At 73.2% G+C, this 54,236-nt stretch carries 56 protein-coding genes (2 of these 56 cut by a window edge); 33 read left to right on the plus strand and 23 right to left on the minus strand.

The genetic code is table 11. The features are described from left to right. The 5 genes from ACEZDE_RS05920 to ACEZDE_RS05940 form a co-directional block, all read right to left on the minus strand. Positions 1 to 441: the 5' end (the start) of a ketoacyl-ACP synthase III family protein gene (locus ACEZDE_RS05920; protein ID WP_380533195.1), read on the minus strand. 588 nt of this gene lie to the left of the window's left edge; only the first 441 of its 1,029 coding nucleotides appear in the window; the start codon lies at positions 439 to 441; its stop codon lies beyond the left edge, outside the window. A gap of 31 nt (positions 442 to 472) precedes the next feature. Beyond that, positions 473 to 2,095, minus strand: a complete 1,623-nt coding sequence (cimA, locus tag ACEZDE_RS05925; protein ID WP_380533198.1) for a citramalate synthase — start codon at positions 2,093 to 2,095, stop codon at positions 473 to 475. A gap of 180 nt (positions 2,096 to 2,275) precedes the next feature. Then, positions 2,276 to 4,045 carry an MFS transporter gene (locus tag ACEZDE_RS05930; protein WP_380533201.1) on the minus strand — a complete coding sequence of 590 codons (1,770 nt, stop codon included), beginning with the start codon at positions 4,043 to 4,045 and terminating at the stop codon, positions 2,276 to 2,278. 61 nt (positions 4,046 to 4,106) lie between these two features. Then, positions 4,107 to 5,132, minus strand: coding sequence for a CaiB/BaiF CoA transferase family protein (locus ACEZDE_RS05935; protein WP_380533204.1), 1,026 nt, complete (start codon positions 5,130 to 5,132; stop codon positions 4,107 to 4,109). Between the two features lie 7 nt (positions 5,133 to 5,139). Then, the gene (locus ACEZDE_RS05940) at positions 5,140 to 6,360 is read right to left on the minus strand and encodes a cytochrome P450 (RefSeq protein WP_380533207.1); all 1,221 of its coding nucleotides are present in this window, start codon (positions 6,358 to 6,360) and stop codon (positions 5,140 to 5,142) included. Positions 6,361 to 6,523: 163 nt separating this feature from the next. Here ACEZDE_RS05940 and ACEZDE_RS05945 point away from each other — a divergent pair, with 163 nt between their 5' ends. From ACEZDE_RS05945 to ACEZDE_RS05955, 3 genes are read left to right on the plus strand one after another with little or no spacing between them, the layout of a single operon-like run. Further along, the gene (locus ACEZDE_RS05945) at positions 6,524 to 7,645 is read left to right on the plus strand and encodes an epoxide hydrolase family protein (protein ID WP_380533210.1); all 1,122 of its coding nucleotides are present in this window, start codon (positions 6,524 to 6,526) and stop codon (positions 7,643 to 7,645) included. A 45-nt stretch (positions 7,646 to 7,690) separates the two neighbouring features. Continuing rightward, entirely contained in the window at positions 7,691 to 8,707 is a 1,017-nt protein-coding gene (locus ACEZDE_RS05950; RefSeq protein WP_380533212.1) for a zinc-binding dehydrogenase, read from the plus strand. A 51-nt stretch (positions 8,708 to 8,758) separates the two neighbouring features. Continuing rightward, positions 8,759 to 9,865 carry a winged helix DNA-binding domain-containing protein gene (locus ACEZDE_RS05955; protein WP_380533214.1) on the plus strand — a complete coding sequence of 369 codons (1,107 nt, stop codon included), beginning with the start codon at positions 8,759 to 8,761 and terminating at the stop codon, positions 9,863 to 9,865. Positions 9,866 to 9,922: 57 nt separating this feature from the next. Here ACEZDE_RS05955 and ACEZDE_RS05960 read toward each other — a convergent pair whose 3' ends face one another. After that, entirely contained in the window at positions 9,923 to 11,383 is a 1,461-nt protein-coding gene (locus ACEZDE_RS05960) for an alpha/beta fold hydrolase (RefSeq protein WP_380533215.1), read from the minus strand. 160 nt (positions 11,384 to 11,543) lie between these two features. Between ACEZDE_RS05960 and ACEZDE_RS05965 the strand changes: the two genes are divergently transcribed. From ACEZDE_RS05965 to ACEZDE_RS05980, 4 genes are all read left to right on the plus strand, one after another. Further along, a complete protein-coding gene (locus tag ACEZDE_RS05965) occupies positions 11,544 to 11,867 on the plus strand; it encodes a 2Fe-2S iron-sulfur cluster-binding protein (protein ID WP_380533217.1) in 324 nt (107 codons plus the stop codon). Next, positions 11,867 to 13,132: an NAD(P)/FAD-dependent oxidoreductase gene (locus tag ACEZDE_RS05970; RefSeq protein ID WP_380533218.1), complete on the plus strand. Its 1,266-nt coding sequence runs from the start codon at positions 11,867 to 11,869 to the stop codon at positions 13,130 to 13,132. The genes ACEZDE_RS05965 and ACEZDE_RS05970 overlap by 1 nt, the downstream gene beginning before the upstream one ends. 67 nt (positions 13,133 to 13,199) lie before the next feature. Beyond that, positions 13,200 to 13,763, plus strand: a complete 564-nt coding sequence (locus tag ACEZDE_RS05975; protein WP_380533220.1) for a hypothetical protein — start codon at positions 13,200 to 13,202, stop codon at positions 13,761 to 13,763. A 79-nt stretch (positions 13,764 to 13,842) separates the two neighbouring features. Further along, the gene (locus ACEZDE_RS05980) at positions 13,843 to 14,340 is read left to right on the plus strand and encodes a hypothetical protein (protein ID WP_380533222.1); all 498 of its coding nucleotides are present in this window, start codon (positions 13,843 to 13,845) and stop codon (positions 14,338 to 14,340) included. A 34-nt stretch (positions 14,341 to 14,374) separates the two neighbouring features. On the opposite strand, the gene ACEZDE_RS05985 is transcribed toward ACEZDE_RS05980, so the two are convergent. From ACEZDE_RS05985 to ACEZDE_RS05995, 3 genes are read right to left on the minus strand one after another with little or no spacing between them, the layout of a single operon-like run. Then, a complete protein-coding gene (locus tag ACEZDE_RS05985) occupies positions 14,375 to 14,644 on the minus strand; it encodes a hypothetical protein (protein ID WP_380533224.1) in 270 nt (89 codons plus the stop codon). Positions 14,645 to 14,678: 34 nt separating this feature from the next. Next, positions 14,679 to 15,122 carry a PIN domain-containing protein gene (locus ACEZDE_RS05990; protein ID WP_380533226.1) on the minus strand — a complete coding sequence of 148 codons (444 nt, stop codon included), beginning with the start codon at positions 15,120 to 15,122 and terminating at the stop codon, positions 14,679 to 14,681. Beyond that, on the minus strand, positions 15,119 to 15,373 hold the full coding sequence (locus ACEZDE_RS05995) for a type II toxin-antitoxin system Phd/YefM family antitoxin (protein ID WP_380533227.1): 255 nt from the start codon (positions 15,371 to 15,373) through the stop codon (positions 15,119 to 15,121). Before ACEZDE_RS05995 ends, ACEZDE_RS05990 begins: the two co-directional genes overlap by 4 nt. On the opposite strand from ACEZDE_RS05995, the gene ACEZDE_RS06000 reads away from it, so the two are divergent. Next, positions 15,275 to 15,952, plus strand: a complete 678-nt coding sequence (locus tag ACEZDE_RS06000; RefSeq protein WP_380533229.1) for an AAA family ATPase — start codon at positions 15,275 to 15,277, stop codon at positions 15,950 to 15,952. The genes ACEZDE_RS05995 and ACEZDE_RS06000 overlap by 99 nt on opposite strands. A gap of 69 nt (positions 15,953 to 16,021) precedes the next feature. Here the strand turns inward: ACEZDE_RS06000 and ACEZDE_RS06005 are convergent, their stop codons facing one another. The 3 genes from ACEZDE_RS06005 to ACEZDE_RS06015 all read right to left on the minus strand — a co-directional run bounded on the left by ACEZDE_RS06005 (position 16,022) and on the right by ACEZDE_RS06015 (position 19,160). Further along, a complete protein-coding gene (locus ACEZDE_RS06005) occupies positions 16,022 to 17,221 on the minus strand; it encodes a cytochrome P450 (protein ID WP_380533231.1) in 1,200 nt (399 codons plus the stop codon). 182 nt (positions 17,222 to 17,403) lie between these two features. After that, complete coding sequence (locus ACEZDE_RS06010; RefSeq protein WP_380533233.1) at positions 17,404 to 18,531, minus strand: hydrolase; 1,128 nt, start codon at positions 18,529 to 18,531, stop codon at positions 17,404 to 17,406. Positions 18,532 to 18,692: 161 nt separating this feature from the next. Continuing rightward, positions 18,693 to 19,160 carry an SRPBCC family protein gene (locus ACEZDE_RS06015; protein ID WP_380533235.1) on the minus strand — a complete coding sequence of 156 codons (468 nt, stop codon included), beginning with the start codon at positions 19,158 to 19,160 and terminating at the stop codon, positions 18,693 to 18,695. Positions 19,161 to 19,397: 237 nt separating this feature from the next. Here ACEZDE_RS06015 and ACEZDE_RS06020 point away from each other — a divergent pair, with 237 nt between their 5' ends. The 4 genes from ACEZDE_RS06020 to ACEZDE_RS06035 are packed head-to-tail and all read left to right on the plus strand — an operon-like array spanning position 19,398 to position 21,829. Beyond that, positions 19,398 to 20,183, plus strand: coding sequence for an SDR family NAD(P)-dependent oxidoreductase (locus ACEZDE_RS06020; RefSeq protein WP_380533236.1), 786 nt, complete (start codon positions 19,398 to 19,400; stop codon positions 20,181 to 20,183). A 28-nt stretch (positions 20,184 to 20,211) separates the two neighbouring features. Beyond that, a complete protein-coding gene (locus ACEZDE_RS06025) occupies positions 20,212 to 20,745 on the plus strand; it encodes a flavin reductase family protein (protein ID WP_380533238.1) in 534 nt (177 codons plus the stop codon). Next, positions 20,742 to 21,674: an MBL fold metallo-hydrolase gene (locus ACEZDE_RS06030; RefSeq protein WP_380533240.1), complete on the plus strand. Its 933-nt coding sequence runs from the start codon at positions 20,742 to 20,744 to the stop codon at positions 21,672 to 21,674. The genes ACEZDE_RS06025 and ACEZDE_RS06030 overlap by 4 nt, the downstream gene beginning before the upstream one ends. Positions 21,675 to 21,691: 17 nt before the next feature. After that, entirely contained in the window at positions 21,692 to 21,829 is a 138-nt protein-coding gene (locus ACEZDE_RS06035) for a hypothetical protein (protein ID WP_380533242.1), read from the plus strand. Between the two features lie 91 nt (positions 21,830 to 21,920). Here the strand turns inward: ACEZDE_RS06035 and ACEZDE_RS06040 are convergent, their stop codons facing one another. After that, positions 21,921 to 22,373, minus strand: coding sequence for a nuclear transport factor 2 family protein (locus ACEZDE_RS06040; protein ID WP_380533243.1), 453 nt, complete (start codon positions 22,371 to 22,373; stop codon positions 21,921 to 21,923). A 202-nt stretch (positions 22,374 to 22,575) separates the two neighbouring features. Here ACEZDE_RS06040 and ACEZDE_RS06045 point away from each other — a divergent pair, with 202 nt between their 5' ends. The 9 genes from ACEZDE_RS06045 (at position 22,576) to ACEZDE_RS06085 (ending at position 29,606) form a co-directional block, all read left to right on the plus strand. Beyond that, entirely contained in the window at positions 22,576 to 22,728 is a 153-nt protein-coding gene (locus ACEZDE_RS06045) for a hypothetical protein (RefSeq protein ID WP_380533244.1), read from the plus strand. Beyond that, complete coding sequence (locus ACEZDE_RS06050; protein WP_380533246.1) at positions 22,728 to 24,401, plus strand: acyl-CoA carboxylase subunit beta; 1,674 nt, start codon at positions 22,728 to 22,730, stop codon at positions 24,399 to 24,401. The genes ACEZDE_RS06045 and ACEZDE_RS06050 overlap by 1 nt, the downstream gene beginning before the upstream one ends. Further along, positions 24,398 to 24,607: an acyl-CoA carboxylase subunit epsilon gene (locus ACEZDE_RS06055; RefSeq protein ID WP_380533248.1), complete on the plus strand. Its 210-nt coding sequence runs from the start codon at positions 24,398 to 24,400 to the stop codon at positions 24,605 to 24,607. The genes ACEZDE_RS06050 and ACEZDE_RS06055 overlap by 4 nt, the downstream gene beginning before the upstream one ends. 124 nt (positions 24,608 to 24,731) lie before the next feature. Then, complete coding sequence (gene fdxA, locus ACEZDE_RS06060; protein ID WP_380533250.1) at positions 24,732 to 25,055, plus strand: ferredoxin; 324 nt, start codon at positions 24,732 to 24,734, stop codon at positions 25,053 to 25,055. Between the two features lie 38 nt (positions 25,056 to 25,093). Continuing rightward, on the plus strand, positions 25,094 to 25,585 hold the full coding sequence (locus tag ACEZDE_RS06065) for a DoxX family protein (protein WP_380533252.1): 492 nt from the start codon (positions 25,094 to 25,096) through the stop codon (positions 25,583 to 25,585). A gap of 266 nt (positions 25,586 to 25,851) precedes the next feature. Beyond that, positions 25,852 to 26,790 carry an ABC transporter ATP-binding protein gene (locus ACEZDE_RS06070; protein ID WP_380533254.1) on the plus strand — a complete coding sequence of 313 codons (939 nt, stop codon included), beginning with the start codon at positions 25,852 to 25,854 and terminating at the stop codon, positions 26,788 to 26,790. Beyond that, positions 26,787 to 27,581 carry an ABC transporter permease gene (locus ACEZDE_RS06075; protein ID WP_380533256.1) on the plus strand — a complete coding sequence of 265 codons (795 nt, stop codon included), beginning with the start codon at positions 26,787 to 26,789 and terminating at the stop codon, positions 27,579 to 27,581. The genes ACEZDE_RS06070 and ACEZDE_RS06075 overlap by 4 nt, the downstream gene beginning before the upstream one ends. Positions 27,582 to 27,594: 13 nt before the next feature. After that, the gene (locus tag ACEZDE_RS06080; RefSeq protein ID WP_380533258.1) at positions 27,595 to 28,935 is read left to right on the plus strand and encodes a sensor histidine kinase; all 1,341 of its coding nucleotides are present in this window, start codon (positions 27,595 to 27,597) and stop codon (positions 28,933 to 28,935) included. Continuing rightward, positions 28,932 to 29,606, plus strand: a complete 675-nt coding sequence (locus ACEZDE_RS06085; protein WP_380533259.1) for a response regulator — start codon at positions 28,932 to 28,934, stop codon at positions 29,604 to 29,606. Before ACEZDE_RS06080 ends, ACEZDE_RS06085 begins: the two co-directional genes overlap by 4 nt. Before the next feature lie 10 nt (positions 29,607 to 29,616). Here ACEZDE_RS06085 and ACEZDE_RS06090 read toward each other — a convergent pair whose 3' ends face one another. Continuing rightward, a complete protein-coding gene (locus ACEZDE_RS06090) occupies positions 29,617 to 30,828 on the minus strand; it encodes an FAD-dependent monooxygenase (RefSeq protein ID WP_380533261.1) in 1,212 nt (403 codons plus the stop codon). A 182-nt stretch (positions 30,829 to 31,010) separates the two neighbouring features. Here ACEZDE_RS06090 and ACEZDE_RS06095 point away from each other — a divergent pair, with 182 nt between their 5' ends. The 3 genes from ACEZDE_RS06095 (at position 31,011) to ACEZDE_RS06105 (ending at position 35,001) form a co-directional block, all read left to right on the plus strand. Then, positions 31,011 to 31,805: a PIG-L family deacetylase gene (locus ACEZDE_RS06095; RefSeq protein WP_380533262.1), complete on the plus strand. Its 795-nt coding sequence runs from the start codon at positions 31,011 to 31,013 to the stop codon at positions 31,803 to 31,805. 107 nt (positions 31,806 to 31,912) lie between these two features. Further along, complete coding sequence (locus ACEZDE_RS06100) at positions 31,913 to 32,659, plus strand: beta-phosphoglucomutase family hydrolase (protein WP_380533264.1); 747 nt, start codon at positions 31,913 to 31,915, stop codon at positions 32,657 to 32,659. Next, the gene (locus ACEZDE_RS06105) at positions 32,656 to 35,001 is read left to right on the plus strand and encodes a glycoside hydrolase family 65 protein (protein ID WP_380533265.1); all 2,346 of its coding nucleotides are present in this window, start codon (positions 32,656 to 32,658) and stop codon (positions 34,999 to 35,001) included. Before ACEZDE_RS06100 ends, ACEZDE_RS06105 begins: the two co-directional genes overlap by 4 nt. A 38-nt stretch (positions 35,002 to 35,039) precedes the next feature. Here ACEZDE_RS06105 and ACEZDE_RS06110 read toward each other — a convergent pair whose 3' ends face one another. From ACEZDE_RS06110 to ACEZDE_RS06130, 5 genes are read right to left on the minus strand one after another with little or no spacing between them, the layout of a single operon-like run. Continuing rightward, on the minus strand, positions 35,040 to 35,555 hold the full coding sequence (locus tag ACEZDE_RS06110) for a DUF402 domain-containing protein (RefSeq protein ID WP_380533267.1): 516 nt from the start codon (positions 35,553 to 35,555) through the stop codon (positions 35,040 to 35,042). A gap of 17 nt (positions 35,556 to 35,572) precedes the next feature. Further along, positions 35,573 to 36,289 (minus strand): hypothetical protein, encoded by a 717-nt coding sequence (locus tag ACEZDE_RS06115; protein ID WP_380533269.1) that lies wholly within the window; start codon positions 36,287 to 36,289, stop codon positions 35,573 to 35,575. Further along, the gene (locus tag ACEZDE_RS06120) at positions 36,286 to 37,617 is read right to left on the minus strand and encodes a diaminopimelate decarboxylase (protein ID WP_380533271.1); all 1,332 of its coding nucleotides are present in this window, start codon (positions 37,615 to 37,617) and stop codon (positions 36,286 to 36,288) included. Before ACEZDE_RS06120 ends, ACEZDE_RS06115 begins: the two co-directional genes overlap by 4 nt. Next, the gene (locus ACEZDE_RS06125; protein WP_380533273.1) at positions 37,614 to 39,170 is read right to left on the minus strand and encodes a glycoside hydrolase family 3 protein; all 1,557 of its coding nucleotides are present in this window, start codon (positions 39,168 to 39,170) and stop codon (positions 37,614 to 37,616) included. Before ACEZDE_RS06125 ends, ACEZDE_RS06120 begins: the two co-directional genes overlap by 4 nt. Continuing rightward, entirely contained in the window at positions 39,167 to 40,138 is a 972-nt protein-coding gene (locus ACEZDE_RS06130) for a GNAT family N-acetyltransferase (RefSeq protein WP_380533275.1), read from the minus strand. The genes ACEZDE_RS06125 and ACEZDE_RS06130 overlap by 4 nt, the downstream gene beginning before the upstream one ends. A gap of 80 nt (positions 40,139 to 40,218) precedes the next feature. On the opposite strand from ACEZDE_RS06130, the gene ACEZDE_RS06135 reads away from it, so the two are divergent. Both ACEZDE_RS06135 and ACEZDE_RS06140 read left to right on the plus strand, forming a co-directional pair. Continuing rightward, positions 40,219 to 41,265 (plus strand): serine hydrolase domain-containing protein, encoded by a 1,047-nt coding sequence (locus tag ACEZDE_RS06135; protein WP_380533276.1) that lies wholly within the window; start codon positions 40,219 to 40,221, stop codon positions 41,263 to 41,265. A 32-nt stretch (positions 41,266 to 41,297) separates the two neighbouring features. Further along, a complete protein-coding gene (locus ACEZDE_RS06140) occupies positions 41,298 to 42,164 on the plus strand; it encodes a MurR/RpiR family transcriptional regulator (RefSeq protein WP_380533278.1) in 867 nt (288 codons plus the stop codon). A 50-nt stretch (positions 42,165 to 42,214) separates the two neighbouring features. Here ACEZDE_RS06140 and ACEZDE_RS06145 read toward each other — a convergent pair whose 3' ends face one another. Beyond that, positions 42,215 to 43,129, minus strand: coding sequence for an N-acetylmuramic acid 6-phosphate etherase (locus tag ACEZDE_RS06145; RefSeq protein ID WP_380533280.1), 915 nt, complete (start codon positions 43,127 to 43,129; stop codon positions 42,215 to 42,217). Between the two features lie 245 nt (positions 43,130 to 43,374). Between ACEZDE_RS06145 and ACEZDE_RS06150 the strand changes: the two genes are divergently transcribed. From ACEZDE_RS06150 to ACEZDE_RS06175, 6 genes are read left to right on the plus strand one after another with little or no spacing between them, the layout of a single operon-like run. Continuing rightward, entirely contained in the window at positions 43,375 to 45,186 is a 1,812-nt protein-coding gene (locus tag ACEZDE_RS06150) for an ABC transporter substrate-binding protein (RefSeq protein WP_380533282.1), read from the plus strand. Positions 45,187 to 45,232: 46 nt separating this feature from the next. Further along, entirely contained in the window at positions 45,233 to 46,225 is a 993-nt protein-coding gene (locus tag ACEZDE_RS06155; protein WP_380533283.1) for an ABC transporter permease, read from the plus strand. 3 nt (positions 46,226 to 46,228) lie between these two features. Further along, on the plus strand, positions 46,229 to 47,134 hold the full coding sequence (locus tag ACEZDE_RS06160; protein WP_380533285.1) for an ABC transporter permease: 906 nt from the start codon (positions 46,229 to 46,231) through the stop codon (positions 47,132 to 47,134). Beyond that, on the plus strand, positions 47,131 to 48,129 hold the full coding sequence (locus ACEZDE_RS06165) for an ABC transporter ATP-binding protein (protein ID WP_380533287.1): 999 nt from the start codon (positions 47,131 to 47,133) through the stop codon (positions 48,127 to 48,129). The genes ACEZDE_RS06160 and ACEZDE_RS06165 overlap by 4 nt, the downstream gene beginning before the upstream one ends. Beyond that, positions 48,126 to 49,145 (plus strand): ABC transporter ATP-binding protein, encoded by a 1,020-nt coding sequence (locus tag ACEZDE_RS06170; RefSeq protein WP_380533288.1) that lies wholly within the window; start codon positions 48,126 to 48,128, stop codon positions 49,143 to 49,145. The genes ACEZDE_RS06165 and ACEZDE_RS06170 overlap by 4 nt, the downstream gene beginning before the upstream one ends. Then, positions 49,142 to 50,119, plus strand: a complete 978-nt coding sequence (locus ACEZDE_RS06175; RefSeq protein ID WP_380533290.1) for an N-acetylglucosamine kinase — start codon at positions 49,142 to 49,144, stop codon at positions 50,117 to 50,119. The genes ACEZDE_RS06170 and ACEZDE_RS06175 overlap by 4 nt, the downstream gene beginning before the upstream one ends. Positions 50,120 to 50,190: 71 nt before the next feature. Here ACEZDE_RS06175 and ACEZDE_RS06180 read toward each other — a convergent pair whose 3' ends face one another. Both ACEZDE_RS06180 and ACEZDE_RS06185 read right to left on the minus strand, forming a co-directional pair. After that, a complete protein-coding gene (locus ACEZDE_RS06180; protein ID WP_380533292.1) occupies positions 50,191 to 50,787 on the minus strand; it encodes a helix-turn-helix domain-containing protein in 597 nt (198 codons plus the stop codon). Positions 50,788 to 50,872: 85 nt separating this feature from the next. Beyond that, positions 50,873 to 51,730, minus strand: a complete 858-nt coding sequence (locus ACEZDE_RS06185; protein ID WP_380533294.1) for a M55 family metallopeptidase — start codon at positions 51,728 to 51,730, stop codon at positions 50,873 to 50,875. A 201-nt stretch (positions 51,731 to 51,931) separates the two neighbouring features. Here ACEZDE_RS06185 and ACEZDE_RS06190 point away from each other — a divergent pair, with 201 nt between their 5' ends. Then, positions 51,932 to 54,001, plus strand: coding sequence for an alpha/beta hydrolase family protein (locus tag ACEZDE_RS06190; protein WP_380533296.1), 2,070 nt, complete (start codon positions 51,932 to 51,934; stop codon positions 53,999 to 54,001). On the opposite strand, the gene manA is transcribed toward ACEZDE_RS06190, so the two are convergent. Further along, a protein-coding gene (gene manA / locus ACEZDE_RS06195; protein ID WP_380533297.1) for a mannose-6-phosphate isomerase, class I crosses the window boundary here: on the minus strand, positions 53,988 to 54,236 show its final stretch. The gene runs 999 nt beyond the window's last position; only the last 249 of its 1,248 coding nucleotides appear in the window; its start codon lies beyond the right edge, outside the window — the gene reads right to left on this strand; its stop codon occupies positions 53,988 to 53,990. The two genes, ACEZDE_RS06190 and manA, sit on opposite strands and share 14 nt — an antisense overlap.

The following is a 54,236-nucleotide window of genomic DNA, read 5'->3' on the forward strand; positions in this document are numbered from 1 at the left end:
GGGCTCGCAGAAGCGGTCGGCGGTGGTCAGCAGCGCCTCGCAGCGGTGGCTGCCCGCGGTCAGGTAGGCGGCGGCCAGGTCCAGCGCGGCCAGGCCGCCGTTGGACATCTGCCGGATCTCCAGCGCGGGGCCCTGTCCGGCCCCGGTCTCGCGCTGGATGTAGGAGGCCACCGGCCACAGGTCCTGGCCCTGGTGGTAGGTGTCGGCGTGCAGGATCAGGTCGACGTCCTCCGGCGCGGTGGCCGAGCGCTCCAGCGCGCTGCGGGCCGCGGCCACCGCCATCTCGGCGGCGGACTCGTCCGGAGACCAGGCGACCGAGACGGTGTCGGTGCTCGCGGCCACCCGGGCCGGGCAGGCTCCGGCCGCCACGGCGTCGGCGACCGACAGGGTGGAGGGGAGCCGGGTCCCGGTCCCCCTGATGTAGATGTCGTGGAGTCGCACAGTCGCTCCTGGTAAGAGGATTGATGGGCCGTCAGCTTGCTGCGGCGACGGCCGGGAGGGCCGTCTCCGGCTCCGCGTCGCGGGCGCTCAGCAGGACGAAGTAGACCGCGTCGAGCAGGGCCGCCCAGGAGGCGGTGACGGAGTTGCCGTCCACGCCCACGGTGCCCCAGCGGCGGGCGCCGTTCCGGAACGAGATCAGCACCCGGGCCGCGGCGCCGCTGCCGGCCTCCGCGTTGAGCACCCGGACCTGGTAGTCCACCAGTTCCAGGGCGGCCAGCTCGGGGAAGAACTGGTCCAGCGCCGAGTGCACCGCCCGGTCCAGGGCGTTCACCGGGCCGTTGCCGGTGCCGGTGGCGCTCACCTGCATGCCCTGGAGCTTCAGCCGGACCAGCGCCTCGGTCCGCACCAGGCCGTTCGGCAGCTGGTTGATGCCGACCTTCCAGGACTCGACGCTGAACGGCAGGTCCAGTGCCCCGCCGGCCAGTTCGGCCCGGAGCAGCAGTTCGAACGAGGCGTCGGCGGACTCGAAGGCGTAGCCGCGGTTCTCCAGGTCCTTGACCCGGGAGGCGGTGCGGGCCACCGCGTCCGAGCCGGCGTCGACAGGGTAGCCGAGGCTCCTGGCCTTGAGCTCCACCGAGGAGCGCCCGCCCATGTCCGAGACCAGCGTGCGCATCTCGTTGCCGACCAGCTCGGGCCGGGTGTGCTGGTAGAGGTCGGGGTCCACCCGCAGCGCCGAGGCGTGCAGCCCGGCCTTGTGCACGAACGCCGCCGAGCCCACGTACGGGGCGTCCGGGCGGCCGGGGACGCCGGTCAGCTCGCCGATGGCCCGGCCGATCCCGGCCAGCTCGCGCAGCCGCTCGACCGGCACCACCTCGATGCCGCGCTTGAGCACCAGGTTGGAGCTGACCGTGAAGAGGTCGGCGTTGCCGCAGCGCTCGCCGTAGCCGTGCGCGGTGCCCTGGACGTGGTCCACGCCCGCGTCCACCGCGGCCAGGGTGTTGGCGACCGCGCAGCCGGTGTCGTCGTGGCAGTGGATGCCGAGCCCGACGCCGGTGGCGGCCAGGGTGTCGCTGACCACGGCCCGGATCTCCTCCGGCAGCGAGCCGCCGTTGGTGTCGCACAGCACCACCGTCTCGGCGCCGGCCTCGGCGGCGGCGCGGACCACGGCGAGCGCGTACTCGCGGTTGGCCCGGAAGCCGTCGAAGTAGTGCTCGGCGTCCAGGAACACCCGGCGCCCGTTCCGGACCAGGTGGCGCACGGTGCTCTCGATCATCGCCAGGTTCTCGGTCAGCGTGGTGCGCAGGGCGAGTTCCACGTGGCGGGTGTGCGCCTTGGCGACCAGGGTCACCACCGGCGTCTCGGCGTCCAGCAGGGCGCGTACCTGCGGGTCGTCGGCCGCTGTGGCGCCGGCCCGGCGGGTCGCCCCGAAGGCGACCAACTGGGCGGTGCTGAGGTCGAGTTCGGTTTTGGCGCGGTGGAAGAAGGCAGTGTCCTTGGGAACCGCGCCGGGCCAGCCGCCCTCGATGTAGCCGACTCCGAAGGCGTCCAGATGGCGTGCGACGGCCAGTTTGTCGTCCGTCGTCAGCAGCATCCCCTCCTGCTGGGTACCGTCACGCAGGGTCGTGTCGTACAGCTGGAAGTGTCGCTCGGCCATCGTGTCTCCTTCGCCTACGGGTGCCCTCGGCCGGGCCCTGGGCAGGTACACCACACGGTCGGCGCAGGGTCTGGACCGGCTCTCGACTCCGGGTCGATCCCGCAGGCGGGCACGACGAAGCGGGGCCGGTCGAGAGACCGGCCCCGCTTCGCTCCTTTCACACCCTCGGCTGAAGGGCGGTCAGACCGCCGCCGCGGCCTCCCCGGCGGCGCCGGACAGCTCGCCGTCCTCGAAGGTCTGCTCCGCGGCCTGCTTGGGGATCGCGAACATCAGCAGGAAGACCAGGGCGACGATGCCGCCGAAGGTCCACAGCGACGCCTGCATGCTGTCGGCGAAGGCGTCACCGGTCACCGTCTTGGTGGCCGAGCCGAGCACCGCCGCGACCTTGGGGTCCTGCAGCGCCGGGACCGAGGTGCAGGAGCCCGGGACGGTGCTCGGGTCCTTCTCCTTGGAGCGGTCCACCGCGCAGGTGCGGTAGGCGGCGATGGTCGAGTCGACCTGACCCGGCGCCACCGAGGCGGTGGCGACCAGCTGCTGGCGCAGTTGCGGGGTGATGTGGTCCACGCTGGACGCGGTGCCGGCGGCCAGTCCGCCGAAGAACACCACGCTGACCAGGGCGCCGCCGATGGCGAAGCCCAGCTGGATGTCGGTGTGCACCAGGCCGGAGGCGGAGCCGGCGTCCTGGTGCGGGACGTCGCCGATGATGATCACCGGCAGCGGGGTGGCGACGGCGCCGAAGCCGATGCCGATCACGAACAGCGGCAGGCCGAGCTGCCAGGAGTGGATCGAGTGGCCGTAGTGGCCAGCCACCCAGATGTACCCGAGCAGGCCCGCGACCAGCACCACGGCGCCGATGTGCAGCACCTTGCGGCCGAACTTGGGCACCAGCACCATCAGCGACCCGGTGGACGCGAAGAAGGCGCCGACGCAGAAGAACAGGCTGGTCAGACCGGCGTGCATGGGGCTCCAGCCCTGGCCGATCTGCATGTAGAGGGTCCAGGCAATGGAGAACATGCCCATGCCAATGTAGAAAGCGAGATTCGCGGCGAGACCGCTGGAGAAGCTGCGGATCCGGAACATGCTCATCTCGACCAGCGGCGAGGAGCCGCTGCTGATCCGGCGGCGCTGCCAGAGCACGAACCCGACCAGGACCGGGACCGACAGCCCCATCGAGACGAAGCCCTCCACCGGCCAGCCCAGCTCACGGCCCTGCAGCAGCGGGTAGATGAACATGACCACGCCGAGGGTGATCAGCAGCAGGCCGAAGCCGTCCAGCCGCAGCGCGGAGGACGCCTTGGACTCGCGGATCACCTTGGCGCCGTAGATCACGCCGGCGATCCCGACCGGGACGTTGATCAGGAAGATGATGCGCCAGTCCAGGCCGAACAGGTTCCAGTCGACCAGTAGCCCGCCGGCCGCCAGGCCGATGGTCGCGGCCAGCCCGGAGATCGACCCGTACAGCGCGAAGGCGGTGCCCTTCTCCTTGGCGCTGAAGGTCACATGGATGATCGACATGACCTGCGGGACCATGATGCCGGCGCAGGCGCCCTGCGCCACCCGCGCGGCGACCAGCTGCCACGGCTCCTGGGCGCAGCCGGAGGCCAGCGAGAACAGGGTGAAGCCGGCCACGCCGAGCAGGAAGACCTTCTTGCGCCCGAAGATGTCGCCAAGGCGTCCGCCCAGGATCAGCATCAGCGCGAACGCCATCTGGTAGCCCACCAGCACCCACTGGATCGCGGAGTACCCGGCGTGCAGGCCGCGCTGCATCGACGGGGCGGCCACGTTGGCGACCGTGCTGTCGAGCATGTCGAGGAACGCGGCGACCAGGAGGACCAGCAGGGCCTGCCACCGCTTGGGGTCGCCCGTCTCGGCGGGGGGAGTGTCGGCCGACGGCACGGGGCGCGCCGCCTTCGGCTCCGTGTCCGAGGTCGGCTCGGAGGAGATAGCCATGGGTTGCCTCTCAGGTGGTTCGATGTCTCGCCACGTCCGGGCATGGCTGTGGCGATCGTTGTCAGGGTGAGGGATGCCGGTCGGGTCCGGCTTGAGTCCCGCTGAAGCGCGGCGCCCTGGTCGCCGGTCCGCTGCCGCGGGCGAGCTGGTGCGGGTGCCGTCCGGCCTCGGCCACCGTGAGCACCGGGGTGACGCAGGCCTCGGTGCCGTCGAAGACGGCGGCCCAGGCGTCCCGGTCGCGGGCGGCGAAGCGGGCCGCGAACTGCTCCCGCAGCAGCGGCCAGTTGGCCGGCTCGTCGCGGTCCGGCAGCAGCGCCGGATCGAGCCCGAGCCCGTCCAGCAGCGCGGCGTAGAAGCGCGGCTCCAGAGCGCCGACGGCCACATGGCGGCCGTCGGCGCAGGGGTAGCAGGAGTAGCAGGGGGAGCCGCCGTCGAGCAGGTTGCTGCCGCGCTCCGGGCGCCACTGCCCGGACGCGGTCATCCCGACCAGCATCCCCAGCATCGCGCCGACGCCGTCCACGATCGCGGCGTCCACCACCTGTCCCCGGCCCGAGCCGCGGCGCTCGTACAGCGCCGCCAGCACCCCGGCGACCAGGAACATCGAACCGCCGGCGAAGTCGCCCAGCAGGTTGACCGGCGGCACCGGCGGTCCGCCGCGCTCGCCGATCGCGTCCAGCGCCCCGGTCAGCGCCAGGTAGTTGATGTCGTGTCCGGGGGCCGAGGCCAGCGGCCCGTCCTGCCCCCAGCCGGTCATCCGGGCGAAGACCAGCCCGGGGTTGCGCTCCAGGCAGGGGCCCGGACCGAGCCCCAGCCGTTCGGCCACGCCCGGCCGAAAGCCCTCGACCAGCACGTCCGACTCGTCCACGATCCGGAGCAGCCGTTCGACCTGCTCCGGATCCTTCAGGTCGAGCGCCAACGACCGGCGCCCGCGGTCGAGGACCTGGTGCCAGTCCTCGAACGAGCGCCGGCCGTCGGCCCGGTCGATCCGCAGCACGTCCGCGCCCAGGTCGGCGAGCACCATGCAGGCGAACGGCGCGGGGCCGATCGCCGCCAGCTCCACCACCCGCAGACCCGTCAGCGGTCCCACGGTGTGCTCACACGTCCCAGGAGACCGGGAGGTTCCACAGCCCGTAGATGATCGCCCGCTCCTTGGAGGGGATCTCCGAGAACGGGACGGCGAGCCGCAGCGACGGGATCCGCTCGAACAGCTTGCCCCAGACCAGCTGCAGCTCCAGCCGGGCCAGGTCGGCGCCGATGCAGTGGTGCAGCCCGTGGCCGAAGCCGAAGTGGCGCCGGTTGCCGCGGCTGAGGACCAGCTCGTCCGGGTTCTCGTAGACCGACGGGTCGCGGTTGGCGGTCAGGCCGAGGCAGAGGATGCCGTCGCCCTTGGGGATGGTGGCGCCGCCGACCTCGATGTCCTCCAGCGCGACCCGCGGCACCGCCGCGTCGCCGATGGTGAGGAAGCGGACCAGCTCCTCGACCGCGGGGACCAGCAGCTCCGGGTCGCCCTTCAGCAGCGCCAGCTGCTCCGGGTTCTCCAGCAGCGCGGCGGTGCCCAGCGAGATCATGCTGGCGGTGGTCTCGTGGCCGCCGTTCATCAGCAGCCGGCACAGGTTGACCAGGTCGCGGGCCTCGTAGCCCTCGCCGGCCTCGCGGTACTCGGCGATGGCCCGGCTCAGCAGGTCGTCGCCGGGCTCCTGCTCCTTGACCGCGACCAGGCCGAACAGGTACTCGTTCACATTCACCAGCGCGGCCTGACGCTCCGCCATGGAGGCCGTGCCGCCCAGCAGCGTGGTGCCGTTGACCTGGAAGAACTCATGGTCCTCGTACGGGATGCCGAGCAGCAGGCAGATCACCGTCATCGGCACCGGCAGCGACAGCGCGTGGTGCATGTCCACGCCGGGACCGGCCTCGATCATCGCGTCGATCGCCTCGTCGACGATCTGCTCGATCCGCGGCCGGAGCCGCTGCACCTGGCGGTTGGTGAAGGTCACCGCCGCCTTGCGGCGGGTGCGGGTGTGCTCCTCGCCGTCGTAGCCGATGAACGAGGTCTCGGTACGGAACTCCGGCGGGGCGTCGAAGTAGAACGGGAAGTTCGGCTCCTTGCGGGAGGCGCTGGTCCGGGGGTCGGTCAGCAGCTGCCGCATGTTCTCGTGGCCGGTGACCGCCCAGATCTTCAACCCGGTCGGCAGGGGTACCTGCTTCACCGGCTCGTCGAGGAACTGCGCGTACTGCTCCGGTTGGGACATCGGGCACTTGCGCGGATACGGAAACGTCTCTTCCGCCTCGCCGGTCGTTTCGGCGTGTGTGGTCATCGCTGGTCCCTCCTCGTAGGGCCCGAGAACCCTGGCAGCGGCGTCTGGAGGGGAGCCGGAAGCGGACTCGAACCCGGCGGCCCCGTTCCGGGTTCGACCCCAGCTCAAGGCCCCGGCCCTAGCCTCCGCCGAGACCGGCTGAGGCCATCCGAAGGGACATCCCATGAGCACGGCAGCAGAGCCCTTTCGCGTCGAGATCCCGCAGGCGGACCTCGACGACCTCCGGGACCGGCTGGCCAGGACCCGCTGGCCGGAGGCCGAGACCGTCGACGACTGGTCCCAGGGCGTCCCCCTGGCCTATCTGCGCGAGCTGGCGGCGTACTGGCGCGACGACTACGACTGGCGTCCCACCGAGGCCCGGCTGAACGCGCTGCCGCAGTTCCGGACCGAGATCGACGGCCTGGGCATCCACTACCTGCACGTCCGCTCGCCGCACGCCGACGCCACACCGCTGCTGATCAGCCACGGCTGGCCGGGCTCGGTGGTGGAGTTCCTGGAGCTGGTCCGCCCGCTGACCGAGCCGGAGGACCCGGCCGACGCCTTCCACGTGGTCGCGCCCTCGCTGCCGGGCTTCGGCTTCAGCGACAAGCCGGCCGAGGCCGGCTGGACCATCGAGCGCACCGCCGCCGCCTGGGCCGCGCTGATGGCCCGCCTCGGTTACCACCGCTACGCCGCGCACGGCGTGGACTGGGGCTCCTTCCTCACCGGCGTGCTCGGCGAGACCGACCAGGACCACCTGATCGGCATCCACCTGGCGATGCCCTTCGCGCTGCCGCCGGAGCAGCAGGTCGAGCTGGACCAGCGCGACTACGCGGGCCTGGCCGCGCTGAAGAAGTTCCAGGCCGAGGAGGGCGCCTACTCGGTGCTGCAGGCCACCCGGCCGCAGACGCTCGGCTACGGGCTGACCGACTCCCCGGTGGGCCAGCTCGCCTGGATGGTCGAGAAGTACTGGGCCTGGAGCGACCACGACGGCGACCTGGAGAAGGTCGTCCCGCGCGACCGGCTGCTGGACGCGGTCACCCTGTCCTGGCTGGCCGGCACCGGCGCCTCCTCGGCCCGGATCTACTGGGAGAGCCACAACAAGATGGCGCTGGCCCCGGTGCACGTCCCCACCGCCTGCTCGGTCTTCCCCAAGGACGCCCGCTTCCCCAAGCCGTGGGTGGCCGGCCGGTTCACCGACCTGCGCCGCTTCACCGACCACGAGCACGGCGGCCACTTCCCGGCGCTGGAGCAGCCCGAGGTGCTGGTGCAGGAGCTGCGCTCGTTCTTCCGCACGCTCAGCTGACGAACCGTCACATTCGTTCCGCCCGAAACCTTACGGAGAAACCCGATGAGCACTGAACTGCCCGCCACCAGCCGTGAGGTCCGCCTGGCCTCCTACCCCCAGGGCGAGGTGACGCTCGATCACTTCGACGTGGCCGAGGCGCCGCTGGCCGAGCCCGGCGACGGCGAGGTGGTGGTCCGGAACGACTGGATGACCCTCGGCTCGGTGGCCAGGGACCAGATGAACCCCGACACCAAGCTGCCGATCCCGGTGTTCCAGCCCGGCGTCGCCATGTGGGGCCGCACCGTCGGCACCGTGGTCCGCTCCAACAGCCCGGTGCACGCCGTCGGCGACCTGGTCGAGCACTTCTCCGGCTGGCGCGACTACGCCGTCGGCAACGCCCACGGCTTCTTCAAGCGGGACCGGAGCCAGCTGCCCGGCGCCGAGTACTTCCTCTCCCAGGGCCCCACCGCCTGGCACGGCATGGTGGTCAAGGCCGGGGTCACCGAGGGCGACACGGTCTTCGTCTCCGGCGCCACCAACGGCGTCGGCGCGCTGGCCGGCCAGATCGCCCGGCTGCACGGCGCGGCCAAGGTGATCGGCAGCACCGGCTCCAAGGAGAAGATCGACTACCTGGTGGACGTGCTGGGCTTCGACGCCGCCTTCGACTACCACGACGGCCCGGTCGCCGAGCAGCTCGCCAAGCACGCCCCGGACGGGGTCGACGTGGTCTTCGACAACGTCGGCGGCGAGCAGTTCGACGCGGCGGTGCAGGCGGCGAAGTTCGGCGCCAGGTTCGCCCTCTGCGGCGCGCTCGGCGGCCAGCACGGCGGCGACGGCGGCAGCCCGCGGCTGCCGCTGATGACCGCGATCTCCAAGGACCTCACCTTCCACGCCTTCGCCACCCTGCACACCCCGGAGCAGTTCGACGGCTGGAACGCCCGCTTCGGCACCTGGCTGGGCGAGGACCGGATCGTCTTCCCGCACACCGTGGTCGAGGGCGGGGTCCCGGTGCTGCCGGAGACCTTCCTCGCGCTCCAGGAGCGCCGCTACACCGGTACCGTCGTGGTGAAGCTGTCCTGACCCCTCCGCGCCGTTCCCTGACGACCCTTCTGTACCACCAGGAGCAAACCCGTGGCCACCGCAGCAGCGCCCGTACTGACCCGACGGGACCTCAACCGGGCCTTACTCGCGCGGCAGCTGCTGCTCGAGCGGGCCGACCTGACCGCGCTCGACGCGATCGAACACCTGGTCGGCATGCAGTCGCAGGCGCCGGCCCCGCCGTACCTCGGCCTGTGGACCCGGCTGAACGGCTTCGAGCTGGAGCACCTCTCCGCGCTGATGCGGGACCGCGGCGCGGTCCGGATCGTGCTGATGCGCAGCACCATCCACCTGGTCAGCGCCCGGGACTGCCTGCTGATCCGGCCGGTGCTCGCGGAGTCGCTGGCCCGGTCGCTGAAAAGCACCTTCGGCCGCCAGCTGGACGGCCTGGACCTGGACGCGGTGGTCGCCGCGGGCCGCGGCCACCTCGACGCGCAGCCGCTGACCCTGGGCGGCCTCGGCAAGCTGCTGGCCGAGCAGTGGCCGGACCGGGACCCGTTCGCCATGGCCAACGCGGTGCGCAACCTGGCCGCGCTGGTGCAGCCGCCGCCGCGCGGGGTGTGGGGCGAGAGCGGCCAGGCCGTGCACGCCACCGCCGAGGCTTGGCTCGGGCAGCCGCTGTCGGCCGAGACCGAGGCGGACGCGCTGGTGCTGCGCTACCTGGCCGCGTTCGGACCGGCCGGCGTCAAGGACGCGCAGATGTGGTCCGGGATGACCCGGTTGGCCGCGTCGTTCAACCGGCTGCGGCCCGGTCTCGCGGTGTTCCGGGACGAGAACGGGGTGGAGCTGTTCGACCTGCCGGACGCGCCGCGACCGGACCGGGAGACTCCCGGCCCGGTGCGCTTCCTGCCCGAGTTCGACAACATCCTGCTCTCGCACGCCGACCGGAGCCGGATCCTGACGGACGAGCAGCGGCGGCTGGTGTTCACCAGGAACGGCCTGATCAAGTCGGTGATCCTGGTCGACGGCTTCGTGCGCGGGCTGTGGAGCATCGAGCAGTCCAAGGATGCGGCGGTGCTGGCGGTCGAGCCGTTCGCGCCGCTGACCCGGGCCGAGCGGAAGGCCCTGACCGAGGAGGGGACCCGGCTGCTGGCCTTCGCCGCGGCGAAAGCCGGCAACCGGGAGGTCCGCATCGCCTGACGGCCGCTCAGCTGCCGTGTGGCTCAGCTGATCGCGGTCGGCTCAGGCCGACCGCGCTCAGCTGTCCGCGGGGATGTCCGGGCGCGGGGTCTTCCCGGGCACGGACGCCCCCGCGGCCGGCAGCTCGCCGTCCACCAGGTAGCGGTCCACCACCGCGTCCAGCGCGGTGTTGCCGCCCAGCGCGTACACCTCGTGCTCGCCGGAGTCGGCGACCGTCAGCAGCCGGTTGCCGAGCCGCTCGGCCATCGCCACCCCGCCCGCGTAGTGGTCCATCGGGTCGCCGTCGGCCTGCACGATCAGGCCCACCGGGTAGCCGTCCCGCTCCACCTTCACCGGGGCCTCCGGCGCGGTGAAGGTACGGAACGCGCCCACCCACGGCTGCGCCTTCAACACGCCGTAGCCGTACGGGAAGCGGGCCCGGAAGGCGGCCATGTCGCGGCGGTAGACGTCCAGGTCGGACGGCCAGAAGTGCTCCATGGTGATCGCTTCCAGCACGCCGACCCGCAGGTCGCCCTCGCTGTCCTCGGGCCGCCAGGTGTCCTGTGCGGCCAGCGCCTTGTGCGCCGCGTCGCCGAGGCCCTCGCCCGCGTCGCGCAGCCCGGCCACCAGGTCGGCCAGCTCGGCCCACTGGCCCCGGTCCACCGACCGGGAGCCGACCGCGCCGTCGAACAGGGTGCGCAGCCGCACCCCCTCCGGCAGCCCCTCCAGCGCGGTGACCACCCGCTCGACGTCCGCGAGCACCTGCTCGGCGCCGTTGCCGAGGCCGAACCGGCCGCTGCGCTCGGCGACCCAGCCGGCCCAGAGGTCCACGCTGCGCCGGACCGCGTCGCCCTGCCACAGGAACTGCTCCCGCCAGGTCCAGTCCGGGTGCACGCAGGAGTCCAGCACGCTGCGGTCGAGCCGCTGCGGGAACAGGCTGCCGTAGACCGCGCCGACGTAGGCCCCGTACGCGTAGCCGACGAAGCTCAGCTTCTCCTCGCCGAGCACCGCGCGGACCACGTCCATGTCGCGGGCGGTGTTGGGGGTGCTGATGTGCCGGCGCAGCTCGCCGCCGGCCCGCTGGCAGGCCAGCTCGCGCCGGTGCATGTCGTCGGCCAGCGTGTCGAACGCGGAGTCCGGCGGCCGGGAGTCGAACGGCGCGGCCGGCACCGCCACCTCGGCGAACAGGTTGGTCGAGCGGCCGATGCCGCGCGGGTCGAAGCCGATCAGGTCGTAGACCTCGCCCACCGGCGTGTCGGCGTAGAGGCCGGGCAGCTCCACGCCGCGGCCCCAGTCGCCGCCGGGGCCGCCGTTGACGGACAGCAGGATGCCGCGGCGCCGGGCCGGATCGGTGGCCCGGCGGCGGCTCAGCGCCAGCGTGAGCCGCTCGCCGTCCGGGTCGTCGTAGTCGCGCGGGACCTCGATCTCCGCGTACTCCACCCCGGGCGTGCGGGTGTCGTCGGCCGACCAGTCCGGCCGCTGGGCGTGGAACGCGTGAAGCGCGTCGGTCAGGGTCGTGCCTGGCTCGATGGTGGCCACCGGGATCTCCGTTCTCGTCGGACCCCGAGCATCGCGGGATCGGCTTGAGCCGACCTGGAAGGGGTGCTGACGGACCGTCCAGGAGTGTTCGAGCGTGCTGCTAGGGCAGGTCGGGACAGTTCCCTCGTTCGTTCGGCCGCCCGTCCACGAGGAGAGTGCCATGGCCAAGATCACCTATCGGCACCCGAGCGGCACCGTGACCGTTCTGGAGGTGCCGGCGCCCAACACCGTGATGCGCGGCGCGAAGATCAACAACGTCGACGGCATCGAGGCGCAGTGCGGCGGCTCCGCCCAGTGCGGCACCTGCCACGTCTACGTCGACGAACTCTGCGCCGTACAACTCCCGGAGATGCACGAGTCCGAGGACGAGGTCCTCTACGGCACCGCCAGCCCGCGCCGCGACAACAGCCGGCTCAGCTGCCAGCTCCCGATCAGCGACGCCCTCGACGGACTGGTGGTCGACCTGCCCGAGCGGCAGTCCTGATGGCCGCCGCCGAGGCCGTCGTCATCGTCGGCGCGGGACAGGCCGGGTCCGACACCGCGGCGGCGCTGCGCAGCCGGGGCTTCACCGGTCCGATCACCCTGATCGGCGAGGAGCCGCACCTGCCCTACCAGCGCCCGCCGCTGTCCAAGGGCTACGCGGCCGGCACCGCCGACCGCTCCGACCTGGAGCTGCGCCCGGCCGCCTTCTACGCCGACCAGGGTATCGAACTGCGCTGCGGCGTCCGGGCGGTGGAGCTGGACCGGACCACCAGGACGGTGGTACTCGGCGACGGCGGGACGGTCCGCTACGACCGGCTGGTACTGGCCACCGGATCCCGCCCGCGGGTGCTGCCGTTGCCCGGCCTGGACCACGCCGGGGTGCACACCCTGCGCGGGGTCGACGACGCCGACGCGCTGCGCCGCCTGCTGGCCCGTCCCGACGGTGCGCGGCCGAAGCGGCTCGTGATCGTCGGAGCCGGCATGATCGGCCTCGAACTGGCGGCCACCGCACGCGGATTGGGCCACCACGTGACCGTGGTGGAGGCGCTGCGCCGGGTGCTGGCCCGCGCGGTCACCGCGCGGATGTCGGCCTGGCTGGCCGAGGAGCACACCCGGCGCGGGGTCCGGCTGCTGCTGGGCCACGAGGTCGAGGGCCTGCTCGGCGGCACCGGGCCGAACCCGGGCCCCGGCGTCCAGGCGGTGCGCCTGCACGGCGGCGAGCAGATCCCGGCGGAGCTGGTGGTGATCGGCGTGGGCGTGCTGCCCAACGTCGAACTGGCGGTGCAGGCCGGGCTCGCGGTCGGGGACGGGGTCCTGGTCGACGCCAAGCTGCGGACCAGCGACCCGGCGATCCACGCGATCGGCGACTGCGCCCGCTTCCCCAGCCCCTACGAAGGCCGCCCGATCCGGCTGGAGAGCGTGCAGAACGCCTCCGACCAGGCCCGCTGCGTGGCCGCGGCGATCACCGGGGAGCCGGTGGCCTACCGCGCGGTGCCCCGCTTCTGGTCCGGCCAGTACGACGTCAACCTGCAGATCGCCGGGCTGACCGGCGGCGCGGACGAGGTCGTGCTGATCGGCGACCCGGCCCGGTCCCGCTTCTCGCTCTGCTGCTTCCGGCAGGGCCGGCTGATCGGGGTGGAGTCGGTCAACCGGCCGGCCGACCACGGCATCGCCGGCCGACTGCTCGCCGAAGGCAACACGCCGACCCCGGAGCAGGTGCGCCGGCCCGGGTTCGACCTCAAAGCCCATGCCGTCCAACCGGTATGACGATCCACCAGTCCAGCGCCAACCACTGCCACCAGCACCACCATCCTGCCACCAGAAAGGCACCTCCATGAACGGCACGCTCACCGCCTCGCCCGAGGATCTCCCCACCCCGGTGTCCGACACCGCGCCGGCCGCGCCGCGGCCCCGCCGCCGTCCCAGCCTGCGCACCGTCGGGGTGACCGCCGCGATGCTGGCCGCCCTGGTCGGCTTCGGCCTCGCCCCCACCACGGCCGACGCCGCCGCGAAGAACGACCTGCTGGTCGGCACCTGGTCGCTCACGGTCACCGTGTACGCGCCCACAGGCCCCTCGGTCACCGACCCGGTGTTCATCTTCCACCCGGACCACACCTTCAACGCCTACGGCCCGGACGGCGACACCGGCAACCCGATCTACGCGGCCACCGGCTTCTGGCAGGAGAGCCGGAACGGCGGGTTCTCGATGTACGTCACCCACGGCGGCGCCGAGGGCGGCGTGATCCCCGGCACCGTCCAGGCGGTCCACCTCGGCGTGGTCACCAAGAAGCACGAGCACTCCAATGCCATCGCCTTCGTCCACTCCCCGGACGGCAGCGAGATCGGTCCGATCACGGTCACCAGTACCGGTGTGAAGACCTCGAACGTGTCCAGCTGACCCACCGGCCCTGGGTCCCGTCATCCCGCCCGGGGTGACGGGTGCTCAGGCATGCGCTGTTTCCCAGAGAGGAACCCCCATGAACGACACCACCCGTACCCCCGCCGCACAGGCCCGCCGCAGCCGCCGGCTCCGCTCCGCCGCGGTGGCGACCGTCCTGACGGCCGGCCTGCTCGGCTTCGGGCTCGCGCCCGCCACGGCCACCACTGCCGCCCCGAAGGACGACCTGCTGGTCGGCACCTGGACCTGGGACGTCACGGTGCAGGCGCCCAGCGGCCCGTCGGTGTCGGTCACCGGCTTCGTCTTCCACCCGGACCACACCTTCAACGCCACCAACCCGGACGGCTCCGGCTTCTGGATCGAGAACGACCGCGGCGAGTTCGCCCTCTACGTCACCCACGGCAGCGTCCCGAACGGCGTCATCCCGGGCACGATCCAGGCGGTCCACATCGGCGTGGTCACCAAGAAGCACGAGCACTCCAGCGCCTACGCCTTCGTCCAGTCCCCGGACGGCACCCGCATCGGCCCGGTCACGGTCACCAGCACCGGCGTGAAGACCTCGAACGCCTCGGGCTGACCGTACGTCCGTGGCCGCCTCCAGACGGGTCTGCCTACGCCCCGTCGTCCCGCCACAGGGAGCGCTCGTGGAGGCGGCCGAAGCGGGCCTGACCCGTAGTGAGGTCGACGAGGATCGGCCAGCAGTCGAGGAGCCGGTCGCGGACACTGCGGGAGGCCAGGTACGTTGCGGAGTTGTAGGGGACGATCAGGAGGCCGTCCTTGACGCGCACCCTGTCGACGTCCACGGCCAGTTCCGGTTCGTTGCCGCGCCGGCTCTCCCGGAGCAGGGCGACTGCGACCCGGAGCGCCTCGTCCTGGTCCACTGCATGACTCCCGTCGGCGGCTGGAAGGTCCTTCCTAGCCGAGGTCGTCCGGCAGGAGACGGAAGGCGGGGTGGTCGGTGAGGGGGCGGACGGCCCGGAAGTGGCGGCGGTCGACGGTGAAGATCGTGTCGGTGTGGAACTCCGCGGCGAGGGCGACGTTGACCGCGTCGGTGAGGCCGATGTTGAGATCGCTGTACCGCTTGAGGACCACCCGTGCGGCCGGGAGGTGCGGGCCGATCTCGGGGATCTCGAACCGTCCGACGGCCTGGCGGTCGATGATGTCGTCCAGCACGGCCATCGCTGCCTTCGGGCTCGCCCCGGTGGAAGCCAGGTAGTCCAACTCGGCCAGGACCATGGGCGAGATGACCAGATGGCCCACGGTCTTGAGTGCGTTCCGGCAGGCCGCGTGCTCCGGCTCGTCGCCGAAGTAGTAGGCGAGCAGCGCCCCCGTGTCGCCGACGACGGCGACTTCGCTCACTGCCCGAACCCCGTCATGAGCTGGTCCCGGTCGGCCACGAGCCGTCCGCCGCCGCCCGAGAGGACCGGGGCGTCGTCGAGCTCCTCGCCCATGGGGTCGGTACGGAAGCTGTAGCGGGCCGGGGCCAGGGACGGCGGGACAAGGGTCGCGACATGGCGGCCGTCCTTGGTGACCGTCACCGTCTCCCCCCGCTCCACCGCCCCTATCACCCGGGCTGTCTGCTGGTTCAGTTCCCGCATGGTGGCCTCCATACGGCGAGTGTACTACGCCGTACTACACCCGGCCCGCCGGCCGGTGCGGGGTCTCGGCGTGGGTACGCTGGCCCGGTGACGCGGCAGAGGGGCACTGTGGTGCTGATGTGTGGTCTTCCGGGGGCGGGGAAGACCACGTACGCGCGGGGGCTGGTGCGGCGCGGCTACGCGCGGCTGTCCATCGACGAGGCGGTGTGGGAGCGGCTCGGGCGGCGTGATGCCGGGCTGGTGCTGGAGCCGGAGGCGTACGACCGGCTCAAGGACGAGGTCAGGCGCGAGCAGCGGCAGGAGCTGGTCGCGCTGATGCGGGCCGGCCGCGACGTCGTGGTGGACTACAGCTTCTGGAGCCGCGCCCACCGCGACGACTACAAGGCGCTGGTCGAGAGCCACGGCTGCCGGTGGGAGCTGGTCCACCTCAAGGCCGACCGGGCCACGCTGGAGCGCCGCGTCAAGGCCAGGAACGACGAGGACGGAGCCAACTCCGTCACCGTGGAGGAGCAGCTGCTGAACCGCTACCTGGCGGCCTTCGAGGAGCCGAGCGGCGAGGGCGAGCAGGTCGTGGTCCAGCCCCCGGAGTGAGGGCGCCCCAGGAACACCGGACGGGGCGGCGACGGCAGCGCCGTCCCCGCCCCGTCCGGTGACGGCCCGTCAGGCGTCCCAGGTGACCGGGAGGCTGGTCAGGGTGTGGTTGATCTCGCCCTCGTGCCAGGGGAGCTCCGAGGCCGGGACGGCCAGCCGCAGGCTGGGGAAGCGGCGGATCAGCGCCTCCAGCGCGACCTGCATCTCGATCCGGCCCAGCGTCTTGCCGAGGCAGTAGTGCAGGCCGTGGCCGAAGGAGATGTGCGGGTTGTCGGTCCGGGTCACGTCCAGCCGGTCCGGGTCCTCGAAGACGTTGGCGTCGCGGTTGGCCGAGGCCAGCGCGATCACCACGGCGTCGCCGGCCTCGATCTTCGCGCCGCCCAGCTCCAGGTCCTCGATGGCGACCCGGGGGAACCCGGTGGTGTCGGTGGCGAAGAGGTTGACGTGCCGCAGCAGCTCCTCGACCGCGCCGGGGATCAGCTCCGGCTTGTCGGCCAGCAGCTCCCACTGGTCCCGGTGGTCCTCGACCAGCGCCAGCACCGAGTTTCCCAGCTGGTTGGCGGTGGTGTCGAAGCCCGCGCCGATCAGGGTGAAGCCGAAGGTCACCAGCTCCTGCTCGCTGAGCCGGTCGTCGTTGTCGCGGGCGGCGATCAGCTCGGACAGCATGTCGTCGGTGGGGTTGGCCCGCTTGTCGGCGATCAGGCCGACGATGTACTCGCTGAGCTTCGCCAGCCCCTCCAGCGAGGCCGCGCCGCCGGCCCGGTCGTCCACGGTGGCGAAGGCGCGGGCCCAGCGCTCGAAGCTCTGCAGGTCCTGCCGCGGCACGCCCAGCAGGTCGCCGATGACGGTCAGCGGCAGCGGCAGCGCCAGCGCCTGCACCAGGTCGGCGCTCGGGCCCTTGGCGGCCATGTCGTCCAGCAGCTCGTCCACGATCTCCTGGACCCGGGGGCGCATCGACTCGATCTTCCGGACCGTGAACGAGCCGGCCACCAGCTTGCGCAGCCGGGTGTGCTCGACCACGTCCATGGAGATGATCATCTCGGGGGTGGTGTGCATCGAGCCGCCCACCCGGGGCGCGCCCTCGCCGCAGGCCGCGGCCCGGCTGATCCTCGGGTCGGCGAAGGCCGCCCGTACGTCGGCGTACTCGGTCACCAGCCAGGCGTCCACGCCGCCCGCGGTGGGGACCTTCACCACCGACTGCGGGCAGGTCCGCAGTTCCGCGTAGCGCGGGGAAGGGCCCTGGTAGGACGAGCCTGCGAAAGGGAACACGTCTTCTTCATGGGGAGCGGTCACAGGTACCTCCGAGGACTGGCGGACACGGATACCGGCACGCTAGGCGCGGCGGCTGGAGCAGCACTGGGCCGGATCTGGAGCCCGGGAACGACGCAGCGGCCGGGCCGCCGCCCCGTTGTCGGAGGCGGAGGCCCGGCCGCGGGGGAGGCGACGCCCCGTCAGGCCTCAGGGCCCAGCAGCACGGTGGAGTAGGTCTTCCGGGCGGCGGTGTCGTACTGCAGCGCCACGTGGCTGGCCGCGGAGGTGACGTCGCGCCAGAACCGCTGCAGCGCGTGGGTCTCGCCGAGGCCGCTGGTGCCGGCCGCCTTGACCAGCAGGCCGACCGCCTCGATCGCCATCTCGGCGGCGAAGGTGGCGTTGCGCTCGTTCCGGGCCATGTGGTCCGGGGTGAACTTCCGGCCGTCCAGGACGTCGGAGTTCTGGGTGAGCAGCAGCCGGGCGGCGTCGATCCGGCCGGAGGCGCGGACCACCGCCAGCTCCACCGCCGGGGTCCGCCGCTTGCCGGTCAGCGCGGCGGCGGTGGCGTTCAGCGCGCCCGCGGCGGCGCCGACCACCGGGGCGATGAAGGTCAGCCCGCCGACGGCCTGGAACGGCACCCGGTGCGCGGACAGCTCGGAGTCGTTGCGGCCGGTGATCATGTCGGTCCGGTCGAACGAGAGGTGGGCCGGGACCAGGACGTCGTCCACCAGCACGGTGTGGCTGCCGGTGGCGCGCATGCCGATGCTGTCCCAGGTCTTGCTGACCTGGTAGCTGCCCCGGGGGAGGGCGAAGAAGCGGAGCTGGGGCGGGCCCTCGGGGGCCGGGATCGCGCCGCAGAGCAGCACCCAGTCGGCGAAGTCGACGCCGCTGACGTAGCCCCACCGCCCGTTGACCCGCCAGCCGCCGTCGGCCGCCGCGGCCTTGCCGGACGGCATCAGCGCGGTGGCGATCACCGCGTCCGGGTTGGCGCCCCAGAGCGCGCGGTGCCCCTCCTGCGGCAGGTGCGCGGCGAAGCGGGCCGAGTAGGCGCTGAGCGAGGCGCACCAGGCGGTGGCCGGGCACACCTCGGCCACCGCGGTCACCGCCCGGGTCAGCTCCTCGAAGCTGCCCTCCCGGCCGCCCCAGGCGGCGGAGACGAAGTGCCGGGCGAAACCGGCCTCGCGCAGCGCGGTGATGACCTCGGGGGCCAGTTCGCGGGTGGCGTCGGCCTGGGCGGCGAAGCGGGCGGCGGTGGTGATCAGCTCGTCGGTGGGCACGGCAGGCCCGGAGCCCGGCCGGTCGGTGTCCAGTTGTACGACGGCAGGCATCCTGTTGACCTCTCGTTGTGACGGGCGGTTCGGGGTTGCACGCCGACGAGCGTGCCGCTTCCGGCTCGAACCGGGCTGCACCGGCACTGGACCCCCGGCACCGGGAGCGGGCACGCCGCAGGCCCCGGACAGCGGTGTCCGGGGCCTGTGCTGACGCTTGCTCAGATCGCCCGCGCGAAGCGCTCCAGGGTCTCGCCCGGACTGGGGCCGTCCAGGGCGCGGAAGATGCCCTCGGCCCCCTCGCCGTGCCGGTGCAGCTGCACGTGGGCCAGGTCCACCCGGGTGGTGTTCTCGTCGATCGCGGTGAACTCCACCTCGATCACGCTGGCCCGCTCGTCGTCGGTGATCGACTGCCAGTGGCCGTCGATCCGCCAGGTCATCGAGAGCCGGTGCGGGGCCTCCCAGGTCAGCACCTTGCCCCAGGCGATCTCGGTGCCCTCGACGTCCCACTCGTAGTAGCGGCCCCCCACGCCGGGTTCGAAGGCCAGACCCGCGCGCTCCTTCTTCACCAGGATGTGGGACGGCGGCCACCAGTCCGCCGGGGCCTCGGTGAACACCTTGAAGCAGTGCTCGGGCGTGGCCGCCACGGTCACCGACTTCCGTACGTCCGGAATCGACTGCTCGGGCATCGCGCCCTCCTCGGCTTCCTGCTCGGTCCTGTGCTGCTCGGTCCTGTTGCTGCCGCGGAACACCCTGGCCCCCGGGGCTCGACTCCGCCTCGAACCGCGCCGCCGCCGGCCGCCGGCTCTCCAGGCGCGGTCGAGAGGCGCGCAAGGGCGAGGGGTCACGGTCGTCGCCTTCAGGGTGTCCGAGGACGGCAGACCGCCGTCGCACCACCCGACCGGCTTCGACCTCAGGGGAGCACGATGGCAGACAAGGGACGACGAGCAGCCTTTGTGACGGGTGCCACCAGCGGGATCGGCCTGGCCGTCTTCGAGTCGCTGGCCCGTCAGGGAGTCGCCGTGTACGGCGTCGCCCGTGGCGAGGAGAACATCCAGACCGTGGTCAAGAAACTGCGCGAGGAGGGCCTCGAGGTCAGCGGCTCGGCCGCGGACGTCACCTCCACCGAGCAGATCAGGGCCGCGGTCACCAAGGCCGTGGAGACGTACGGCCCGATCGGCATCCTGGTGAACAACGCCGGGCGCGGCGGCGGCGGCGAGACCGCGTCGCTGGCCGAGGACCTGTGGCTGGACATCGTCGACACCAACCTCAACAGCGTCTTCCGGGTCACCAAGGAGGTGCTCAGCACCGGCGGCATGCTGGCGGCCGGCTGGGGACGGATCATCAGCATCGCCTCCACCGGCGGCAAGCAGGGCGTCGCCCTGGCGGCGCCGTACTCCGCCTCCAAGCACGGGGTGATCGGCTTCACCAAGGCGGTCGGCATCGAGCTGGCCAAGAGCGGGATCACCGTGAACGCGGTCTGCCCCGGCTACGTCGAGACGCCGATGGCGCAGCGGGTCCGGCAGGGCTACGCCGGGCACTTCGGCGTCAGCGAGCAGGAGATCCAGGAGCGGTTCGAGGCGAAGATCCCGCTGGGCCGCTACTCCACCCCCGAGGAGGTGGCCGGCCTGGTCGGCTACCTGGCCACGGACACGGCCGCCTCGATCACCGCGCAGGCCCTCAACGTCTGCGGCGGGCTCGGCAACTACTGACCCGCCCGGAGAGACGGAGTTCCCCACCATGACGCACCCCGCCAACGCACTACTGGCCGAACCCGACATCGCCGCCTTCCGCTCGGCGATGGGCGCCTTCCCCACCGGGGTCACCCTGCTGACGCAGGGGAGCGGAGCCGACACCATCGTGATGACCCTGAACAGCCTGACGTCGGTGTCGCTCGACCCGCTGCTGCTGCTGGTCAGCGTCAAGGCGGACGGCCGGATGCGCCCGCGGATCGAGCGGGCCGGCAGCTTCGCGGTCAACGTCCTCGCCGAGGAGCACCAGGACTTCGCCACCGAGTTCGCCCGTCCGGACCGGCCCGAGGGCGTCGCGGCGATGCTGTCGCTGGGCGCGGTCGAGGGCCACACCGGCAACGCGCTGGTCCCGACCGCTGTCGCGGCGGTGGAGTGCAGGCTGCACTCCGAGTTCGAGGCCGGGGACCACGTGCTGCTGATCGGCCGGGTCGAGGCGATCCACCGCGGCTGCCCGGACGCCCGCCCGCTGCTGTTCCACCAGGGCGGCTACGCCCGGCTGCCGTACCCGGAGGGGCTGCGATGAGCCCGGTGGACGGTGCGATCCTGGCCGCGCCGCCGGTGCTGCGCCGGATCGCGGAAGGCGTGCACGTGTTCGAGCAGGCGCCCGGCGGCTGGTGCCTGAACAACGCCGGGCTGGTGATGGGGGCCGACGGGGCGGCGGTGGTGATCGACACCGCCGCGACCGAGGCCAGGGCCCGTCGGCTGCGCAGCGAGGTCGAGGAGCTGGCCCCGAGCGGCGCCGACTACGTGGTGAACACCCACTTCCACGGCGACCATGTCTTCGGCAACGCGGTCTTCGCGCCCCGCGCCACCATCGTGGCCGGGGCGGTCACCCGCTCCGACATGGCCGAGGCCGGCCTCGGCCTGCGCGGGATGTGGCCCGGCGTGGACTGGGGCGAGCTGGGGCTGGTGCTGCCCGACCTCACCTTCAGTGGCGAACTCACGCTGCTGAGCGGTGATCTGACGGTGGTGCTGCTCCAGGTCGGCCCGGCCCACACCGCCGACGACACGGTGGCCTGGGTGCCGGAGCGGCGGGTGCTGTTCACCGGCGACGTCGCCTGGTCCGGCGTCACCCCCTATGTGCTGATGGGCTCGATCGAGGGCTCGCTGACGGCGCTGGCCCGGCTGCGCGCGCTGGACCCGCTCACCGTGGTCCCCGGCCACGGACCGGTCGGCGGCCCCGAGGTGCTGGACGCCACCGAGGCCTACCTCCGCTGGATCAAGCAGCTGGCCGAGGAGGGTCTCCGGGACGGGCTCACCGCGCTGGAGGCCGCCCGCGCGGCCGACCTGGGGCCGTTCGCACACCTGATCGACTCCGAGCGCCTGGTGGGCAATCTGCACCGGGCCTACGCAGAACTCCAGGGGCTGGCGCCCGGCGCGCGGATCGACGTGGGCGGCTCGTTCCGGGAGATGATCGAATTCAACGGCGGGCTCCCCGCCTGCCACGCCTGACCGGAGAGGACGTACCCATGACCGTGACCGTGCTCGAACACCCGTACCGCGACATCCGGTTCGACCGCCTCGAACCCTGGCCCGTCCTCCGCTTCCCCGGCGAGGAGGACGAGGAGGACGGCGGCGAGACCCACATCTGCCGCGGGATCGACTAGTCGACAGACACCCGGAGAACAGGCACACGGAAAGGCGCCCGCCCCCACGGGGGCGGGCGCCTTCGTCGCGCCTGCGCCAGAAGCGCTTGCGTCAGAAGACCACCGGCAGGTCGCGGTGGATGATCCGCTCCGCGGTGAGCAGCCGGCCGTCCCGGCGCACCAGCACGTCCTCCACGGTGAAGGTCGGCTCGAAGGTGATCGCGCCCTGCGCGTCGACCAGGGTGACCAGGGAGTAGTAGGAGACCCGCAGGGTGTTCCCGCCGCTGTCCGGCTCCGGCTCGATCAGCAGGTGGTCGAACCAGTGCCGGACCGCCACGTCGCGGTAGCGCGGCAGGTTCTTGTACATCCCCGCGACCATCTGCGCCCGCCCCTCGGCGCGGGCCCCGTTGGCGTGCAGCACCACGCCGTCGTCGGTGAAGGTGTCCGCGAAGCCCTCGATGTCGAGGGAGTCCACCCGGCGCATCTGCCGGGCGTAGAAGGTCCGTACCTCCGCGTAGAGATCCCCGGAGACCTCCGTGCTCTCTGCTTGGACCGCCTGGGTCACAGCGACTCCTTGGTGAGGTGCGGCCGCCGGGATGGCGGCACGGCTGCGGTCCACCATGCAGCCGGAACGTGCAGCGGCACTGGAGCACTGCTCGGGCTCGCCGCCACCCGGTCCGACCGCCGGATTCAAGCGGCGCGCGAGTCGCGGCTTGCATCCTCGCCCCCTCTCCGGACGCGCGGTCCGGAAGGACAGGAGTGTGGCCATGACCAGTGCACGGCGCGTCGTCGACCTCGTGGTCCGACGCTGCCTCACCCCTGCGGTCCAGGCCCTGATGAGCCTCGGCGGCATCGACATCCACGTGGCCGTCAGGAACGAGCAGTGGGTGCCCTTCAAGACCAGCGAAGGAGGCAACTGATGACGGTCACCGAAATCACCGAGGCCGCCGCGGCCACCGAGGCCCTCGCGGAGGAGGCCCCGGTCGCGCTGTTCACCTGCGCGCCCGAGGACGAGGCCGCGCCGCCCGTCCCCGCCGCGCCGCTGCCCAGCGCCGCCGACCGGGCCGCGGAGCTGCGGACGCTGCGGGCCGAGGTGCTGGCCGGGCCGGGCCCGGCCACCGAGGCGCAGCACGCCAAGGGCAAGCTGACGGCCCGTGAGCGGATCGCCCTGCTGCTCGACGAGGGCAGCTTCACCGAGGTCGAGGGGCTGCGGCGGCACCGGGCCACCGGCTTCGGGCTGGAGCTCAAGCGTCCGCACACCGACGGTGTGGTCACCGGCTGGGGCACGGTCGAGGGCCGTCAGGTCTTCGTGTTCGCCCACGACTTCCGGATCTTCGGCGGCGCGCTGGGCGAGGCCCACGCCGAGAAGATCCAGAAGATCATGGACATGGCCGCGGCCACCGGACGCCCGCTGGTCGGCCTCTGCGACGGCGCGGGGGCCCGGATCCAGGAGGGCGTCACCGCGCTCACCGGCTACGGCGGCATCTTCCAGCGCAACGTCCGCAACTCCGGGGTGATCCCGCAGATCAGCGTGATGCTCGGGCCGTGCGCGGGCGGCGCGGCGTACTCGCCGGCGCTGACCGACTTCGTCTTCATGGTCCGCGGCATCTCCCAGATGTTCATCACCGGTCCCGACGTGGTCAAGGCGGTCACCGGCGAGAGCATCACCCAGAACGGCCTGGGCGGGGCCGACCTGCACTCCACCACCTCGGGGGTGGCCCACGCGGCCTACGACGACGAGGAGAGCTGCCTGCTCGACGTCCGCTTCCTGCTGTCGATGCTCCCGGCGAACAACCGCGAGCTGCCGCCCGCCGAACCGGTGAGCGACCCGGTGGACCGGCGCTGCGAGGCGCTGCTCGACCTGGTCCCGGCCGACCCCGGCCAGGCCTACGACATGCGCGGGGTGCTGCGCGAGATCGCCGACAACGGCGAGGTCTTCGAGGTGCACGAGCACTGGGCCGGCAACGTGCTCTGCGCGCTGGCCCGGCTCGGCGGACAGGTGGTCGGCATCGTCGCCAACCAGCCGTCGGTGCTGGCCGGGGTGCTGGACATCAGCGCCTCGGAGAAGGCCGCGCGCTTCGTCCAGCTCTGCGACGCCTTCAACATCCCGCTGGTCACCCTGGTGGACGTGCCGGGCTTCCTGCCCGGGGTGGAGCAGGAGCACGGCGGGGTGATCCGGCACGGCGCCAAGCTGCTGTTCGCCTACTGCAACGCCACCGTGCCGAGGATCTCGCTGATCCTGCGCAAGGCGTACGGCGGCGCCTACATCGTCATGGACTCCCGCTCGATCGGCGCGGACCTGGCCCTGGCCTGGCCCACCAACGAGATCGCGGTGATGGGCGCCGAGGGCGCGGCCAACGTGGTCTTCCGGCGCGAGATCAACGCGGCGGACGACCCGGACGCGACCAGGGAACGGCTCATCAAGCAGTACAAGGAGGAGCTCATGCACCCCTACTACGCCGCCGAACGCGGCCTGGTCGACGACGTCATCGACCCGGCCGAGACCCGCGCCCGGCTGATCGGGGCGCTGGCGATGCTGCGCACCAAGGCGACGGCGATGCCCAGCCGCAAGCACGGGAACCAGCCCCAGTGACCGGGAAGGCGGCAGAGCCGCTGTTCCGGGTGCTGTCGGGACGGCCCACGGCGGAGGAACTGGCGGCGCTGACCGTGGTGCTGCTGTCCTGCCTGGGCGCCGAGGAGGGCGCGCTGGGCTCCCGGCCGCGCGCCCCCTGGCCGCTGTCGGCGCTGCTCCCGGCCGGTTCCTGGAACTCCCCGGAGTCCTGGGGCGCCGCCGCCTAGCCGGCGGCCCAGACGGTGGGCCCCGCTCCAGCGGGGCTCCAGGGACGCACCAAGTCCTGCCCGCACAGTCCACACACATCGTCCGCCCCGATCCCCGGCTCGGGCTCCCGGAAGGAACCGCGTCATGACCTACGTCATCGCCCAGCCCTGCGTCGACATCAAGGACCGGGCCTGCATCGACGAGTGCCCGGTCGACTGCATCTACGAGGGGCCGCGCAAGCTCTACATCCACCCGGAGGAGTGCGTCGACTGCGGCGCCTGCGAGCCGGTGTGCCCGGTCGACGCGATCTTCTACGAGACCGACATCCCGGACGAGTGGACCGGCTACCTCGACGTCGAGACGGAGGTGTTCGCCCCGCTCGGCTCGCCCGGCGGCGCGAGCGGCTCCGGACCGCTGTCGCACGACCACCCCGTGGTCGAGGCGGCGCCCGCCGTCGTTACCACCTGACCAACCGTCACCACCTCACCACCACAAGGAGAACGAAGATGCTCGCTGACGTCAGAGACAAGGTGTCCCCCCACGTCCTCTCGCTGTTCCGGATCATCGTCGGCGCGTCCTTCGCGCTGCACGGCATCGCCGCCATCTGGGGCGTGCTCGGCGGCAACATGGGCATGGGCGGCACCGCTCCGGCGGGCGCCTGGCCGAGCTGGTACGCGGCACTGATCCAGGTCGTCGCCGGGAGCCTGGTCGCCCTCGGCCTCGGCACCCGCGCGGCGGCGCTGCTCTGCTCCGGCGCGATGGCGTTCGGCTACTTCACCCAGCACCAGCAGCACGGCCTGCTGCCGATCCAGAACTACGGCGAGCCGGCCGTGATGTTCAGCTGGACCTTCCTGGTCATCGCGATCGTCGGGCCCGGCATCTGGTCCCTGGACACCCTGATCGCCCGGCTCCGCCGCGGCTCGGCGCAGCCGGAGACCCTGCTGGCCGAGCACAGCACCGAACTGCCGGTCGAGCGGCCCCTCGGCGCCGTCGCCTGACCCGAACTCCCGCCCCCGGAACCCCCTGGGGAACCCCGCAGCCCCCGACCCGGCGCACCGTCGCCCCGGGCCGGGGGCTGCGGCGTGCCCGGGGCGCATCCACCGATCGGTTGATGCCGCGCCTCAACCGGCCGTCCGCCGCGGTCTGGCCGGTCGGGCGATCCGCCGGACCGGCCCCCGCGCCGAGACTGGGACCAGGGTCGGCGCAACCGCGTCGGACCCGGTGAGCCGCTTACCGCGGCCGGGAGTTGAGGGACGGGGTTCGGGTGCCGGTCATCGAGGTGGAGCAACTGCACAAGCGCTACGGGGAGCGGACGGCGGTGGCCGATGTGTCGTTCTCGGTGGAGGAGGGCGAGATCTTCGGCATCCTGGGGCCGAACGGGGCGGGCAAGACCACCACGGTCGAGTGCGTCAGCGGTCTGCGCCGGGCCGACGGCGGACGGCTCCGGGTGCTGGGGCTCGACCCGATCGAGGACCGCGCCCGGGTCGTCGCCGACCTCGGCGTCCAGCTCCAGCACAGCGCGCTGCCGCCGAACCTGCGGGTGGGCGAGGCGCTGCGGCTGTTCAGCTCCTTCTACGAACACCCCGCCGACTGGCGCGAACTGCTCGACGTGCTGGGCCTCGGCCCGCAGGCCGGGACCCGCTTCGGGAAGCTCTCCGGCGGCCAGCAGCAGCGGCTGTCGATCGCCCTGGCGCTGATCGGCAACCCCCGGGTGGCCATCCTCGACGAGCTGACCACCGGCCTGGACCCGGCCGCGCGCCGCGACACCTGGGAGCTGATCGAGTCGGTCCGCGCCCGCGGCGTGACCATCCTGCTGGTCACCCACTTCATGGCGGAGGCGGAACGGCTCTGCGACCGGGTCGCGGTGATCGACACCGGACGGGTGGTCGCCCTGGACACCCCGGGGGAGCTGACCGCGCGGCTGGAGGTGCAGCAGCGGATCCGCTTCGTCCCGTCCGCCCCGATCGAGGACGGCCTGCTGGCCGACCTGCCCGAGGTCGAGTCGGTGACCCGGCGCGGCGACGAGGTGCTGGTGGTCGGCGGCGCGGACGCGCTGGCCGCGGTCGCCGCCCGACTCGCTCGGGCCGGGGTGCTGGCACACCGGCTGCGGGTCGAGCAACCGAGCCTGGACGACGCGTTCCTGGCCATCACCGAACGAGCCGTCACCGAACGGGCCGTCACCCAGCGAGGAGAGAACCGATGACCACCGCCGTGTCCCCCGTGCCCAACGCCCCGGCCCCGGCCCCGGCCGTCCGCCGCAGCCCGTTCTGGCTGCTGGCCAGGACCGAGGGGGTGCTGTTCCTCCGCTCCGCGGGCGCGGTGCTGTGGACCGCGCTGCTCCCGGTCGTCGCGGTGGTGGTGCTCGGCGTCGTCCCCGCCACCCGGCATCCCAGCCAATCCTTCGGCGGGCTCAGCCCGCTGCAGGTGTACGAGCCGATCCTGATGATGTACGTGTTCCTGATGGCCGCGGTGAACATGCTCCCCGCGGTGCTCACCGGCTACCGGGCCAGCGGCGTGCTGCGGCGGCTGTCCACCACCCCGGTCCCGCCCGGCCGCCTGCTCGGCGCGCAGGGGCTGATCTACCTGGGGCTCGGCGTGGTCATCGACGTGGTGATCCTGGTGGTCGCCACCGCCTTCGGCGCGACCGCCCCGCACCAGTTCGCCGGATTCGTGGTGTCGCTGCTGCTGGTGGCCGCGGCCACGATGGGCATCGGGATGCTGATCACCGCGCTGGCGAAGAACGAGCGGATGGCCAACGCACTCGGCCTGGTCACCTTCTTCCCGCTGATGTTCTTCGCCGGGCTGTGGATTCCCCGGTCCACCATGAACACGCCGCTGCGGACGATCAGCGACTACAGCCCGCTGGGCGCCGGGGTGCGCGCGGTGCAGGCGTCCATCGCCGGACACTGGCCGCCGACCGCCGCGCTGCTGGTCCTGGCCGGGTACGCGATCCTCTGCGGGGCCGCCGCGGCCCGGCTGTTCCGCTGGGAGTGACATCATCGACGGCATGCGCACCAAGGGCGTCACCATCGAGGCCGTGAGCACCGAAGCTCTGAGTACTGAAGCTCTGAGCACCGAGGTCGTGAGTTCCGTCGCCGTGCCCGTCTCGTGGCGGACCCACGCCGACCGGCTGGCCCGGCTGGTGCTGCTGCCGCTGCTGGCCGTCGCCACCCTGCTGGTGCTGCTCGCCGAACCGGCCGGGCGGCAGTCCTGGGCCGCCGCGGGGCACGGCTCGGCCGGGCTGGCGGTGCTGGTCCCGGCTGCCTGCTGGTCGCTCGGGCTGGCCTGGTACCCGACCACCGGGGTGTCGTCCAACGCACGGACCCTGGTTTTCCTCGCGCACGCGGTCGTGGCCGGGGCCCTGGTCGCGGTCAACCCCTGGTACGGGGTGTTCGCGTTCAGCGGCTACTTCTTCGCCGACGAGCTGGATCCGGGGCGGCGCAGCGCCGGATTCGGCCTGATCGCCGCGGTGCTCGCGGCCTCGCAGACCGGCGGCTACCCGGACGGGTGGGACACCCACACCGTGGCCTACCTGGTGATGGTCGGCTTCAACATGATGGCGGTGCTGGTCATGGTGAGCCTGACCAACCAGGTGATGCGGCAGAACACCGAACGGGGGCGGATGGTCGACGAGTTGGGCGAGGCCAACCGCCGGTTGCAGGCGACGATGGCGGAGAACGCCGGGCTGCACGCCCAACTCCTGGTCCAGGCACGCGAAGCGGGCATCGTGGAGGAGCGGCAGCGGCTGGCCGGGGAGATCCACGACACCCTGGCGCAGGGGCTGACCGGCATCGTCGCCCAGGTCGAGGCGGCCCGGCAGGCGCGGCACGACGAGGCCGAGTGGGAGCGCCACCTCGACCTGGCGGCCTCGCTGGCCCGCGCCAACCTCACCGAGGCCCGCCGCTCGGTCCGGGCGCTGCGGCCGGAGCAGTTGGAGCAGGCCACCCTGCCGGAGGCGATCGGCGTGTTCGCCCGGGGCTGGTCCGAGCACGCGGCGATCCCGGCCGAGATCGAGACCACCGGGATCCCGGCCCCGGTCGGCCCGGACGTGGAGGCGGCGCTGTTCCGGGTCGCCCAGGAGGCGCTGGCCAACGTCGCCAAGCACGCACGGGCCTCGAAGGTGCATCTGACCCTCAGTTACCTGGACGACATGCTGCTGCTGGACGTCGCCGACGACGGGGTGGGGTTCGCGCCCGCCGACCGGACCGACGGCTACGGCCTGGCCGGGATGCGGCGCAGGCTGGAACGCCTGGCCGGGAGCCTTACCCTGGAGTCCGTCCCCGGCTACGGCACCACCGTCAACGCCGCCGTCCCGGTCCGGGGCGCGGCGCCGGCGGTGGCCCGATGAGCGCCCCGACAAGCGCCCCGACGGGTGCGGACGGCGGCCCGATCCGGCTGCTGATCGTGGACGACCACCCGGTGATGCGGGACGGCCTGCGCGGGGTCTTCGCCAACGACGCCGGGTTCGAGGTGGTCGGCGAGGCGGGCGACGGGGCAGAGGCGGTCCGGCAGTCCCAGCGGTCCGACATCGGCATCGACGTGATCCTGATGGACCTGCGGATGCCCGGCACCGGCGGTGTCGAGGCGATCACCCGGCTGCGCGAACTGCGGCACCCGGCCCGGGTGCTGGTGCTGACCACCTTCGACGCCGACCGGGACGTGCTGCCCGCGATCGAGGCCGGGGCCACCGGCTATCTGCTCAAGGACGCCCCGCGGGAGGAGCTGATCCGCGCGGTGCGGGCGGCCCACGCCGGGCAGTCGGTGCTCTCGCCGTCCGTCGCCGGGACCCTGATGGGCCGGGTCGGCGTGCGGGACCCGGGCAGCCTCAGTCCGCGTGAACTGGAGGTGCTCCGGCTGGTCGCCGCGGGCGCCACCAACCAGGCCGTCGGCCGTGAACTGCACGTCAGCGAGGCCACCATCAAGACCCATCTGATGCACATCTACGGCAAACTCGGCGTCCGCGACCGCGCCGCGGCGGTGGCCGCCGCCTACGAACGCGGGCTGCTCGGCCAGGACTAGGCCTCCCGGACTACCGGGCCAGTGCGTGGCCGCCGAAGCCGGTCGGCGCCACCTGCTGCTCCCACCAGGCCACCGTCCCCGCGCCGTCCATGGTGGACCAGTCCGGGGCCTGCTCCACCTGGGCCGCGCCGAGCCGGCGGCCCAGGGCGACCAGTTCCCGTCCGGCCGAGTCCCTGGCCGCGGCGTAGCCGGACAGCAGTTCCGGCCAGGACCCGGCAGCGCGCCAGGCCGCCTCCAGCGCTCCGGCGTCGTTCAGGGCGGTGGCCGCGCCGCTGGTGTTGTGCGGCCGGACCACGGTGGCCGCGTCCCCCGCGAGCAGCAGCCGTCCGGCCGTGCGGCGTGGGACGGCGAGGTCGTGGACCGGCTGGACCGAGGTCAGCTCCGGCGGGGTGAGTGCGATCACCCGGGCCCAGTAGGGCGGGAGGTGACGCTCCAGCAGCATCGCCAGGTGGTCCGCCAGGGGACCGGTGACCGAGCCGGTCGGGACGCTCGCCCGGTCCTCCGGCGGCAGCGCGCCGTCGGGCGGGGCGGCGTAGAGGACCCAGTTCAGCAGCGGCCCCCCGGACCCGGGTCCGGGGATCCGGTAGAGCACGCACTGCCCGCCGGTGAAGCAGACGGTGACGGCGTGCTCCGGCGCCCACCTCCTGGCCGCGCCGCCGAGCCGCTCCGCGGGAAGACTGCCGCGCCAGCAGACGTATCCGGCGTACCGCGGCCCGACCCCGGGACAGACCGCCTCGCGCACCGCGGAACGGTACCCGTCGGCGCCGATGACCAGGTCGTACTCCTCGAACCCGGGCGACGACCCGGACCGCACCGCGGCCCGGTCCGGCTCCACCGTCACCGCGGCCACCGGAGCCGCCGACCGGTACTCGACCGTGCCCGGCAGCCGCTCCCGCAGCGCCTGCCACAGCAGGCCCCAGTGGTAGGAGTGGAACGGGAAGGGCTGGTCCCACAGCGGCCGTCCCATCGGCTCGGCGCCGTCCCTGACCAGCCAGCGGCGCCGGGTGAGCCGGTGCCGGGGGACCCGGGCGTCCAGGAAGCCGGCCGCCTCCAGCTCCGCGAAGCGGGCGTCGTGCAGGCACAGGCCCACTCCGCGGTCCCGCAGCCGCCCCGGGCTGCGTTCGAGCACCACCACCCGGTCCGCGCCCTGCCGCGCCGCCACCGCGGCGCAGGCGCAGCCCGCGATGCTGCCGCCGACCACGGCCACCCTTCCGCCCCGCATGGTCACGTGCCTCCCCCGATCCCACCGCCGCCGCCCGGACCGCACGGATGGTGGCAGCAGGCCGTGGAGCCGGGCTCGACGCCAGGTCGGCGGGGCTGTCGGTGCGACCGCATAGGGTGGGGCGTGACTGCTACCTGTCTCCCATGGAAGGTCTCTCACTCATGGATCGTCGGTTGACGCTGATGGCCGTACACGCCCACCCGGACGACGAGGTGCTGTCCACCGGCGGGGTGCTGGCGGCGGCCACCGCCGAGGGGATCCGGACGGTGCTGGTCACCTGCACCAACGGGGAGCAGGGCGATGCCCCCGGCGGGATCAAGCCGGGCGAGCCAGGACACGACGAGGCGCAGGTCCGCGAGCTGCGGTTGGGCGAACTGCGCGAGTCGGTCGGGCTGCTGGGCATCACCGACGTGGAGCTGCTGGGCTACCACGACTCGGGCATGGTCGGCTGGGAGGCCAACGGGCGTTCGGAGGCCTTCGCCAACATCCCGCTGGACCAGGCGGCCGACCGGCTGGTCGCGCTGATGGAGCGCTACCGCCCCGACGTCGTGGTCACCTACGACGAGAACGGCGCCTACGGCCACCCGGACCACATCAAGGCCCACGACATCACCGTCGCGGCGATCGAGAAGTGCCGGATCCCGGCGAAGTTCTACCACACCGCGATCTCCAGGAACCGGATCGCCGAACTCTTCGACTACCTGCGCGAGTCCGGCGCCGAGGTCGGCGACTTCGAGCTGCCGGACGACTTCGGCACCCCGGAGGAGCTGATCACCACCGTGGTGGACGTCTCCCCGCACGTCGACCGCAAGCGCAAGGCGCTGGAGGCGCACGCCAGCCAGGGCGAGAACATCTTCTTCCTGCGGCTGCCCGACGAGGGCGTCCGGCGGGCGTTCGGCAGCGAGTCCTTCGTCCGCCAGTTCAGCACCGTGCCCGCGCCGGACCAGGAGGACGACCTCTTCGCCGGACTGCGCTGACCGGGCCGGACCGCGCCGGCCCGGCCGGACCGCGCCGACCCCGCCGATCGGATGGCGCCGGGCGCGGTCGCGCATGTCCCGGGCCCGCGCCGGGGAGGGGAGAGCCCATGACCAGCCTCCTCGGACTCCCCTCGGACGTGACCGCCTGCCTGTTCGATCTGGACGGTGTGCTGACCAGGACCGCGGTCGTGCACGCGGCGGCGTGGAAGGAGGCCTTCGACGGCTTCCTCCGCCGCCGCGACGGCGACGGCTTCCGGCCGTTCGACCCGGTCGCCGACTACGACACCTATGTCGACGGCCTGCCCCGCGCGGACGGCGTGCGGGCCTTCCTGGCCTCGCGCGGGGTGGAGCTGCCCGAGGGCGCGGCGGACGACCCGCCGGGCCGGGACACCGTGCACGGCCTCGGCAACCGCAAGAACGTGCTGCTGCTGGAGCTGATCCAGCGCGACGGCGTCCAGGCGTACCAGGGCTCGGTCCGCTATCTGGCGGCGGTGCGCCGGGCCGGTCTGGCCACCGCCGTGGTCTCGTCCAGCGCCAACTGCCGGGAGGTGCTCGCCGCGGTCGGCATCGAAGGGCAGTTCGACGTGCGGATCGACGGCGTGGTCGCCGCGGCGCGCGGGCTCCCCGGGAAGCCGCGCCCCGACACCTTCCTGGCAGCGGCCCAGGACCTCGGCGTCCGCCCGGACCAGGCTGCGGTGTTCGAGGACGCGCTGGCCGGGATGGACGCCGGGCGCTCCGGCCACTTCGGCTACGTGGTCGGCGTCGACCGGGCCGGCCAGGCCGACGAACTGCGCCGGCACGGCGCCGACACCGTGGTCAGCGACCTCGCCGAGCTGCTGGAGGACCAGGCGTGATCAGCAACTCCAGCTTCACCGTCGAGCCCTGGGCGGTGCGGGAGACCGGGCTGCGCAGCGAACTGCTCCCGCAGAGCGAGTCGGTGTTCGCCCTGTCCAACGGGCACGTCGGCTGGCGCGGCAACCTGGACGAGGGCGAGCCGCACGGCCTGCCCGGCTCCTACCTCAACGGCGTCTACGAGCTGCGCCCGCTGCCGTACGCGGAGGCCGGCTACGGCTACCCGGAATCCGGACAGACCGTCATCAACGTCACCAACGGCAAGCTGATCCGGCTGCTGGTGGACGACGAGCCGTTCGACCTGCGCTACGGGCAGCTGCGCTCGCACGAGCGGGTGCTCGACCTGCGCAGCGGCCAGCTGAACCGGACCTGCGAGTGGACCTCTCCGGCCGGGACCACGGTCCGGATCCGGTCCACCCGGCTGGTCTCGCTCACCCAGCGCTCCATCGCCGGCATCGCCTACGAGGTGGAGCCGCTGGACGCCGAGGTCCGGGTGGTGATCCAGTCGGAACTGGTCGCCAACGAGGAACTGCCCAGGGCCGCCGGCGACCCCCGGGTCGCGTCGGTGCTGGACTCCCCGCTGGAACCGGAGGAGCACTTCGCCCGGGACGCCCGGCTGCGGCTGATGCACCGCACCAGGAACAGCCGGCTGCTGGTGGCCGCGGCGGCGGACCACAGCGTGCAGGGCCCGGACAACATGCGCAGCTCCAGCGAGAGCGCCGACGACGTCGCCCGCTTCACCGTGACCGCCCGGCTCAGCCCCGGGCAGACGCTGCGGATGGAGAAGCTGGTCGCCTACGGCTGGTCCGCCGAGCGCTCGCTGCCCGCGGTCCGGGACCAGGTGGAGGCCGCCCTCGCCGGGGCCGGCAGCACCGGCTGGCAGGATCTGGTCCAGGAGCAGCGCGCCTACCTGGACGACTTCTGGGCCCGCGCGGACGTCGAGGTGGACGGGGACACCGAGATCCAGCAGGCGGTCCGGTTCGGCCTGTTCCACGTGCTGCAGGCGGGGGCCAGGGCCGAGCGGCGGGCGATCCCGGCCAAGGGGCTGACCGGCTCCGGCTACGACGGGCACTCGTTCTGGGACACCGAGACCTTCGTGCTGCCGCTGCTCACCTACACCTCGCCGGAGGCCGTGGCCGAGGCGCTGCGCTGGCGGCACTCGACGCTGCCCGCCGCCAGGGAGCGGGCCGAGCTGCTCGGGCTGCGCGGGGCGTCCTTCCCCTGGCGCACCATCGAGGGCTCCGAGTGCTCGGCCTACTGGCCCGCCGGGACCGGGGCGTTCCATGTGAACGCGGACATCGCCGCCGCCGTCGCGCTGTACACCGAGACCACGGGGGACCACGAGTTCGAGCGGCAGACCGGTCTGGAACTGCTGGTGGAGACGGCCCGGCTGTGGCACTCGCTGGGCCACCACGACCCGCACGGCCGGTTCCACATCGACGGGGTGACCGGACCCGACGAGTACAGCGCCATCGCCGACGACAACACCTACACCAACCTGATGGCCCAGGCGAACCTGCGGGCCGCCGCCGACGCGGTGGAGCGCCACGTGGACGACGGCCTCGCGCTCGGGGTGGACGAGGAGGAGACGGCCGGCTGGCGCGACGCGGCCGAGGCGATGACCATCCCCTACAACGACGCGCTGGGGGTGCACGAGCAGTCGGCCGGGTACACCCGGCACCAGCTGTGGAACTTCCGGGAGACCCCGCCCGAGGACTACCCGCTGATGCTGAACTACCCCTACTTCGACCTGTACCGGAAGCAGGTGGTGAAGCAGGCGGACCTGGTGCTGGCGATGTATCTCTGCCCGGACGCCTTCGACGCCGGCGACAAGGCCCGCAACTTCGCCTACTACGAGGCGCTGACGGTCCGTGACTCCTCGCTGTCGGCGAGCTGCCAGGCGGTGGCGGCGGCCGAGGTGGGGCATCTCCGGCTGGCCTACGACTACCTGGGCGAGGCGGCCCTGATGGACCTCAACGACCTGGAGAACAACACCAGGGACGGGCTGCACATCGCCTCGCTGGCCGGCGCCTGGACCGCGCTGGTCGCGGGCTTCGGCGGGATGCGCCGGCACAGCGGGACGCTGGACTTCACCCCGCGGCTGCCGGAGCGGATCAGCCGGCTGGCCTTCACCGTCCAGGTGCGCGGGCGGCGGCTGCGGGTCGAGGTGACCGACGCGCAGGCCTGCTACACCCTGCTGGAGGGCGAGCCGCTGGAGATCCGGCACGGCGGCGTGCCGCTGACGGTCACCGACAAGGCACCGCAGATCCGGCCGGTCCGGCCGGTCGAGCCGGGCCCGGAACCGGAGCAGCCGTGGGGCCGCCGCCCCAAGCACCGGAGCTGACGCCTGACGCCCGCCGCGCGGCCGTCAGCCGCCTGTCGTCAGCCGGAGACCAGATCGAGCCAGCGGGTGTGCGCGCCGTCGAACGGGCCGCCGCGCCCGGCGATGGCCGCAAGCAGCGCCTCGGCCGAGGCCTCGGCGGCGGCGACCACCTCGCCGGGGTAGCCGTACCTGACCTGGTGCTCGGCGAACTCGTCCTGGTCGACCAGGTACGGCGCGGTCTCGCCGCGGCGCAGCAGCACGTCCAGGTCCAGGTCGACCATGGTCACCTCGCCCGGGTGCGGCCACACCGGCGGGGTGCCGACGTCGCAGTAGACCGCGGTCCGGCGCGGCGCGGCGTTGAAGGTGACGGTGTGCCAGGCGCCGTCCGGGACCAGCAGCACATAGGGCTCGGCCTGGGCGACCGGCGGTCCGTCGCCCTTGCGGGAGAGCGAGTCGGCCTCGGCGCCGAGCCAGACGCCGTGCTCGTCCGCGCCGAGCCGGCGCAGCTCCATGTTCCAGTGCAGCGAGCCGTCGTACTTGCGGTACACCACGCGTACCTGTTCGTCCTCGGTCATGCGGACACGATAGGCCGTCAGACCGGGCCGGGTCCCGGGGGTCTGACGGTCCGCCGGGGCTGGAGCCGTCCGGTCCTGGGGCGGTCGATCATCACCGGGACGCCCTCGCGCTGGTTCCGCAGCCGGCGCCGGTCCGCGGCGCAGAACAGGCAGGCGCCGTCCGCGGTGGGATCGGTCGGCGCGCCGGGGTGGCGGTCGCAGCCGGAGGTGTTGCGCGGCCGGGACAGCTCCCTGGCCACGATGAAGGTGCGGTGCACCGCGTCCGCCAGCTCGGCGAACGCGGCGTCGGGGGAGCGCAGCGACAGCTCGTAGGACAGCTCGCTGGTCCGGCGCAGGTAGTCCTTCAGCAGGTCGAGCGTGTACGGGCCCTCGGGGACCGGGTAGCCGAGGCCGTTGGTCCTGGCGACGGCGGGGATGTCGGCGGTGGCGGTGCCGCGGCGGCGGGCCTCGTTGCAGAGGAGGCAGCGGGTCCAGCCGAGCGGCGCCTCGGGGTCGACCGCGCCGTTGGGGTGGCGCTCGCACCCGGTGTAGGTGCGGACCGGGGCCAGGCTGCGGGCGGTGTGGAACAGCAGGTAGGTCTCGTCGGCGACGGACTCCAGCTCCGCCGGGTGCGCCTCCTGGTAGAGCCCGCGCACGCCGGTCTCGATCGCGGCCAGCTTGGTCCGGAACTCGCCGAGCAGGAACGGCCGGCCCGTGGGGACGGTGTGGCGCTGGTTGCGCCGGGTGTCGCTCATGCCTCCAGGGTGGCACAGTGCCCGGCGGGCCGGAGCGGGGTGAAGTCCACCGAGCCGTCCGCCGCGACCTCGAAGGCGTGCACCGGCGGCTCCGGGAGGCTGTTGTAGTCGAAGTGGGTGGAGAAGTAGTACGCGCCGGTGTCCGGGACCACCACCAGGTCGCCCTCGGCGAGCAGCGGCAGCTCCCGGCCGCGGGCCAGCAGGTCGCCCGCGAAGCAGCACGGCCCGGCCACGTCCTGCACCGCGGGCGCGGCCGTGCTGGGACGCCCGTCGCGGTCGTAGGCGAGCACCCGCAGCGGCCAGGCGGCGGGGGCGAACACGGTACGGGTGGCGACCTGCGCACCGGCGTGGGTGAGCGCGATCGGGCGGCCCCCGGCCGTCTTGGTGTACTCCACCCGGGAGGCCAGGAAGCCGTTCTTGGCGAGCAGCGCGCGGCCGAACTCGGTGACGATCCGGTAGCGCCCGTCGAACAGGGCCGGGGCCGCCGCGCGCAGCGCCGCGACATGGTCGTCGAAGCCGGCCCGGTCGGCGTCCCCGTCGAAGTCGACGGCCAGGCCGCCGCCCACGTCGATGCCCTCGATCTGCCCCGGCCGGTTCCGGTCCACCTCCTGGGCGAAGGCGACCGCCGCGGCGACCCCGGCGGCGGTCAGCTCCAGCGGGCAGCCCTGCGAGCCGACGTGCACATGCACCCAGCGCAGCCAGGGCCGGTCGGCGTAGGCGGCGAGCAGCCGCTCTCGGCTGCCGGGGTCGGTCAGCGGGATGCCGAACTTGGTGCTCCGGCCCGCGGTGGACATGGCCTCGATGCTGCCGGTGCCGACCTGCGGATTGATCCTGACGCCGAGTCGGGAGCCGCCCTGCCCGGAGCCGCCGGGGCGGTCGGGCCTGAGCGCGTCGACCCGTTCCAGCTCCTGGAAGTTGTCGATGTTGACCGCGATGCCGAGGCCGAGCGCGCGGGCCAGCTCGGCCCTGGTCTTGACCGGGGAGTCGAGCACGATCCCGGCCGGGTCGAACCCCGCGGCCAGCGCCCGGTCCAGTTCCCCGGGGCTGGCCACCTCGCAGCCGAGGCCCTGCTCGCGCAGCAGCCGCAGCACCGGGACCATGCTGTTGGCCTTGGCCGCGAAGGCATGCAGCACCGGCAGCTCGGCGGGCCAGGCCCGGTGCAGTTCGCGGGCGGCGGCCCGGATTCCGGCCAGGTCGAGGAAGGCCGCCAGCGGGGCCCGGTCCGGGTCGAGCAGGCCGTCCTTCACCGCGGCCTGGACGGCCAGGTCCCGGCGGTGCGCGCGAGGGTGCTCGGGCAAGGGTCCGCTCCCGTTCGGTCGGATCGTCATGGTCGGCCGCACAGCAGTTCGGCGGCGGCTCGGGCGGAGACCCGGGCCGGACCGCGGGTGGCCAGGTGCACCGCGCCGGGACGGTCCCGGCCGGGCCACCCCAGCTCCACCACGATCGCATCCGCCCGCCGCCGCAGCAGCTCGTCCAGCGCCCGGCGGGCCCAGGCCAGCCGGGACGCGTCGCGGACCACCACGACCAGCGGACGGGTACGGTCCGCGGTGGCGCGGTCCAGTGCGGCGGGGGTCAGTCCGTCCCGGCCCAGTGCCAGGGCGGTGGTGCCGGGCCGCAGGTCCGCGAGCGGCCCGGCCACGCCCCAGGCGCTCGGACCGTCCAGCTCGGCGTGCGGCGGCGGGGCCAGGGTCAGCACCACCGGCGCGGCGCCCAACGGCAGCGCCTCCGGGTCCCGGACCGTCAGCTCCACCGCCCGCACCGCGGCCTCCCGTCCGAGCCGTGCGAACCCGTCGCCGAACGGCCCGGCCGCGCCGCCCTGTTCCTCGCCGCCCTGTTCCTCGCCGTCCCGCGCCGCGCGGGCCCGCGCTTCGCGTGACCACGCCGCCAGCCGCCGGACCCGTTCCGCCGCGTCGGCGAGGCGCTGCTCCGGCAGCGTGCCGTCGTGCACCGCGCTGACCAGGGCGTCGCGCAGGGCCAGCAGCGAGGCCTCGTCGATGGGGTTCGAGCCGAGGCAGACGGCGTCGGCGCCGGCCGCGACGGCCCGGACCGCCAGGGCCGGCAGGCTCGCCCCGCCGAGCGCCTTCATCTCCAGGGCGTCGGTCACGATCAGGCCCTCGAAGCCGAGCCGCTCCCGCAGCAGCCCGGTCAGCACCGCGTGGCTCAGCGAGGCCGGGTGCTCCGGGTCGAGGGCCGGGACCAGCAGGTGACCCGCCATCACCGAGCGGACCCCGGCCGTGATCGCGGCCCGGAACGGCAGCAGCTCGCGCGTCTCCAGCACGGTCCGGTCCAGCTCCAGCACCGGCAGGTCGTCGTGCGAGTCGAGGACGGTGTCGCCGTGCCCGGGGAAGTGCTTGGCGCAGCCGGCCACCCCGGCCGACTGCAGCCCGCGGACGAAGGCCGCGGTGTGCAGGGCGGTGACCGCCAGGTCCGCGCCGAACGACCGGACCCCGATCACCGGGTTCTCCGGGGCGCTGTTGATGTCGGCGGTGGGCGCGTAGTCCAGGGTGATCCCGGCGGCGGCCAGGAAGCGGCCCATCTCGGCGGCGACCCGCTCGGTCAGCTCGGGGTCGTCCAGGTGCCCCAGCGCGGCGTTGCCGGGCCAGGAGCTGCCGGTGGCCGCCTCGATCCTGGTGACCTGGCCGCCCTCCTCGTCGGCGGCGACCAGCAGGTCCGGGTTCTCGGCGCGCAGCGCCGCGGTGAGCGCGGCGGTGGTCTCGGCGTCGGGGGTGTTGCGGGCGAACAGCACCACGCCGCCGAGCCCCTCGGCGACCCGCCGCCGGAGCCAGTCCGGCGGGGTGGTGCCCGCGAACCCGGGCTGCAGCACGGTGTCCGCGAGCAGGCGCAGCCGCACCGACTCGGGGGAACGGGACGGGATGCTCATGACTGGGTCCGGCCTTCCGTGCGTGCGTGACGGGATGCTTCCCCGGGCTCCTTGGCGTAGAGCCAGAAGACCCGGCCGACGGCGGCGCCGACGGTCCGTGAGTAGAACCGCAACGGGCCGGTCCAGCCGATCTCGGCGCTGGTCAGGCCCGCCGCCCGCTGGTCGGCCAGGCAGCGGCGCAGCAGCACCGCGCCGACGCCCCGGCCGCGCAGCGACTCCTCGGTGCCCATCGGGCCGAACCAGGACCGGCGGTTGCTGCCCTGGCAGGCGAAGCCCAGGTACTCGGTCCCGCCGTCCGTCTCGCGCACCGCGACATGGACGCTGCCGGTGGGGCGGGCCAGCGCCAGCGCGGCTTCGGCCTGCCAGCTGCCGCCCCAGCCGCGCATCCACTCGCCGAACCCGGGCTGGTCCCGCCCGGTCAGCGGACGGATCGTCAGCCCCTGCGCGGTGAGCAGGCGTTCCTGCTCCGCGGTGTCCAGCGGGGCGGTGGCCAGGTCGACCGTCATATTGACGGCCTCGCGGGTCCGCTCATAGCCGGCCGCCTCGGCCAGGCAGACCGCGGCGGTGTAGCGCGGGTCGATGCCGGGCCAGGCGTAGGCCGGGGTGCTGCCGCGGACCACCAGGGTCTCCGCGCCGCTGTCCAGCAGCCGCCGTTCCAGGGCCGCCAGCAGGGCGCGCCCGTGGCCGCGGCCCTGCGCGGCGGGGGCCACCGCGATCAGGTTGACGTGCCCCCTGAGCCCGCCGCCGGTGCCCGCGGTGCTCAGCGAGCCGAGCGCGACGCCGACCACCTCGCCGTCCGACTCCGCGACCACCCGCAGCGGGGGAGCGGTGTCGGGGCCGTCCCAGAGCAGGTCGACCAGCTCGGCGCCGTCCTGGTCGAGGTGCAGCGCGGCAGCCGCGACCGAGCGCATCGCCGGGAGGTCCCCCGGCCGCGCCCCGCGCGGTTCCGACTTCGGTCGACTCTTCATCGGCACGGTACACCCCGTCCGTTATTTGCTAACATAAGCAAGTCGTAGATCGGCGGAAACTTACCACGGGAGGGTCGCGCATGGGGTGGTTGGATGCGGCGGACGTGCTGGAGCGGGCGGTGGCCGACGGAGCCGTGCCCGGCGCGGTACTGGTCGCCGGGGTCGGCGCGGGCGAGCCGAGGGGCATCCGCGCCTACGGCGGTACCGGTCGGCCCGACGGCGGACGGACGGTCACCGACACCGTCTTCGACCTGGCCTCGCTGACCAAGGTGGTGGCCACCCTGCCCAGCGTGCTGCGGCTGGTGGACGAGGGGGTGCTGGCGCTGGACGACAGCGTCCGCAAGCACCTGCCCGGGTTCGAGGGGGCAGGCAAGTACGAGGTGACGATCCGTCATCTGCTGGCGCACAGCGCGGGCCTGCCGGACCACCGGGAGTTCTACCTGCTCCCCGGCAGCCCGGCCGACCGGCTCGCCGCGGTGCTGGCGGAGCCGCTGGTGGACCCGCCCGGCACCGTGGTCCGCTACTCCGACCTGGGCTTCATCCTGCTGGGGGAGATCGTGGCCGGGGCCGCGGGCGCCACCCTGGACCGGGCCGCGGCCGAGCTGGTGTTCCAGCCGCTGGGGATGGCCTCCACCCGCTTCCTCCCGCCCGAGGACTGGCGGTCGCGGACCGCCGCGACCGAGGCCCTGCCCGGCGGCCCGGCCAAGCTGGGCGTGGTGCACGACGAGAACGCCGAGTCGCTCGGCGGCGTGGCCGGACACGCGGGCCTGTTCAGCACGGCCGCCGACGTCTCCCGCTACCTGCGCGGCTGCTGGCTGGACGAGGAGGGGCCGCTGCTGTCGCGGGCGGTCAGGGCCGAGGCGCTGCGCTGCCAGACCGAGCAGCCGAGGGACCGCCGCGGCCTCGGCTGGACCCTGCGCGGCGACCGCTGGGACCACATGTCGGTGGAGTGGCCGCGGACCGGCGCCGGGCACACCGGCTTCACCGGGACCAGCGTGGCCCTGGACCCGGTCAGCGGGCTGTGGGCGGTGCTGCTCACCAACGCCGTGCACCTGGGCCGGGAGCACCGCGGGATCATCCCGCTGCGCCGACAGGTTCACGACGCCCTCGCCCTCGGCACTCTGTAGTCTGACGTCCGATCCCATCGTAGGAGTTGTCCATGGAGGCACCCCAAGCCCTGCTGGTGCAGATCCGGGCGTTGATGCCGAGCCTGCCGCCGTCCGAGCGCAGGGTCGCCGCCGCCGCGGTCGCGGATCCGGCCGGGGTGGCCGGGAAGACCATCAGCGAACTGGCCCTGGCCTGTGACACTTCGGAGACGACGGTGGTCCGCTTCTGCCGGGCGGTGGGCCTGCGCGGCTACCCGGAGCTGCGGATCGGCCTGGCCGCCGCGGCCGGGAACGAGGACAGCGCCCCCGGCTGGTCCGGCATGGGCGGCGACATCGGCCCGCGCGACCCGCTCGCCGACGTGGTGAAGAAGCTGGGCTTCGCGGACTCCCGCGCGGTCGAGGACACCGTGGGCCAGCTCGACCTGGCCGTGCTCAAGCGGGTGATCGACGCGGTGGTCCAGGCCGACCGGGTGGACCTGTACGGGGTCGGCGCCAGCGCGCTGATCGCGCTGGACCTGCAGCAGAAGCTGCACCGGATCGGCCGTCCGGTGCACGCCTGGGCCGACCCGCACATCGCGCTCACCTCGGCCGCGCTGCTGAAGCGCGGCGACGTGGCGATCGCGGTCACCCACACCGGCGACACCAGGGACACCGTCCTGCCGCTGGCCGAGGCCCGCGACAACGGCGCGACGACGGTGGCCATCACCAACTTTCCGCGGTCGCGGATCTCCGAGGTGGCGGACCTGGTGCTGACCACCGCGGTGCGGGAGACCACCTTCCGCTCCGGCGCGATGGCCAGCCGGATCGCCGCGCTGACGGTGGTGGACTGCCTCTTCGTCGGCGTGGCCCAGCGCAACCACGCCCGCACCCTCAAGGCGCTGGAGCGGACCTACTCCGCGGTCCGCGACCGGCGGCAGTAGCCCCACCCGGAAGGCCCCCGGGCGTCCGCCGGGGGCCTTCCGGGTGCGGCTCAGCTCGGCCGGGCCACCGCCACCGCGGGGCGGACCCGGCCGCCGGAGGCCTCCAGGGCGGTCCGCGCGGCCGGCGGGAGGCAGCCGGACAGCAGGCAGACCAGCGCGGTCTTCAACTCGCCCCCGGCCGCCGCCAGCGCGTCCCGGCAGACCGCCTCGTCCAGCGCGGTGGCCTCGACCAGGATGGTCACCAGCCGCCCGCGGAGCTTGCCGTTCGCCGCCGTCACATCGACCATCAGATTCGAGTAGGTGTGCCCGAGCCGCACCATCACCGCCGTGGACATGCTGTTGAGCAGCATCTTCTGCGCCGTCGCGGCCTTCAGCCGGGTCGATCCGGCGATCGCCTCGGGACCGGTGTCGACTCCCAGGTGGATGTCCGCCAACTCGGCCAGCGGCGCCCCCGGATTGGCGCTGACCAGCACCGTGAACGCCCCGGCCGCGCGGGCCGCCCGCAGCGCGCCCTCGATGTAGGGGGTGCGTCCGCTCGCGGTGAGGCCGAGCGCGACGTCGCCGGGGCCGACCCCGGCCGCGTCCTCGGCGCCCAGCTCGACACTGTCCTCGGCGCCCTCCACCGGCTCGGTCAGCGCCGCGGCCCCGCCCGCGTGGTGGGCCACCACCACGTCGGGGGCCAACGAGAAGGTGGGGATCAGCTCGGCCGCGTCCATCACCGCGATCCGCCCCGAGGTGCCGGCGCCGAAGTAGTGCAGCCGCCCGCCCGCCTCCAGCCGTGCCGCGGTCTCGTCCACCACGGCGGCCAGCTTCGGGAGCACCGCGCCCACGGCGTCCGGCAGCAGGCGGTCCTCCTGGTGCAGCAGCCGCACGATCTCCGCGGTCGGTACCTGGTCGATGTCGAGGGTGCGCGGGTTGCGCCGCTCGGTGGGTGACTCCACTCGGGTGGAAGGCACGAAGCTCATCACGGGTGTCCTCTCGTTGGGGACATGGTGCTGGCCAGCAAGGTAAATTTGCAACCTCAGTGGCACATCCTACGTTGGTATCCAACTGACGCCGCCGGAAGGCGCGGTTCGATGTCAGCCGATGAGGCGTCAAGTTACAAGATAAATGCAGGATGCGTTGCTTATTGACTGAACCTCGGCCCGCCTCCTATGGTCTGCTCACTGCGCCCGCCTGCCCGGCTGATCCGATCGGAGACTTCAGGACCATGAACCGGCTCACCCAGCTGTCCGCGTCTATCGTCACCCTGGCGCTGCTCGGCGCCCTATCGGCGTGTTCCTCCGGCAGTTCGAGCGGGTCCGGCGGCGGTGCGGTGTTCACCACCATCGACGCCAACAACCCGATCACCGCCGGGGCGCCGATGAACCCGTTCAACGCTTCCACCAACACCTTCATCGGCTACGACACCATGCAGCTGGGCTTCAGCAAGAACAACGCGCTGGACGCGAACGACTTCTACCCCGGCCTGGCCAAGAGCTGGACGGTCAGCCCGACCGCGCTGACGATCCATCTGCAGCCGAACGCCAAGTGGTCCGACGGCACCCCGGTCACCCCGCAGGACATCAAGACCTCGATGGCCATCGCGCTCACCCAGGGCAGCGCCGTGGTCGGCGCCGCCGCGCTGAACCAGGGCCTGGACGTCGCCGCCGTGAAGACGATCGACCCGCACACGGTCGAGATCGACCAGGTGGCCGGGGCGGACAACCTCAGCTTCGTCCGGCTGGTGCTGGGCGAGACCATCGTCTCCGACAAGGTCTACGGCTCGCTGCTGCCCGCCGACGTCTGGCAGACCATCGCCGCCAGCCAGGGCACCGACGCCAAGAGCGCCCAGGCCGCGGTCGACAAGCTCAACACGCTCGGCAAGACCGTCTCCGCGTTCGCGCCCAAGCAGGACGTCTCGGCCGGACCGTTCACGGTGACCCGGGTCAACCCCGGCTCCGCGGTGCTGACCCGCAACAAGTACTTCTACGACGTCGCCAAGATCTCGCCCAAGGAGGTGGTGCTGCGGCACTTCTCCGGCAACGAGCAGATCTGGGGCTACATGACCGGCGGCGAGCTGGACTCCGCCCCCTACACCTCGATACCCAGCAACGTGCTCACCCGGATCAAGGGCGCGGGGTACAAGGAGGTGGACTCGACCAGCTACGTGGACGCCTCGATCGCCTTCAACGAGAGCATCGCCCCGTACAACAGCACCGCGGTCCGGCAGGCGCTGGCCTATGTGATCGACCGCCAGGCGGTGACCAAGGTCGGCGAACCGGTCGGCGGAACCGCTTCCAAGGCCACCACCGGCCTGGTCCAGGCCGCCGCCGACCAGTGGCTCACCGCGGACCAGAGCGCCGCGCTCAACCCCTACAACCCGGACCAGGCCAAGGCCACCGCGCTGCTGCAGGGGGCCGGCCTCACCAAGTCCGGCGGCACCTGGCGGCTGCCGAACGGCAAGCCGTGGACCATCACGCTGCAGACCGTCAACGGCTTCAGCGACTGGATCGCCGCCTCCACCGTGATCGCCAACGAGCTGACCAGTTTCGGCATCCCGACCAAGCCGGCCGTCACCGCTGACTTCGCCACTTACCAGACCGAGATGGCCGCCGGGAAGTACCCGGTCGGCTGGTGGCTCACCGCCCTCGGACCGCAGCCCAGCTCGGCCTACCAGCGCCTGTACGGGACCGGCGACGGCTACACCGCGATCGGCGCCACCACCACCCACGCCAGCGGCAGCGGCTCGGGGAACTGGTTGAACACCCCGACCAGCTACACCGTCAACGGCGCGAGCCTGGACCCGGGCTCGCTCACCGCCCAGCTCAGCACGCTGGAGCCGGCCGCGCAGAAGCCGGTGGTGCAGCAGCTCGCGATGGCCACCAACCAGGAGCTGCCGATGATCGAGATCTGGGACTACACCAACGTCCAGTTCACCACCGACAAGCGGTTCACCGACTTCCCGACGCAGGGTCAGGACGGGCTGCTCACCAACCCGCCCGGGGTGTGGATGATGCAGGGGTACGTCAAGTCCAAGTAGCGGTCCGGCAGCAGCAGACCAGCGGAACGAAAGGAGGTGGGAGCGCGTGAAGGGGTTCGGTCGAAGGCTGGCCGGGAAACTGGCCGCCGGGCTGGTCATGGTCTGGCTGGTCGCGACGTTCACGTTTTTCCTGGTGCACTCCCTCCCCGGCAACCCGGGCGATGTGAAGTACCAGCAGTACATCATGCAGGGCATGGCCCCCGACGTGGCCAGGAGCAAGGTCGCCGGCATCTACGGCTTCACCTCGCACGAGCCGCTGCTGCAGCAGTACGGCGGCTACCTCAAACTGCTGCTGCACGGCAACCTCGGAGTCTCCATCTCCTACTCCGGGGTGCCGGTCACCCATGTGATCTGGTCCGCGCTGCCCTGGACCGTGTTCCCGGTGCTGACCGCCCTGGTGATCAGCTTCCTGATCGGGATCACGGCCGGGGTGGTCGCCGCGGTGCGCCGCTCCTCGCGCTGGGGCGGGCTGCTGACGCTGTCCGGCTCGCTGGTCGCCGGGGTGCCCTCGTTCGTGCTGGCGCTGCTGCTGGTCTTCCTGTTCCACACGCTCTGGGGCGTCCTGCCGTACGGGGACACCAGCGACGTCACGCTCACCCCCGGATTCAACGGCCCCTACATCGCCTCGCTGGCCACCCACGCGGTGCTGCCGGTGGCGACCTACGTCCTGCTCAGCTACGGCGGCTGGATGCTGGCGATGAAGTCCAGCGTGGTGTCGGTGCTGGGCGACGACTTCATCCTGGCCGCCGAACTGCGCGGGATCACCCCGGTGACCCGGATGCGCTACATCGCCCGCAACGCGATCCTGCCGCTGTTCACCGTGCTGGCGCTGTCGCTGGGCTTCATGTTCGCCGGGTCCATCCTGGTCGAGGACATCTTCGACTACCCCGGGCTCGGCAACCTGCTGCTGCAGAGCATCGGCAACCGCGACTACCCGCTGATGAGCGGGGCGTTCCTGCTGATCACGGTAGCGATCGTGGTGGCGAACATCTTCGCCGAACTGATGTACTCGGTGATCGACCCCCGTGTGAGGCGCTGACAGATGACCGCATCCACCCTGGCCGCGGCGCCGGCCGCGCCACGGCCGAGCCGCACCTTCCTGGCCTCCGCCCGGCGCGTGGTGCTGCGCCGGCCCGGCCGCGTGATCGGCCTGGCCATCCTGCTGTTCTTCGCGCTGATGGGGATCGTCGGCCCGTACCTCTACCCGGGCCAACTCGCGGTCGACCCCAACGCCATCTACGCCGCGCCCAGTTCCGCGCACTGGCTGGGCACCGACTTCGCCGGCTCCGACGTGCTCCAGGAGGTGGTCGTCGGCGCCCGCTACGTGCTGCTCACCGCGGCCTTCGCGGCGCTGATCACCGTGGTCATCGGCACCGGCGCCGGGCTGATCGCCGGCTACCACCGCGGCCTGACCGACTCCGCGCTGATGCGGGCCACCGACTTCGTGCTGACCATCCCCGGCTTCCCGCTGCTGATCGTGCTGTCGACCATCTGGAGCTTCGGCAACCCGCTGGAGATGGGCCTGGTGCTGGGGATCACCGGCTGGGGCGGGGTGTCCAGGGCGGTGCGCTCGCAGACCCTGTCGCTGCGCGAACGCGGCTTCCTGGAGGCCGCCCGCGGACTCGGCCTCTCCAACCGCCACATCATCGTCAAGGAGCTGCTGCCCAACATCGCGCCGTTCGTGGCGATGAACCTGCTGCTCTCGGTGATCGGCTTCATCGGGGCCGAGGTCGGCCTGTTCTTCCTCGGGGTGGTGCCCTTCTCCAGCAGCAACTGGGGGGTGATGCTGAACGAGGCGGTCTTCTCCGGCGGCGCCATCAACAGCCCGGACGCGCTCTGCTACCTGCTCGCGCCGCTGGTGTGCATCCTGCTGCTGACCCTCGGCATCGTGCTCTTCCTCGACGCCGTCGACGAACTCTTCAACCCCCGGCTCCGGGAGCGGTCATGACGGACACCCTGACCACGGCGGCCGAGGTCAGCGTCAGCGGCCTGACCGTCCTCTACAGCACCGACCAGGGCGAGCTGCCCGCGGTCTCCCGGGCCTCGGTCGACCTGCCGACCGGGAAGATAACCGGCCTGGTCGGCGAGTCCGGGTCGGGCAAGTCCACACTGGCGCTGTCGATGATGAACGCGGTCCCCGCACCCGGCCGGATCAGCGAGGGCAGCATCGAGGTCAACGGCGTCGGCGATGTCACCAAGCTGGAGGGCAAGGCGCTGCGCCGGGTCCGCGGCGGCGCCCTCGGCTACGTCTTCCAGGCCTCGCAGAACTCGCTCAACCCGCTGAAGACGATCGGCAAGCAGCTGCTCGACCTGGGCCGCGCCCATGACGTCAAGGACCTGCGGGAGCTGGTGCACCGGGCCAAGGAGCTGGCCGACCGGATGGGCCTGGACGGCGACCGGGTGCTCGACTCCTACCAGCACGAGCTGTCCGGCGGGATGCGGCAGCGGGTCGGCATCGTGCTGGCCCTGGTCCTCAACGCCAAGGTGCTGGTGCTGGACGAGCCCACCACCGCGCTCGACATGCTGTCCCAGTCGGCGGTGCTGGACATCGTCCGCACCGTGCACCGGGAACGGGGGCTGACCACGCTGGTGGTCACCCACGACATGGGCGTGGTCTCCGAACTCGCGGACCGGCTGGTGGTGATGTACGGCGGCCGGATCGTCGAGGACGGCCCCACCACCGAGCTGCTGCAGCACCCCGCGCACCCCTACACCCGGGCGCTGATCACTGCGACCGCCCGGATCACCGGCGACACCGCCACCGCCCGCGCCCTGCCCGGACGGCCGCCGGACCTGACCACCGTGCCCAGGACCGGCTGCGTCTTCCGCGAGCGCTGCGCGCTGGCGATGGACGTCTGCGCGGAGACCGAGCCGGAGCTGCTCGCCTGGGCGCCCGACCGGCGCCGGGCATGCCACGCCGAACCGACGGGAGCCGAGGCGTGATCGAGGCCAGGAACATCACCCGCACCTACCGCAGCCGCGGCTCGTTCGGCGGCGACCGCACCGTGCGGGCGCTGCGCGGGGTGGACTTCACCCTGCCCAAGGGCGGGGCGGTCTCCTTCATCGGGGAGTCCGGCTGCGGCAAGACCACCCTCGGCAAGATCCTCACCGGCCTGGAGACCTTCGACGGCGGCGAGCTGGTGATCGACGGCGTCGAGCTGTCCGGGCTCTCGCAGCGGCGCCGGGCGCCGTACTTCCGACGGATCCAGATGATCCATCAGGACCCGTACTCGGCGCTCAACCCGACCAGGACCGTGGCACAGACCCTCGGCGACCCGCTGCGGATGCGGGCCGGCGAGACCGGCCGCGACGGCGGCTCCGCGGCGGTGCGGGCGCGGGCGGCGGAGCTGCTGCAACTGGTCGGCCTGGACCCGGGCGGCGTGCTGCCGAAGTACCCGCACCAGCTCTCCGGCGGCCAGCGCCAGCGGGTGGTGATCGCCCGCGCGCTGACGGTGGACCCGGAGGTGCTGATCGCCGACGAGGCGGTGTCGATGATCGACGTCTCGATGCGGCTCGGCATCCTCTCCCTGCTCCGCGACCTGCGTGCCGACCTCGGCATCTCGCTGCTGTTCATCACCCACGACGTGGCCACCGCCCGGTATGTCGGCGAGGGCGGCGAACTGCACGTCATCTACCGTGGCGAGGTGGTCGAACGGGGCGCCACCGACAGCGTCGTCCAGGCACCGGTGCACCCCTACACCCAGTGCCTGCTCTCGGCGATCCCGGTGCTGCGCGGGCTGGAACTGCCGGGACCCGAGCGGCTGGTGCCGCTGGCCGCGCTGGACGAGCGGACCGAGCCCCCCGGCTGCCTGTTCGCCCCGCGCTGCCCCTTCGCCGACGACGCCTGCACGGCGGCCCGGCCGACCCTGGGCCGGACCTCCGGCGTCGAGCAGGAGCACGCCTGCGTGCACCCGACCCCGCGCCGAGTGGTCGCGGTCGAGCTGTCGGAGCGGGTGTGACCGGAGCAGCCGCCGGCCCGGCGCTGGTGCTGGGCCTGGACGCCGGGGGCACCGGCAGCAGGGCGCTGGCCGCCACGGCGCAGGGAGAGGTGCTCGGCCGGGGGAGCGGCGCGGGCGCCAACCAGCACTCCGCGCCGGACCCGGCCGCCGCGCTCACCGAGGCGCTGTGCGGAGCCCTGGCGGGCCTGGACCCCGGCCGGGTCACCGCCGGGGTGCTCGGCCTGGCCGGAGCCGGCCCGGCCGGGCGGGCCGAGGCCGAGCGACTGGCCGGGACGGCCTGGGCGCGGGCCGGTCTGACCGGCCGTCCGGCCGTGGTCACCGACCTCGCCGTCGCCTTCGCCGCGGCGACCGTCCGCCCGGACGGAGCGCTGCTGCTGGCCGGGACCGGCGCGGTCTCCGCGCTGTTCCGGGAGCGCGTCGCGGTCCGCCGCTGCGACGGCTACGGCTGGCTGCTCGGTGACGAGGGCTCGGGCGTCTGGCTCGGCCGCGAGGCGGTCAGGGCGGCCCTGTCCGCCCTGGACGGCCGCGCGGAGCCGACCGCGCTGGTACCGGCGGTGGCCAGGGCGCTGCTGGGCGACGACGGCGCCGGGGCGGCGTCGGACGACCTGCCGCAGGCGCTGCTCGGCGCGGTCTACGCCGCGGCCCCGGCCCGGCTCGCCGGGCTGGCCCCGGTGCTGGACGCCGCCGCGCGGGCGGGCGACGCGGTCGCGCTGCGGATCGTGGCCGAGGCCGCGGAGCGGCTGCTCCGCTCCGCGCTGGCGCTCGGGCCGGTGGACCCCGACGCGCCGTTCGTGCTGGCCGGGTCGCTGCTCACCCGCCCCACCCTGCTCGCCGCCCGGGTCAGGTCCGGCCTCGCCGCCGAGGGCCTGGCCGCCCCGCTGGCCGCCGAGGACGGCGCGGCCGGCGCCGCCGCGCTGGCGCTGCGCGGCCTGGGCGCGGACGATGCGGTGCACGTCCGACTGCTGCTGGGCTGACGGACGGTCAGCCGGAGGTCGCCGGGCCCCGGCTGACCGTCCGCCAGGTCAGGTCGATTGCGGGCCCGCTGTCACAGCGTCAGCAGAAAGCGGGTGGCCGGGGTCTGGGCGGTGAGCCGGTGCGGGGTGTCGCTGGCGAAGTGCAGCGACTCCCCGGTCTGGAGCAGGCAGGGACGGCCGCCGAGCTCCACCCGCAGCGCGCCGCTGACGACGTAGCAGAACTCCTCGCCGGGGTGCGAGACCATCCGCTCGTGGTGCGTCGGGGTGCCGTCGCACATCACCACCTCGTACCGCCGGGCCTCCGGCCCGGTCAGCGGGTACGAGCGGCCCGAGCCGACCGGCAGCGGCCGGGCCGGGCGGGCCGGACGGCGGGTGGTGGCGGGCGGCGCGGGCAGCGGCCCGGCCGGGGCGTCGCCGTCGGGGGCTCCCAGCAGGGAGGCGGGGCTGCTGCCGAGGGCGGCGGCGATCCGGGTCAGGGTGTCCAGGGTGGGGTTGGTCCGCCCCGACTCCAGCTGGCTGAGGAAGCTCTTGGACAGCCGGGTGCGCCGCCCCACCGACTCCAGGGTGAGGCCGAGGCCGCGCCTGCGGCGGCGCACGGCGAGGCCCAGCAGCTCGGTGGCGCTCGGCCCGGCCGGTCGAACCGCCGACGCCGTCTCCGTCTCCCGCACAAGGACCTCCCGGTCGTCCCCGTCGTGGTGTTCAGTTAAATTCCTACACCACCGAGCAGCCCATGCGGAAGATTCCCACAACGGATCAGCCGTAGCAGTTCTCCACGGCGGAGGTCGCCACCCGGGTCACCGCGCGGAAGCAGCGGATCGCCTCGTACATGGTCGGCAGGGTGTAACGCACCGTCAGCGGGTCGATCTGGTCCACGCCCGGGATGTAGCTCGCGGCCGGGGCCAGGTGCGCGGCGTCGAAGGACACCTGGTAGGTGTAGCCGCCGGGCGGCGGGGCGGTCGGACCCGCCGTGGCCCCGACGGCCGCGCGCCCGGCCAGCGCGGTCAGCCCGTCCCGGGCCGCCGCGGTGATCAGCCCGGCGCTGCGGGACGGCGGCAGGCAGACCGCCGAGTAGCGGTCGACGCAGGTCTTCACCGCGGCGGTGGCCGCGTGCGGGGCCCAGTCGGCCGCGTCCTGGCAGCACAGGTCGTCGCCGGTGACCAGCACCACCGGGACCCCGTACTCGTCCGCGAGCAGTGCGTTCATCCGGCCCTCGGAGGCCGGGCGGCCGTCGATCCTGACCTCGGTGACGGTGTTGGGCAGATAGGTGTGCGCGAGTACCCCCGGCTGCCCGGCGCCGGTGTGGTAGCCGATGAAGGCCACCGCGTCCGGCGAGCGGTCGATCCCCTCCATCATGCCGAGCGGCTTGTGCGTGCCGATCAGCAGCGAGGCCCGGTCGTCCAGCTGGTCCAGCAGCAGGTTCCGCTGGTCCGCGTGGGCCTCGTTGACCAGGATCTCGGTGGCCCCGGCCGCGGCGAAGCCGGCCACGGCCGCGTTGACGTCACCGGTCAGCAGCCGCCGGTTGTACTCCCAGCGGGCGTGCCCGGGAGCGCAGTCGTCGGGGCAGGTGACGCCGGTGGCGCCCTCCATGTCGGCGGAGATCAGGACCTTCACGGGTTCCTCCTCGGGGCGGCGGACGGATGCTCCGCACCCTAGACGCCGCCGCGGCGCTCCGCGGCGGCGGCCACAGGAGGTGCACTGGCAGTGAACCCGCCGCCACGAGGTTGCCGCAGCCGGGGACCGCGGACTAGCGTCGGCGGCAGGTGTGCGTGGCGGTACCGGCGGACACGGGCGAAGACGGACGAAGGAGCAGGTGTGGCGCAGGTCCGGTCCTACGGCGAGTGGCCCTCCCCGATCACCGCCGAGGCGGCGGCCGCGCAGTCCGGCGGCCGGAACTGGCCCGCCGTGGTCGGCCCGGAGACCTGGTGGTGCGGGGCCGACCCGGCGTCAGCGACCGTGCGGCTGCTGCGCTCGGTGGACGGCGCGGCCGAGCCAGTCCCGGTCCTGGGCGCCGGCTGGTCGGTGCGCAACCTGGTGCAGGGCTACGGCGGACGCCCGTACCTGGTCGTGCCCGGTCGGCAGCGGCACACCCTGGTCTTCACCGAGCACCGGGACCAGCGGCTCTACCGCGCCTCGGTGCTCCCCCTCGGCGCGACGGAGGCGGCTGACGCCGGGGACGGCGCGTCCGCGCGGCCCGAACCGGCCCCGCTCACCCCGGTCGCCGACGGCACCTGGTACGCCGACCCGGTGCTCGGCCCGGACGGCACCGAGGTCTGGTGCGTCCGCGAGACCACCCGCTCGGCCACCGGGCCCGACGACGCCGACCCGGCCGGCCGGACCAGCCGGGACCTGGTCGCCGTGCCGCTGGACGGCTCGGCCGCCGAGGACGGCTCGCGGCTGCGGACCGTGGCCCGGTCGCACCACTTCCTCTCCGGGGTCCGGCCGAGCCCGGACGGGCGCAGGCTCGCCTGGATCGGCTGGGACCACCCGCGGATGCCCTGGGAGACCACCGACCTGATGGTCGCCGACCTGGTCGACGGCGTCGCGGTGGACCCGCGCCGGGTACTCGGCGGCGGCGACGTCTCGGTGCCGCAGGCCGAGTGGGCCGACGACGGCGCCCTCTACGCCATGGCCGACCCGGACGGCTGGTGGAACCTGCACCGGATCACCTTCGGCAGCGGCGCTGACGCTGACGGCGGCACCGGCGGCGGCGCGGACAAGCCGGAGTGCGTGCTGCCGATGCCGCGCGAGTGCGCCGGACCGCTGTGGCAGGTCGGCGGGCGCTGGTTCGCGCCGACCCGGCACGGGGTCGTGCTGCGGCACGGCGTCGGCGAGCAGCGGTTGGAACTGTGGGACGGGTCGCAGCTGCGCGGACTGGCCGAGGGCTGGACCGAGTTCGGCGACGTCTCGGCGGAGGGGGACCACGTGGTGCTGATCGCCGGGTCGCCCACCCGAGGCCGCACCGTGCTGCGGATCCCGCTCACCGGCCCCGACCCAGACGCCGACGCCGACTCGGACACCACCCCCGGCGCCCCGGTGGAGTGCGATCCCGCGCCCGCCGACCCCTTCGCGGCCTGGCGGTCCACCCCGGAGCGGCGGATCGCCCCCGGCCCGCACGGCCGCGAGGTGCACTACGTCTACTACCCGCCGGCCCACCTCGACTGCGCCGCCCCCGAGGGCGAGCGCCCGCCGCTGCTGGTGCACGTCCACGGCGGCCCGACCAGCGCCACCAGCGCGACCCCGAACCTGGAGTTCTCGCTGTTCTGCAGCCGCGGCTTCGCCGTCGCCAGCGTCGACTACGGCGGCTCCACCGGGTACGGGCGCGAGTACCGCGAACGGCTGCACCACACCTGGGGCGTGGTGGACGTCGAGGACAGCGTGGCGGTGGCCGCCGACCTGGCCGCCCTCGGCCTGGCCGACCCGGCGCGCACCGCGATCCGCGGCGGCTCGGCCGGAGGCTGGACCACCCTCGCCGCGCTGACCTCCGTCGACGCCTTCTGCGCCGGTGCGGTCTACTACCCGATCAGCTCCCCCGAGGAGTGGACCTACGACCAGACCCACGACTTCGAGTCGCGCTACCTGGACAGCCTGATCGGCGAACTGCCGCGCGACCTGGAGCGCTACCGCAGCGTCTCCCCGCTCGGCCACGCCGACCGGATCAGCAGTCCGATGGTGGTGCTGCAGGGCGCGGACGACTTCATCTGCCGCCCCGACCAGGCCGAGCGGATCGTCGCGGTGGTGGCCGAGCGCGGGCTGTGGCACCGCTACCTGCTGTTCGCGGGCGAGGGCCACGGGTTCCGGATGAGCGAGAGCGTCTCCCGCTCGCTGCGGGCCGAGGCGGAGCTCTACTCCCACACCATGGGGATCACGGTCACCCTGGACTGACCGGCCGGACGCCGACCCGGAACAGCACCGCGCCGTCCGACACCACCCGGCTGCGGGCCGCCGCCGCGGGCAGGTAGGCGGACTGACCCCGGGTCAGCCGCAGCCGTCCGCCGTCGGCAGCCAGCAGGTCCGCCTCGCCCGAGACGCAGAGCAGGATCTGCGGGCCCCGGTCGCCCACCCCCTGCGAGGTGACGCCGTCCGGGTCGGCGTCGGTGAGGGTGTGCCGGGTGAGCGT

The organism is Streptacidiphilus cavernicola, assembly GCF_042510955.1.
Classification (GTDB): domain Bacteria; phylum Actinomycetota; class Actinomycetes; order Streptomycetales; family Streptomycetaceae; genus Streptacidiphilus; species Streptacidiphilus cavernicola.

Excerpts from the sequence above, each read along its gene's own strand:
- ACEZDE_RS06050 (WP_380533246.1), top strand. The coding sequence starts at position 22,728 with ATGACGGTCACCGAAATCACCGAGGCCGCCGCGGCCACCGAGGCCCTC.
- ACEZDE_RS05980 (WP_380533222.1), top strand. The coding sequence starts at position 13,843 with ATGAACGACACCACCCGTACCCCCGCCGCACAGGCCCGCCGCAGCCGC.
- ACEZDE_RS06140 (WP_380533278.1), top strand. The coding sequence starts at position 41,298 with ATGGAGGCACCCCAAGCCCTGCTGGTGCAGATCCGGGCGTTGATGCCG.
- ACEZDE_RS06110 (WP_380533267.1), bottom strand. The coding sequence starts at position 35,555 with ATGACCGAGGACGAACAGGTACGCGTGGTGTACCGCAAGTACGACGGC.
- ACEZDE_RS05965 (WP_380533217.1), top strand. The coding sequence starts at position 11,544 with ATGGCCAAGATCACCTATCGGCACCCGAGCGGCACCGTGACCGTTCTG.
- ACEZDE_RS06160 (WP_380533285.1), top strand. The coding sequence starts at position 46,229 with ATGACCGCATCCACCCTGGCCGCGGCGCCGGCCGCGCCACGGCCGAGC.
- ACEZDE_RS06075 (WP_380533256.1), top strand. The coding sequence starts at position 26,787 with ATGACCACCGCCGTGTCCCCCGTGCCCAACGCCCCGGCCCCGGCCCCG.
- ACEZDE_RS06065 (WP_380533252.1), top strand. The coding sequence starts at position 25,094 with ATGCTCGCTGACGTCAGAGACAAGGTGTCCCCCCACGTCCTCTCGCTG.
- ACEZDE_RS06135 (WP_380533276.1), top strand. The coding sequence starts at position 40,219 with ATGGGGTGGTTGGATGCGGCGGACGTGCTGGAGCGGGCGGTGGCCGAC.
- ACEZDE_RS06020 (WP_380533236.1), top strand. The coding sequence starts at position 19,398 with ATGGCAGACAAGGGACGACGAGCAGCCTTTGTGACGGGTGCCACCAGC.
- ACEZDE_RS06035 (WP_380533242.1), top strand. The coding sequence starts at position 21,692 with ATGACCGTGACCGTGCTCGAACACCCGTACCGCGACATCCGGTTCGAC.
- ACEZDE_RS05930 (WP_380533201.1), bottom strand. The coding sequence starts at position 4,045 with ATGGCTATCTCCTCCGAGCCGACCTCGGACACGGAGCCGAAGGCGGCG.
- ACEZDE_RS06095 (WP_380533262.1), top strand. The coding sequence starts at position 31,011 with ATGGCCGTACACGCCCACCCGGACGACGAGGTGCTGTCCACCGGCGGG.
- ACEZDE_RS06150 (WP_380533282.1), top strand. The coding sequence starts at position 43,375 with ATGAACCGGCTCACCCAGCTGTCCGCGTCTATCGTCACCCTGGCGCTG.
- ACEZDE_RS06085 (WP_380533259.1), top strand. The coding sequence starts at position 28,932 with ATGAGCGCCCCGACAAGCGCCCCGACGGGTGCGGACGGCGGCCCGATC.
- ACEZDE_RS05945 (WP_380533210.1), top strand. The coding sequence starts at position 6,524 with ATGAGCACGGCAGCAGAGCCCTTTCGCGTCGAGATCCCGCAGGCGGAC.
- ACEZDE_RS06090 (WP_380533261.1), bottom strand. The coding sequence starts at position 30,828 with ATGCGGGGCGGAAGGGTGGCCGTGGTCGGCGGCAGCATCGCGGGCTGC.
- ACEZDE_RS05940 (WP_380533207.1), bottom strand. The coding sequence starts at position 6,360 with ATGACCACACACGCCGAAACGACCGGCGAGGCGGAAGAGACGTTTCCG.
- ACEZDE_RS06115 (WP_380533269.1), bottom strand. The coding sequence starts at position 36,289 with ATGAGCGACACCCGGCGCAACCAGCGCCACACCGTCCCCACGGGCCGG.
- ACEZDE_RS06015 (WP_380533235.1), bottom strand. The coding sequence starts at position 19,160 with ATGCCCGAGCAGTCGATTCCGGACGTACGGAAGTCGGTGACCGTGGCG.
- ACEZDE_RS05995 (WP_380533227.1), bottom strand. The coding sequence starts at position 15,373 with ATGGAGGCCACCATGCGGGAACTGAACCAGCAGACAGCCCGGGTGATA.
- ACEZDE_RS05950 (WP_380533212.1), top strand. The coding sequence starts at position 7,691 with ATGAGCACTGAACTGCCCGCCACCAGCCGTGAGGTCCGCCTGGCCTCC.
- ACEZDE_RS06100 (WP_380533264.1), top strand. The coding sequence starts at position 31,913 with ATGACCAGCCTCCTCGGACTCCCCTCGGACGTGACCGCCTGCCTGTTC.
- ACEZDE_RS06025 (WP_380533238.1), top strand. The coding sequence starts at position 20,212 with ATGACGCACCCCGCCAACGCACTACTGGCCGAACCCGACATCGCCGCC.
- ACEZDE_RS05970 (WP_380533218.1), top strand. The coding sequence starts at position 11,867 with ATGGCCGCCGCCGAGGCCGTCGTCATCGTCGGCGCGGGACAGGCCGGG.
- ACEZDE_RS06010 (WP_380533233.1), bottom strand. The coding sequence starts at position 18,531 with ATGCCTGCCGTCGTACAACTGGACACCGACCGGCCGGGCTCCGGGCCT.
- ACEZDE_RS06165 (WP_380533287.1), top strand. The coding sequence starts at position 47,131 with ATGACGGACACCCTGACCACGGCGGCCGAGGTCAGCGTCAGCGGCCTG.
- ACEZDE_RS06000 (WP_380533229.1), top strand. The coding sequence starts at position 15,275 with ATGGCGGCCGTCCTTGGTGACCGTCACCGTCTCCCCCCGCTCCACCGC.
- ACEZDE_RS06145 (WP_380533280.1), bottom strand. The coding sequence starts at position 43,129 with ATGAGCTTCGTGCCTTCCACCCGAGTGGAGTCACCCACCGAGCGGCGC.
- ACEZDE_RS06030 (WP_380533240.1), top strand. The coding sequence starts at position 20,742 with ATGAGCCCGGTGGACGGTGCGATCCTGGCCGCGCCGCCGGTGCTGCGC.
- ACEZDE_RS06130 (WP_380533275.1), bottom strand. The coding sequence starts at position 40,138 with ATGAAGAGTCGACCGAAGTCGGAACCGCGCGGGGCGCGGCCGGGGGAC.
- ACEZDE_RS06045 (WP_380533244.1), top strand. The coding sequence starts at position 22,576 with ATGACCAGTGCACGGCGCGTCGTCGACCTCGTGGTCCGACGCTGCCTC.
- ACEZDE_RS06125 (WP_380533273.1), bottom strand. The coding sequence starts at position 39,170 with ATGAGCATCCCGTCCCGTTCCCCCGAGTCGGTGCGGCTGCGCCTGCTC.
- fdxA (WP_380533250.1), top strand. The coding sequence starts at position 24,732 with ATGACCTACGTCATCGCCCAGCCCTGCGTCGACATCAAGGACCGGGCC.
- cimA (WP_380533198.1), bottom strand. The coding sequence starts at position 2,095 with ATGGCCGAGCGACACTTCCAGCTGTACGACACGACCCTGCGTGACGGT.
- ACEZDE_RS05975 (WP_380533220.1), top strand. The coding sequence starts at position 13,200 with ATGAACGGCACGCTCACCGCCTCGCCCGAGGATCTCCCCACCCCGGTG.
- ACEZDE_RS06080 (WP_380533258.1), top strand. The coding sequence starts at position 27,595 with ATGCGCACCAAGGGCGTCACCATCGAGGCCGTGAGCACCGAAGCTCTG.
- ACEZDE_RS06120 (WP_380533271.1), bottom strand. The coding sequence starts at position 37,617 with ATGACGATCCGACCGAACGGGAGCGGACCCTTGCCCGAGCACCCTCGC.